This window comes from Caldovatus sediminis (assembly GCF_014644455.1).
In the GTDB taxonomy this organism is placed as follows: Bacteria; Pseudomonadota; Alphaproteobacteria; order Acetobacterales; family Acetobacteraceae; genus Caldovatus; species Caldovatus sediminis.
Genome location: NZ_BMKS01000019.1, coordinates 2512 through 58855, shown reverse-complemented (window position 1 = coordinate 58855; position 56344 = coordinate 2512). Strand labels below are relative to the sequence as shown.

Annotated in this window: 51 protein-coding genes (1 of these 51 cut by a window edge); 27 read left to right on the top strand and 24 right to left on the bottom strand. The window is 75.2% G+C overall.

What is annotated here, in order from left to right:
• Positions 1-834, top strand: the 3' portion of a protein-coding gene (locus tag IEX99_RS20190; RefSeq protein ID WP_188903656.1) for a class I SAM-dependent RNA methyltransferase. The gene continues 474 nt to the left of window position 1, outside the view; 834 of the gene's 1308 nt are visible here — the last part of the coding sequence; the start codon falls outside the window, past its left edge; it ends in the stop codon at positions 832-834.
• Positions 835-938: 104 nt separating this feature from the next.
• On the opposite strand, the gene IEX99_RS20185 is transcribed toward IEX99_RS20190, so the two are convergent.
• Positions 939-2018: an FkbM family methyltransferase gene (locus tag IEX99_RS20185; protein ID WP_188903655.1), complete on the bottom strand. Its 1080-nt coding sequence runs from the start codon at positions 2016-2018 to the stop codon at positions 939-941.
• A gap of 280 nt (positions 2019-2298) precedes the next feature.
• On the opposite strand from IEX99_RS20185, the gene IEX99_RS20180 reads away from it, so the two are divergent.
• Both IEX99_RS20180 and IEX99_RS20175 read left to right on the top strand, forming a co-directional pair.
• A complete protein-coding gene (locus IEX99_RS20180; protein ID WP_188903654.1) occupies positions 2299-3321 on the top strand; it encodes an MBL fold metallo-hydrolase in 1023 nt (340 codons plus the stop codon).
• 86 nt (positions 3322-3407) lie between these two features.
• Positions 3408-4022 (top strand): carbonic anhydrase, encoded by a 615-nt coding sequence (locus tag IEX99_RS20175; protein WP_188903653.1) that lies wholly within the window; start codon positions 3408-3410, stop codon positions 4020-4022.
• A gap of 132 nt (positions 4023-4154) precedes the next feature.
• Here IEX99_RS20175 and IEX99_RS20170 read toward each other — a convergent pair whose 3' ends face one another.
• The 8 genes from IEX99_RS20170 to IEX99_RS20135 are packed head-to-tail and all read right to left on the bottom strand — an operon-like array spanning position 4155 to position 10681.
• Positions 4155-4532 carry a HesB/IscA family protein gene (locus IEX99_RS20170; protein ID WP_188903652.1) on the bottom strand — a complete coding sequence of 126 codons (378 nt, stop codon included), beginning with the start codon at positions 4530-4532 and terminating at the stop codon, positions 4155-4157.
• 20 nt (positions 4533-4552) lie between these two features.
• Entirely contained in the window at positions 4553-4963 is a 411-nt protein-coding gene (locus IEX99_RS20165; protein ID WP_229678173.1) for an SUF system Fe-S cluster assembly protein, read from the bottom strand.
• Positions 4956-5420, bottom strand: a complete 465-nt coding sequence (gene sufU, locus IEX99_RS20160) for a Fe-S cluster assembly sulfur transfer protein SufU (RefSeq protein ID WP_188903651.1) — start codon at positions 5418-5420, stop codon at positions 4956-4958. Before sufU ends, IEX99_RS20165 begins: the two co-directional genes overlap by 8 nt.
• Positions 5420-6673 carry an aminotransferase class V-fold PLP-dependent enzyme gene (locus tag IEX99_RS20155; protein ID WP_188903650.1) on the bottom strand — a complete coding sequence of 418 codons (1254 nt, stop codon included), beginning with the start codon at positions 6671-6673 and terminating at the stop codon, positions 5420-5422. Before IEX99_RS20155 ends, sufU begins: the two co-directional genes overlap by 1 nt.
• Positions 6670-7977 (bottom strand): Fe-S cluster assembly protein SufD, encoded by a 1308-nt coding sequence (gene sufD, locus IEX99_RS20150; RefSeq protein ID WP_188903649.1) that lies wholly within the window; start codon positions 7975-7977, stop codon positions 6670-6672. Before sufD ends, IEX99_RS20155 begins: the two co-directional genes overlap by 4 nt.
• A complete protein-coding gene (gene sufC, locus IEX99_RS20145) occupies positions 7974-8723 on the bottom strand; it encodes a Fe-S cluster assembly ATPase SufC (RefSeq protein WP_188903648.1) in 750 nt (249 codons plus the stop codon). The genes sufD and sufC overlap by 4 nt, the downstream gene beginning before the upstream one ends.
• A gap of 2 nt (positions 8724-8725) precedes the next feature.
• On the bottom strand, positions 8726-10210 hold the full coding sequence (gene sufB, locus IEX99_RS20140) for a Fe-S cluster assembly protein SufB (RefSeq protein ID WP_188903647.1): 1485 nt from the start codon (positions 10208-10210) through the stop codon (positions 8726-8728).
• Positions 10211-10222: 12 nt separating this feature from the next.
• Complete coding sequence (locus IEX99_RS20135) at positions 10223-10681, bottom strand: SUF system Fe-S cluster assembly regulator (RefSeq protein WP_188903645.1); 459 nt, start codon at positions 10679-10681, stop codon at positions 10223-10225.
• Between the two features lie 164 nt (positions 10682-10845).
• On the opposite strand from IEX99_RS20135, the gene IEX99_RS20130 reads away from it, so the two are divergent.
• The 8 genes from IEX99_RS20130 to IEX99_RS20095 all read left to right on the top strand — a co-directional run bounded on the left by IEX99_RS20130 (position 10846) and on the right by IEX99_RS20095 (position 21280).
• Positions 10846-11736 (top strand): alpha/beta fold hydrolase, encoded by an 891-nt coding sequence (locus IEX99_RS20130; RefSeq protein WP_188903643.1) that lies wholly within the window; start codon positions 10846-10848, stop codon positions 11734-11736.
• A gap of 239 nt (positions 11737-11975) precedes the next feature.
• Entirely contained in the window at positions 11976-12548 is a 573-nt protein-coding gene (locus tag IEX99_RS20125; RefSeq protein WP_188903641.1) for a DUF4189 domain-containing protein, read from the top strand.
• Between the two features lie 102 nt (positions 12549-12650).
• Entirely contained in the window at positions 12651-14060 is a 1410-nt protein-coding gene (locus IEX99_RS20120) for an amidase (protein WP_188903639.1), read from the top strand.
• Positions 14061-14070: 10 nt separating this feature from the next.
• Positions 14071-14475: a hypothetical protein gene (locus IEX99_RS20115; protein ID WP_188903637.1), complete on the top strand. Its 405-nt coding sequence runs from the start codon at positions 14071-14073 to the stop codon at positions 14473-14475.
• A 68-nt stretch (positions 14476-14543) separates the two neighbouring features.
• Positions 14544-14939 (top strand): CopM family metallochaperone, encoded by a 396-nt coding sequence (gene copM / locus IEX99_RS20110; RefSeq protein ID WP_188903635.1) that lies wholly within the window; start codon positions 14544-14546, stop codon positions 14937-14939.
• Positions 14940-15375: 436 nt separating this feature from the next.
• Positions 15376-17178, top strand: coding sequence for a thiamine pyrophosphate-binding protein (locus tag IEX99_RS20105; RefSeq protein ID WP_188903633.1), 1803 nt, complete (start codon positions 15376-15378; stop codon positions 17176-17178).
• A 508-nt stretch (positions 17179-17686) separates the two neighbouring features.
• Entirely contained in the window at positions 17687-20110 is a 2424-nt protein-coding gene (locus tag IEX99_RS22600) for a class I SAM-dependent methyltransferase (protein WP_229678172.1), read from the top strand.
• 3 nt (positions 20111-20113) lie between these two features.
• Positions 20114-21280, top strand: a complete 1167-nt coding sequence (locus IEX99_RS20095) for a glycosyltransferase (RefSeq protein ID WP_188903631.1) — start codon at positions 20114-20116, stop codon at positions 21278-21280.
• Between the two features lie 219 nt (positions 21281-21499).
• Here IEX99_RS20095 and IEX99_RS20090 read toward each other — a convergent pair whose 3' ends face one another.
• Genes IEX99_RS20090 through IEX99_RS20080 form a run of 3 tightly spaced genes read right to left on the bottom strand, consistent with a single transcriptional unit; the run spans position 21500 to position 24005 of the window.
• On the bottom strand, positions 21500-22459 hold the full coding sequence (locus tag IEX99_RS20090; RefSeq protein ID WP_188903629.1) for an ABC transporter substrate-binding protein: 960 nt from the start codon (positions 22457-22459) through the stop codon (positions 21500-21502).
• A 23-nt stretch (positions 22460-22482) separates the two neighbouring features.
• The gene (locus tag IEX99_RS20085; RefSeq protein WP_188903627.1) at positions 22483-23244 is read right to left on the bottom strand and encodes an ABC transporter permease; all 762 of its coding nucleotides are present in this window, start codon (positions 23242-23244) and stop codon (positions 22483-22485) included.
• Positions 23241-24005 carry an ABC transporter ATP-binding protein gene (locus tag IEX99_RS20080; RefSeq protein WP_188903625.1) on the bottom strand — a complete coding sequence of 255 codons (765 nt, stop codon included), beginning with the start codon at positions 24003-24005 and terminating at the stop codon, positions 23241-23243. The genes IEX99_RS20085 and IEX99_RS20080 overlap by 4 nt, the downstream gene beginning before the upstream one ends.
• 131 nt (positions 24006-24136) lie before the next feature.
• Here IEX99_RS20080 and IEX99_RS20075 point away from each other — a divergent pair, with 131 nt between their 5' ends.
• The 6 genes from IEX99_RS20075 to IEX99_RS20050 all read left to right on the top strand — a co-directional run bounded on the left by IEX99_RS20075 (position 24137) and on the right by IEX99_RS20050 (position 29901).
• Positions 24137-25048, top strand: coding sequence for an SDR family NAD(P)-dependent oxidoreductase (locus IEX99_RS20075; protein WP_188903623.1), 912 nt, complete (start codon positions 24137-24139; stop codon positions 25046-25048).
• Between the two features lie 155 nt (positions 25049-25203).
• Complete coding sequence (locus IEX99_RS20070) at positions 25204-25509, top strand: hypothetical protein (RefSeq protein WP_188903621.1); 306 nt, start codon at positions 25204-25206, stop codon at positions 25507-25509.
• Complete coding sequence (locus tag IEX99_RS20065; RefSeq protein WP_188903619.1) at positions 25506-27575, top strand: acetate--CoA ligase family protein; 2070 nt, start codon at positions 25506-25508, stop codon at positions 27573-27575. The genes IEX99_RS20070 and IEX99_RS20065 overlap by 4 nt, the downstream gene beginning before the upstream one ends.
• Before the next feature lie 42 nt (positions 27576-27617).
• Positions 27618-28430 (top strand): nitroreductase family protein, encoded by an 813-nt coding sequence (locus tag IEX99_RS20060; RefSeq protein WP_188903618.1) that lies wholly within the window; start codon positions 27618-27620, stop codon positions 28428-28430.
• Positions 28423-29175, top strand: coding sequence for an NUDIX hydrolase (locus IEX99_RS20055; protein ID WP_188903616.1), 753 nt, complete (start codon positions 28423-28425; stop codon positions 29173-29175). Before IEX99_RS20060 ends, IEX99_RS20055 begins: the two co-directional genes overlap by 8 nt.
• 57 nt (positions 29176-29232) lie before the next feature.
• A complete protein-coding gene (locus tag IEX99_RS20050) occupies positions 29233-29901 on the top strand; it encodes a hypothetical protein (protein WP_188903614.1) in 669 nt (222 codons plus the stop codon).
• A 15-nt stretch (positions 29902-29916) separates the two neighbouring features.
• Here IEX99_RS20050 and IEX99_RS20045 read toward each other — a convergent pair whose 3' ends face one another.
• From IEX99_RS20045 to IEX99_RS20025, 5 genes are all read right to left on the bottom strand, one after another.
• A complete protein-coding gene (locus tag IEX99_RS20045) occupies positions 29917-30819 on the bottom strand; it encodes an MBL fold metallo-hydrolase (RefSeq protein WP_188903612.1) in 903 nt (300 codons plus the stop codon).
• Positions 30816-31754: a DMT family transporter gene (locus IEX99_RS20040; protein ID WP_229678171.1), complete on the bottom strand. Its 939-nt coding sequence runs from the start codon at positions 31752-31754 to the stop codon at positions 30816-30818. The genes IEX99_RS20045 and IEX99_RS20040 overlap by 4 nt, the downstream gene beginning before the upstream one ends.
• 155 nt (positions 31755-31909) lie before the next feature.
• A complete protein-coding gene (locus IEX99_RS20035) occupies positions 31910-32803 on the bottom strand; it encodes a DMT family transporter (protein ID WP_188903610.1) in 894 nt (297 codons plus the stop codon).
• Positions 32804-32894: 91 nt separating this feature from the next.
• Positions 32895-33728, bottom strand: coding sequence for an FAS1-like dehydratase domain-containing protein (locus tag IEX99_RS20030; protein ID WP_229678170.1), 834 nt, complete (start codon positions 33726-33728; stop codon positions 32895-32897).
• Positions 33729-33732: 4 nt separating this feature from the next.
• Positions 33733-35484 (bottom strand): hypothetical protein, encoded by a 1752-nt coding sequence (locus tag IEX99_RS20025; protein ID WP_188903608.1) that lies wholly within the window; start codon positions 35482-35484, stop codon positions 33733-33735.
• A gap of 139 nt (positions 35485-35623) precedes the next feature.
• Here IEX99_RS20025 and IEX99_RS20020 point away from each other — a divergent pair, with 139 nt between their 5' ends.
• The 4 genes from IEX99_RS20020 to IEX99_RS20005 are packed head-to-tail and all read left to right on the top strand — an operon-like array spanning position 35624 to position 38207.
• Positions 35624-36364 carry a class I SAM-dependent methyltransferase gene (locus IEX99_RS20020; RefSeq protein WP_188903606.1) on the top strand — a complete coding sequence of 247 codons (741 nt, stop codon included), beginning with the start codon at positions 35624-35626 and terminating at the stop codon, positions 36362-36364.
• A gap of 18 nt (positions 36365-36382) precedes the next feature.
• Positions 36383-37411, top strand: coding sequence for a glycosyltransferase family 2 protein (locus tag IEX99_RS20015; RefSeq protein WP_188903604.1), 1029 nt, complete (start codon positions 36383-36385; stop codon positions 37409-37411).
• Positions 37408-37761 carry a DMT family transporter gene (locus tag IEX99_RS20010; protein ID WP_188903602.1) on the top strand — a complete coding sequence of 118 codons (354 nt, stop codon included), beginning with the start codon at positions 37408-37410 and terminating at the stop codon, positions 37759-37761. The genes IEX99_RS20015 and IEX99_RS20010 overlap by 4 nt, the downstream gene beginning before the upstream one ends.
• Positions 37758-38207: a DUF3574 domain-containing protein gene (locus tag IEX99_RS20005; RefSeq protein WP_229678169.1), complete on the top strand. Its 450-nt coding sequence runs from the start codon at positions 37758-37760 to the stop codon at positions 38205-38207. The genes IEX99_RS20010 and IEX99_RS20005 overlap by 4 nt, the downstream gene beginning before the upstream one ends.
• 56 nt (positions 38208-38263) lie before the next feature.
• Here the strand turns inward: IEX99_RS20005 and IEX99_RS20000 are convergent, their stop codons facing one another.
• Positions 38264-38731: a VOC family protein gene (locus tag IEX99_RS20000; protein WP_188903600.1), complete on the bottom strand. Its 468-nt coding sequence runs from the start codon at positions 38729-38731 to the stop codon at positions 38264-38266.
• A 297-nt stretch (positions 38732-39028) separates the two neighbouring features.
• Here IEX99_RS20000 and IEX99_RS19995 point away from each other — a divergent pair, with 297 nt between their 5' ends.
• Entirely contained in the window at positions 39029-39373 is a 345-nt protein-coding gene (locus IEX99_RS19995; protein WP_188903598.1) for a putative quinol monooxygenase, read from the top strand.
• A gap of 35 nt (positions 39374-39408) precedes the next feature.
• Here the strand turns inward: IEX99_RS19995 and IEX99_RS19990 are convergent, their stop codons facing one another.
• From IEX99_RS19990 to IEX99_RS19980, 3 genes are all read right to left on the bottom strand, one after another.
• Positions 39409-43677: an AAA family ATPase gene (locus tag IEX99_RS19990; RefSeq protein ID WP_188903658.1), complete on the bottom strand. Its 4269-nt coding sequence runs from the start codon at positions 43675-43677 to the stop codon at positions 39409-39411.
• 125 nt (positions 43678-43802) lie between these two features.
• Entirely contained in the window at positions 43803-44474 is a 672-nt protein-coding gene (locus IEX99_RS19985) for a DsbA family protein (RefSeq protein WP_188903596.1), read from the bottom strand.
• Between the two features lie 28 nt (positions 44475-44502).
• Positions 44503-45045 (bottom strand): DUF721 domain-containing protein, encoded by a 543-nt coding sequence (locus IEX99_RS19980; protein ID WP_188903594.1) that lies wholly within the window; start codon positions 45043-45045, stop codon positions 44503-44505.
• A gap of 8 nt (positions 45046-45053) precedes the next feature.
• Between IEX99_RS19980 and IEX99_RS19975 the strand changes: the two genes are divergently transcribed.
• Entirely contained in the window at positions 45054-46262 is a 1209-nt protein-coding gene (locus tag IEX99_RS19975) for an A/G-specific adenine glycosylase (RefSeq protein WP_188903592.1), read from the top strand.
• A 555-nt stretch (positions 46263-46817) separates the two neighbouring features.
• Complete coding sequence (locus tag IEX99_RS19970) at positions 46818-48878, top strand: MASE1 domain-containing protein (protein ID WP_188903590.1); 2061 nt, start codon at positions 46818-46820, stop codon at positions 48876-48878.
• A 355-nt stretch (positions 48879-49233) separates the two neighbouring features.
• Here the strand turns inward: IEX99_RS19970 and IEX99_RS19965 are convergent, their stop codons facing one another.
• Both IEX99_RS19965 and IEX99_RS19960 read right to left on the bottom strand, forming a co-directional pair.
• A complete protein-coding gene (locus tag IEX99_RS19965) occupies positions 49234-50373 on the bottom strand; it encodes a site-specific DNA-methyltransferase (RefSeq protein ID WP_308421508.1) in 1140 nt (379 codons plus the stop codon).
• Between the two features lie 38 nt (positions 50374-50411).
• Positions 50412-51098: a ribonuclease HII gene (locus IEX99_RS19960; RefSeq protein WP_188903588.1), complete on the bottom strand. Its 687-nt coding sequence runs from the start codon at positions 51096-51098 to the stop codon at positions 50412-50414.
• Between the two features lie 96 nt (positions 51099-51194).
• Here IEX99_RS19960 and IEX99_RS19955 point away from each other — a divergent pair, with 96 nt between their 5' ends.
• Positions 51195-52082, top strand: a complete 888-nt coding sequence (locus tag IEX99_RS19955) for a LysR family transcriptional regulator (RefSeq protein ID WP_188903586.1) — start codon at positions 51195-51197, stop codon at positions 52080-52082.
• A gap of 116 nt (positions 52083-52198) precedes the next feature.
• Positions 52199-53323: an NAD(P)H-dependent flavin oxidoreductase gene (locus IEX99_RS19950; RefSeq protein WP_188903584.1), complete on the top strand. Its 1125-nt coding sequence runs from the start codon at positions 52199-52201 to the stop codon at positions 53321-53323.
• Positions 53324-53473: 150 nt separating this feature from the next.
• Here IEX99_RS19950 and IEX99_RS19945 read toward each other — a convergent pair whose 3' ends face one another.
• Positions 53474-54643 (bottom strand): PA0069 family radical SAM protein, encoded by a 1170-nt coding sequence (locus tag IEX99_RS19945; protein WP_188903582.1) that lies wholly within the window; start codon positions 54641-54643, stop codon positions 53474-53476.
• Positions 54644-54902: 259 nt separating this feature from the next.
• Between IEX99_RS19945 and IEX99_RS19940 the strand changes: the two genes are divergently transcribed.
• Complete coding sequence (locus IEX99_RS19940; protein ID WP_188903580.1) at positions 54903-56171, top strand: Glu/Leu/Phe/Val family dehydrogenase; 1269 nt, start codon at positions 54903-54905, stop codon at positions 56169-56171.
• The last annotated feature ends 173 nt before the right edge of the window (positions 56172-56344 follow it).

Genomic DNA, 56344 nt, shown 5'->3' with positions numbered 1-56344 from the left:
ATCCTCGACCCGCGGCTGTTCGCGCTGCTCGACCCGCTGCGCGCCGCGCTGCGGCACCTGAACGCGCTGCGGCGCGAGGGCTCGGCGATCCTGAACCTGCTCGACACCGGGCCCGACCTGCTGCTGCGCACCGACGGGCCGCTCAACGCTCCGGATCGCGCCGCCCTCGCCGCCCTCGCGCGGGCGCAGGCGATCCCGCGCATCGCCCATGCGCGCGGCGAGGCCCCGCCGGAGACCGCGGCGCAGCTCGGCCCCGCCGCCATCCGCTTCGCCGGCGTCGCAGTGGCGCCGCCGCCCGGCGCCTTCCTCCAGGCCAGCCCTCAGGGCGAGGCGGCGATCGTCGCCGCCGTGCTCGCCGGCCTGCCCGAGAGGCTGCCCGCGCGGGCGCGCATCGCCGATCTCTACGCCGGCGTCGGCACCCTCAGCTTCCCGCTCGCGGCGCGCGCCCGCACCCTCGCCTTCGAGGGCGCCGCCGAGGCGCAGGCCGCGCTCGACGCCGCCGCGCGGCGCGCCGGCGCGCGCGTCGAGGCCCACCGCCGCGACCTCGCGCGCCAGCCGCTGCTCCCCGTCGAGCTCGGCCAATTCGCGGCGCTGGTGCTCGATCCGCCCTACGCCGGCGCCGCGGCGCAGATGGCGCAGATCGCACGCGCCGGGCGCGACGCCGCACCGCCGCGCGTGATCTACGTCTCCTGCAATCCCGCCGCGCTTGCCCGCGACGCCGCGGTGCTGCGCCGCGCCGGCTATGCGCTGCACGCCGCGACGCCGGTGGACCAGTTCCTCTGGTCGGCGCAGATCGAGGCGGTCGCCGTCTTCGCGCGCGGCGGCCGCGCCTGACCTGGAGCCGATCGCGGACGGCCGGGAACGGCCGGGAGCGCGAATCGGCTCGGCAGGCGACGAGCGGGAGCCGCTGCAGCGGGCGCAGCCGAGCGGAAACGGCTCTAGCGCGGCTCCGCCCGCGAGAGGTAGAGCATCACCGCTTCGCCGCGGCCGAGGACCTCCTCCGCCGTGCAGGGTCGGGCGCGGCCGTCGCCCTCGACCAGCCGCAGCGGGAAGAGCTGCGCGAATTGCGCGAGCAACGCGGCGGGCTCGGGCACGCGTCGCGCGTCGAAGTCCATCAGCACGCGCAGCCGCGGCTGGCGCGCGATAAGGCCCTGCATGCCGCGCCAGACCTCCCCCTCCGCGCCCGGGACGTCGATCTTGACGAGGTCCACGGGCTCCTCGGCGAAGTCGTCGAGCGCGACGGTCGGCACGGCATGCAGCCGCACGCCCTCGGCGGCCGGTGCCGGTGGCTCGGGCGGCTCGCCGGGAAGGATGCGGGCGGCCTGGGGGTCGGAGATCGGCACCTGCAGCCGCACCGCGCCGCCGCCGCGCGCGCAGACCGCCGCCGCATGCGCGCTTGCCTGCGCGATGCCGTTCAGCGCGAGGCTGCGCACCAGCAGCGCGTGCACCTGCGGGTTCGGCTCGAAGGCGCGCACCCGGCCTTCCGGGCCGACGAGATCGGCGAACACCAGGCTGTAGTAGCCGTAGCTTGCGCCGACGTCGAACGCGGCCTCGCCGCGGCCGAGGTTGCGGGCGACGAACTCCGTCACCCAGTACTCCCAGAAGCCGTCGAGCGCGAGGTGCGGCCCGAGCCCCGAATCGGTGCCCTCGACGAGCAGCTTGTGGTGCGCCAGCACGCGGCAGAGCAGCGTGCCGTCGGGCAGGGCGAGGGTCTGGGTATGGGCGCGGATCACCGCCTCCACCTCCCGCCGGTTGCCTAGGCGGAGCAGCTCGGTGAGGAGGAAGGCGTCGCGCCGGCCGTGGGCGTAGCGGCTGCGCAGGAGCGCCAGCTCGGCGCGGATGTGGAACATCTCCTCGCGCAGCGCTGCGAGTTCCTGCCGCAGCCGCCGCCGCTCGCCGGAACCGGGCCGGGCGCGGAACAGCCCCGAAAGGAGGCGCAGGAGGGGGCTGCCCTGCTCGCGGCCGCGAGCGCGCTCGGGTGGGGGAAGGATCGTCCCGAAGCGATCCCGGCTCGACACGCGCGGCGGCCCTCTCCGGGTGCAGGTTGGCGGGGCGGCAGCGCGCCGTCGGACCAGGCTCCACCCTGGCCGGGCGCCGCGCAGCGCCGACCCGGACGGCGCCGCCCCGTTGCGGGCTTCCCTGCTAGCCCAGCTTCGGCGTGGCCTCAACACCTCGTGAAGCGAGCAGCCGGCGGACCGCGAACCGCTCCCGAAGCAAAAATCGGATTCGCTTCGGATTCGCTTGATTCCGTCCCGCGCCCGGCCACCCTAGGGACGCCAGATCCAGGGAGGTGGGCCGATGAACGAACGCGCCAGCGATGTCTCGCCCGGGCGCCGCCGCGCTCTGCTGCTCGGCTCCGCGGGCCTCGCGCTGTCGGCGCCGACGGTGCTGCGCCCGCGCGACGCCGCGGCGCAGTCCGCCGCCCAGGGCGCGACGCAGGCGCCAGCCCCTGCGCAGGCGCCGGGCTTCTACCGCTTCAGGCTCGGCGCCTTCACCGTCACCATGGTGCACGACGGCGTGTTCCGCCGCCCCGTCGAGGGACTGGTGCGCAACGCGCCGCTCGCGGAGGTGCAGGAGGTGCTGCGCGCGTCCTTCCTGCCGACCGATCAGTTCATCATTCCCATCACTGTCACCTTCGTGGACACCGGCCGGAACCTGGTCGTCTTCGACACCGGAACCGGGGGCCAGCTCGCGCCGACCGCGGGGCAGCTCGCGGCGAACATGCGCGCCGCCGGGCTCGACCCGGCGCGGGTGGGCCTCGTCGTGGTCAGCCACTTCCATGGCGACCACATCAGCGGCCTGACCACGCGCGAGAACGAGGTGGTCTTCCCCAACGCCGAGATCGTGGTGCCGGAGACCGAATGGCGCTGGTGGACCGATCCCGGCAACGAGAGCCGCAGCCCGCAGGGGCAGCGCGGCAATTTCGCCAATGCGGCCCGGCGCTTCGGCCCCTACCGGGACCGGGTGCGCCAAGTCGCGGACGGGGCAGAGGTGGCTCCGGGCATTCGCGCCGTCGCCGCCTACGGCCACACGCCCGGCCACACCTGCTACCTGGTGGCCGACGGCAACGACCAGATGATGTTCGTCGCCGACACCACCAACCGGCCGGAGCTGCTGGCGCGCAGGCCCGACTTCCACGTCGCCTTCGACTTCGACGCCGAGATGGCCGAGCGGTCGCGACGGCGCCTCTACGACCGCGTGGCGGCCGACCGCATGCGGGTCACCGGCTACCACTTCCCCTTCCCCGCCACCGGCTACATGGCGAAGGAGGGCGACGGCTACCGGTTCGTCCTGGCGGACTGGTCGAGCGGCCTCGCCTGACCCGCGGCCGCGCCGGCCCGCGGACCGGGGCGGCGGCGCATCGCCCCCCTTGAACCGTTGCCGCCCCGGGGCGACATCGCAGCGCCATGGACGCACTGATCGCCGGCTACCGGCAGTTCCGGGCGCTGCGCTGGCCGCAGGAGCGCGAGCGCTTCGAGGCGCTCGCCCTCCACGGCCAGCAGCCGCGCGCGATGGTCGTCGCCTGCTCGGACAGCCGCGTGGACCCGACGACGGTGTTCTCCGCGGCGCCGGGCGAGCTGTTCGTGGTGCGCAACGTCGCCAACCTCATCCCGCCCTACGCGCCGGACGCCGCCTATCACGGCACCAGCGCGGCGCTGGAATTCGCGGTGCGGGTGCTGCGCGTGCCGCTGCTCGTCGTGATGGGCCACGGCCTGTGCGGCGGCGTGCGCGCGCTGCTGGAGGGGCCGCCGGAGGGGGCGTCGGACTTCGTCGTGCCCTGGATGCGCATCGCGGAGGCCGCGCGCGGGCGCGCGCTGCGCTGCGAGCCCGCCGAGGCGCGCCAGACGGCGTGCGAGCGCGAGACGGTTCGCCTCTCGCTCGAGAACGCGATGACCTTTCCCTGGGTGCGCGAGGCGGTGGAGGCGGGGCGGCTCGCGCTGCACGGCTGCCGGTTCGACATCTTCACCGGCACGCTCGAGATGCTGGGCCCGGACGGCGAATTCGCGCCGGTGCGCGCCTAGGGCAGATCGCGGACGGCCGGGAACAGCCGGGAGCGTGAATCCGCTCGGCAGACAACGAGCGGGAGCCGCCGCAGCGGGCACAGCCGAGCGGAAACCGCACTGGCGCGGGGGCGCGCCGTCCCCCGCGTCCGCTCAGACGTGGAAGCTCTCGCCGCAGCCGCAGCGGCCCTTCTCGTTCGGGTTGCGGAAGACGAAGCCGGCCGACATCGGCTTCACCTCGTAGTCCATCACCGTGCCGATCAGGAACAGCGAGGCCTTGCGGTCGACGAGGATGGTGACGCCGTTGTCGGTCACCGTCTCGTCCCCCGGGCCCGCGGCGTCGGCCCAGGAGAGGTCGTAGGAGAGGCCCGAGCAGCCCTTGGCCTTGACGCCGACGCGCAGCAGCCTGCCGTGCTCGCCCTTGGCGTAGAGGGCGCGCAGCCGCTCGGCGGCGGCGTCGGAGACGCGCATCAGGGGGGGCAGCGCGCGCTTCGGGCGGGTGGTCGCGGGCGTGTCGGTGGTGGCGCTCATGGCGGGGATGTCGCCTCCGGTCAGTACATGTTCAAGGCGAGGCGGGCGTCTTCGCTCATCCGGCTCGGGTCCCAGGGCGGGTCCCAGACGACCTCCACCTGCACGTCGGTGACGCCGGGGACCATGCGCACCGCCTCCTCCACCTGGCCCGGCAGCTCCTGGGCCGAGGGGCAGGAGGGGGTGGTGAGCGTCATCTCGATCTTCACCCTGCCGTCGTCGGCGATCTCGACGGCGTAGATCAGGCCGAGCTCGTAGATGTCGACCGGGATCTCCGGGTCGAACACCGTCTTGAGCATCTCGATGATCTTCCCCTCGTCCACGCGCGCGGCGGGCGGCGCGGGGGGCGGGGTCTCGCCCTCCGGCGTCCAGGCGGCGTGGACGGGGGCGGCGGCCGCGGCGGGCTGCTCGGTGATGGCGGCCTCGTCACTCACTGCTCGCCTCCTTGGCTCCTTCGAGCGCGGCCTTCAGCGTGTGCCAGGCCAAGGTCGCGCACTTCACGCGGCTCGGGAATTCGTGCACGCCGGAGAGCGGCGCGAGACGCTCCATGTCCTCGGCGATCGCGCCGTCGCAGGCCGGGCAGGTGCCGGTCATGGCGAGGGTGCGGACCTTCTCGCCCATCTCCTTCGCCTGCTCGGGCGTCTTGCCCTTCACCGTCTCCGTCATCAGCGAGGCGGAGGCCATCGAGATGGCGCAGCCGCGGCCCTGGAAGGCGGCGTCGGCGATGCGCCCCTCGGGGGAGAGCTTCAGCCACAGCTCCATCCGGTCGCCGCACATCGGGTTGTCGCCGCGCGCGGAGCGGTCGGCGTCCTCGATCCGGCGGAAGTTGCGGGGCTTCCGGCCGTGGTCGAGGATCACCTCCTGGTAGAGGTCGCGCAGGTCGTCGAACATCAGGCGAAGAACTCCCGCGCCCTGACCAGGGCGTCGGCCAGGAGGTCGATCTCCTCGCGCGTCGTGTAGAGGCCGAAGGAGGCGCGGCAGGTGCCGCCCTCCAGCCCGAAGCGCGCGTGCAGCGGCTCGGCGCAGTGGCGCCCGGCGCGCACGGCGATGCCGGCGCGGTCGAGCAGCGTCGAGAGGTCGTGCGGATGGGCGTTGTCGAGCGCGAAGGAGAACACGCCGCCGCGGTCCTGCGCGCGGCCGAGCAGCGTCAGGCCCTCGACGCCGCAGAGGCGGCGCATCGCGTGGTCCACCAGCGCCCGCTCGTGCGCCTCGATCGCCGGCAGGCCGATCGCCGCCACGTAGTCGAGCGCGGCATGCAGGCCGACGGCCTCGATGATGGGCGGGGTGCCAGCCTCGAACTTCGCGGGCGGCGGGGCCCATTCGCTGCGCTCCAGCGTCACGCTCGCGATCATGTCGCCGCCGCCGAGGAAGGGCGGCATGCGCTCCAGGTGCTCGAGCCGCGCCCAGAGCACGCCGATGCCGGTGGGGCCGTAGAGCTTGTGGCCGGTGAAGCAGTAGAAGTCGCAGCCGATCGCGCGCACGTCCACGCGCCGGTGCACCGCGGCCTGGCTGCCGTCGAGCAGCACCTTCGCCCCGTGCGCGTGCGCCAGCGCGACGATCCGCTCGGCGGGCGTCACCGTGCCGAGCACGTTCGACATGTGCGTGACGGCGACGAGCCCGACCTTCCCGTCGGCGAGCTTCGCCGCGAGGTCCTCGAGGTCGAGCTCGCCGTCGTCGGTCACGCGGCAGACGCGCAGTCCGATCCCCCGGCCGTCGTCGCGCAGCATCTGCCAAGGCACCAGGTTGGCGTGGTGCTCCATCTCGCTGACCAGCACCGCCTGGCCGGGCCGCATCACGCCGCGGCCCCAGGAATGGGCGACGAGGTTGATCGCCTCGGTGCTGTTGCGGGTGAAGACGATCTCGCGCGGATCGGCGGCGTTGAGGAAGCGCGCGGCGGCGGCGCGCGCCGCCTCGTAGGATTCGGTCGCCACCTCGCTCAGGTGGTAGGCGCCGCGGTGGACGTTGGCGTAGGCCGTCTCCATGCAGCGCACCATCGCCTCGATCACCGCGCGCGGCTTCTGGGCGGAGGCGGCGGAATCGAGGAACACCAGCGGCTTCCCGCGCACGGTCCGCGCCAGGATCGGGAAGTCGCGGCGCACGCGCGCGACGTCGAGCGCCGGGGCGGGCTGCAGGGCGACGCTCATGCCGCGAGGCCCTCCTCCTGCCGCGCCCACCAGCCGGCCACGGCGGCGTCGAGCGCGCGCCGCAGCGGCTCGTCGGTGACGCCCTCGACCGCCTCGTGCAGGAAGGCCTCGACGAGCATCGCGCGCGCCCTGCCCTCCGGGATGCCGCGGCTGCGCAGGTAGAAGACCTGCTCGGGGTCGAGCTCGCCCACCGTGGCGCCGTGGCTGCACTTCACGTCGTCGGCGTAGATCTCGAGCTGCGGCTTGCTGTCCATCTCCGCCTCGGGCGAGAGGAGCAGCGCCCGGTTCATCTGGTAGCCGTCGGTCTTCTGCGCCGCCTGGCGGACCAGGATCCGCCCCTGGAACACGCCGCGCGAGCGGCCCATCAGCACCGTATTGTAGGTCTGCCGACTGGTGCAGGAGGGCGCGGCGTGCTCGAGCGCCGTCGTGGTGTCCGCGTGCTGCTCGCCGACGAGGAGCTGGGCGCCGTTCATGTGGCAGGCGGCGCGCGGCCCGACGAGCGCGACATGGATCTCGTTGCGCACCAGCCGGCCGCCGGCGTTCAGCGTGAAGTTGTCGTAGGTCCCGCCGGCGGCGACCCGCGCATAGACGGTGGAGAGCTGGAAGGCGCGCGGCGCCTCCTGCTGCAGGCGGCCGTGGGTCAGCCGGGCGTCCTCCGCGACCGCGATCTCGAAGACCGGGTTGTGCAGGTAGCGCGCGCCCTCCGGCGCGGTCGCGGTCTCGATCAGCGTCAGCCGCGCGCCCCTCGCCAGGCGGACCAGGTGGCGCGGGTGGAAGGCGGCCGGCCGCTCGCTCGCCGTCGCCAGCGAGAGCAGCTCGAGCACGCCGCCGTCCGCGTCCTCCGGCAGGTCGAGCAGCAGGCCGTCCTCGAACAGCATGGTGTTCAGCGCCGCCATCGGCTCCTCGGCGGGCCGGGCGAGGGCGCCGAGGCGGCCCTCCAGCGCGTCCAGCCCGTGCGCGACCGAGGCGGCGGCGAAGGGGAGCCCCCCGAGCGAGGAGAGGTCGGGACGGAAGCGCCCGTCCACGAACACGGCGCGCGCGCCGGCCAGCGGCGGCGGCAGGTCCATCGCGTCGTCCACCGCGGTCAGCGGCTCGTCGAAGCCGGCCTCGGCGACCGGGGCGAGGTCGGTGTACTTCCATGCCTCGACGCGCCGCGTCGGGAAGCCCTGGGCGCGGAACGCCTCCGCCGCGCCGTCGCGCAGCGCGGCGAGCCAGGGCAGGCGCCCGCCCGGAAGCCGCTCGCGCAGCCCCTCGAAGCGGTGCAGGAAGCCCGCGGCACCGGCCTTGTGCGTCACGACGTTCATGCCGCCTGCGCCTGGAGCGCGGCGTAGCCCTCGCGCTCCAGCTCCCTCGCCAGCTCCGGCCCGCCCGAGCGCACGATGCGCCCGCCCACCAGCACGTGCACGCGGTCCGGCACGATGTGGTCGAGCAGGCGCTGGTAGTGGGTGATGACCAGCGCCGTGAAGTCCGGCCCGCGCATCGCGTTCACGCCGTCGGCGACGATCCGCAGCGCGTCGATGTCGAGGCCGCTGTCGGTCTCGTCGAGCACCGCGAGCCGCGGGCGCAGCAGCGCCATCTGCAGGATCTCGTTGCGCTTCTTCTCGCCGCCGGAGAAGCCGACGTTGACGCTGCGCTTCAGCATCTCCTCCGGCATCGAGAGCGCGCGCAGCCGCTCGCGCGCGAGGCGGAGGAACTGCATCGCATCCAGCTCCGGCTCGCCCCTCGCGCGGCGGATCGCGTTCAGCGCCGTGCGCAGGAAGGTGGCGTTGCCCACGCCCGGCAGCTCCACCGGGTACTGGAAGGCGAGGAAGAGCCCCGCCGCGGCGCGCTCCTCCGGCTCCAGCGCGAGCAGGTCGAGCCCGTCCCAGGTCGCGCTGCCGCCCGTCACCTCGTAGCCCTCGCGCCCCGCCAGCACGTAGGCGAGCGTGGACTTGCCCGAGCCGTTCGGGCCCATCACCGCGTGCACCTCGCCGGCCGGCACCGCCAGGTCGATCCCCTTGAGGATCGGCTTGCCGTCCACCGCGGCGGTCAGTCCCTCGATCTTCAGCATGTTCAGCCCACCGAACCCTCAAGCGAGATCTGCAGCAGCTTCTGCGCCTCGACCGCGAACTCCATCGGCAGCTCCTTCAGCACCTCGCGGCAGAAGCCGTTGACGATCAGCCCCACCGCGTCCTCCTCGGAGAGGCCGCGGCTGCGGCAGTAGAAGAGCTGGTCCTCGGCGATGCGGCTGGTGGTCGCCTCGTGCTCCACCTTCGCGCTCATGCAGCGGTTCTCGATGTAGGGCACGGTGTGGGCGCCGCAGCGGTCGCCGATCAGCAGGCTGTCGCACTGGGTGAAGTTGCGCGCGCCGACCGCCTTCGGGCTGATCCGCACCAGGCCGCGGTAGGTGTTCTGCCCGTGGCCGGCGCTGATGCCCTTGGAGATGATCGTGCTCCTCGTCCGCGGGCCGAGATGGATCATCTTCGTGCCCGTGTCCGCCTGCTGGAAGTTGTTGGTGATGGCGACGGAGTAGAACTCGCCGACCGAATCCGGCCCCTGCAGGATGCAGGACGGGTACTTCCAGGTGATGGCGGAGCCGGTCTCCACCTGCGTCCAGCTGATCTTGCTCCGCGCGCCGCGGCAGGCGCCGCGCTTGGTGACGAAATTGTAGATGCCGCCCCGCCCCTCGGCGTCGCCCGGGTACCAGTTCTGCACCGTGGAGTACTTGATCGTCGCCTCGTCGTGCGCGACCAGCTCCACCACGGCGGCGTGGAGCTGGTTCTCGTCGCGCATCGGCGCGGTGCAGCCCTCGAGGTAGCTGACGTGGCTTCCCGCCTCGGCGATGATCAGCGTGCGCTCGAACTGCCCCGTGCTCTTCGCGTTGATGCGGAAGTAGGTGGACAGCTCCATCGGGCAGCGCACGCCCTTCGGGATGTAGACGAAGGACCCGTCGGTGAAGACGGCGCTGTTCAGCGCGGAATAGAAGTTGTCGGCCGGCGGCACGACGCTGCCGAGGTACCTCCGCACCAGCTCCGGGTGCTCGCGCACCGCCTCGGAGATGGAGCAGAAGATGATGCCGTCCTTCTCCAGCCGCTCCTTGAAGGTGGTGGCGACGCTCACGCTGTCGAACACCGCGTCCACCGCGACCGGCGCGCGCGCCGTGCCGTCCGGCGAGGTGGTGACGCCGGCGAGCCACTCCTGCTCCTTCAGCGGGATGCCGAGCTTCGCGTAGGTCTTCAGCAGCTCCGGGTCCACCTCGTCGAGCGACTTCGGCCGCCGCTTCGGCGCGGCGTAGTAGTAGGCGTCCTGGTAGTCGATCGGCGGGTACTTCACCGCCGCCCAGCGCGGCTCGCTCATCGCCTGCCACGCCTTGAAGGCGCGCAGGCGCCACTCCAGCAGCCACTCGGGCTCGCCCTTCTTGCGGCTGATGAAGCGGATGATGTCCTCGTTCAGCCCCTTGGGGGCGAACTCCATCTCGATGTCCGTCTCGAAGCCCCACTTGTAGGTGCCCTGGGTGACGGACTGGACGGTCTCGAGCGTCTCGTTGACGGCTGGCATCTCGGTCGTGACCTATGCGGTGGCGGCGAGGGGCGCCGCAGGGCGGGCCGGCGGCGCGACCGGCGCGGCGCGCGGCGGGGCGAGGTCGGCGATGGTGATCCCGGACAGCGCGTCGCGTATCGCCCGGTTCACCGGGTCCCAGCGGCCGCGAACGGGGCAGAGGTCCTCCGCCTCGCAGTGGCCGACCGCCGAATCGACGCAGGCGGTGAGCGCGATCGGCCCGTCTATGGCCGTAATCACCTCGGTCAGCGGCATCTCGGCGATCGGCCGGGTCAGGCGGTAGCCGCCGCGCGCGCCGCGCAGCCCCTCGACCAGGCCGGCATGGGCCAGGATCTTGAGCACCTTGGCGACCGTCGGCTCGGCGATGCCGGTCGCGGCGGCGAGGTCCGGGGCGGCCTGCACGCCCTCCCCTTCCTCGAGCCGCGTCAGCACGACGACGGCGTAATCGGTGAGCTTCGAGAGACGCAGCATCGGATCGCCCCGCCGGGCCCTGCCTCCACGCTAATCCGGACCTTTCCGGTCCGGATTGCAGATGCCCCCGCCCCCGCCCGGAGTCAAGCGCCCCCGGGCGCTTGTCCAGGGCGCCCCCGGCCCGCATGCTCGCCGCGTGCTGTTGCGCACCGGGAGGGACGGGCATGCCTACGCTTCGCGCCAACGACGGGGTCGAGCTCTACTACGAGGAGGTCGGCTCCGGCACGCCGATGGTCTTCGTGCACGAATTCGCCGGCGACCTCCGCTCCTGGGAGCCGCAGCTCCGCTTCTTCGGCCGGCGCTACCGCTGCGTCGCGTTCAACGCCCGCGGCTACCCGCCTTCGGCCGTGCCGGGCGATCCCCGGGCCTACTCCCAGGACCGCGCGACGGACGACATCGCCGCCGTCATCAAGGGGCTGAACCTCGCTCCGGCCCATGTGGTCGGCCTCTCGATGGGCGCCTTCGCGACGCTGCATCTCGGGCTGCGCCATCCGGCGCTCGCGCGCAGCCTGGTCGCGGCCGGCGTCGGCTACGGCGCGGAGCCCGGCAAGCGCGACCAGTTCCGCGCCGAGGTCGAGGCCACCGCCGCCCGCATCCGCGCCGAGGGGATGGCGCGGATGGCGGCCGTCTACGCCCGCGGCCCCACCCGCCTGATCCACGAGGAGAAGGACCCGCGCGGCTACGCCGAGTTCCGCGCCCAGCTCGCCGAGCACTCGACGGAAGGCTCGGCGCTGACGATGCTCGGCGTGCAGCGGGAGCGGCCCTCGCTGTTCGACCTCGCGGACCGGTTCCGGGCGCTGCGCCTGCCCACCCTCGTCCTCTGCGGCGACGAGGACGACCCGACGCTGGAGCCGGGCATCTTCCTCAAGCGCACGATCCCCACCAGCGCGCTGCAGGTCCTGCCGAAGTGCGGCCACGCGATGAACCTGGAGGACCCGGACGCCTTCAACCGCGCGGTGCTCGACTTCGTCACGCTGGTGGACGCCGGCCGCTGGACGGCGCGCATCCCGGGCACGCTGGGCGGGGGGATCATCGCCGCGAGGGAGGAGCGCTGAACCGCCGGCGGAGCCCCCGGTCCCGCCCCCCGGGCGCGGCGGGCCCCGCATCGGCGGCCGTCGGCGCGCCCAGCATCCGGCGCGCCGCGGTCATGAAGCGGGCGCGAAACAGGATCGCGCCGGATTGAAACCGAAGAAACACGGTTCTTGATCCTTCGCAATCGGGCTGCAACGCGGCTGCGGCATGCTCCAGCGCGTCGCCGGGCGCCCCCGGCCCGGCGGCGAAGGATCTCAGAGCCATGCGTGCCCCGCCCCCCGCCCCTTCGGCGACCCGCCGCAGCCCGCGTCTTGCGGCGGTCGCCCTTGGCCTGCTGCTCGTCCCGGCCGCCGCCGGCGCCTCCCCCCTCTCCCCCCATGCCGGGGCGATCGGGGCGGGCAGCATCGCGTCTCCGAGGCTTCCCGCCGCCCTGTCGCCCTCGACCGGCGAACTGCCGCGCTGGGGTGCGATCTACGCCACGCCCTCCGCGATCGGCTTCGGCCTGACGGTGGGGCGCGCCGACCGGCAGGAGGCCCGCCGCGCCGCGGAGCGCGAGTGCCGCAGCGCCGGCCTCGGCACCGACGGGCCCGCCGCGCGGTGCCGGCTCCTCGCCGAGTTCGCGGAACGCTGCGCCGCCGTGGCCCAGGGCATCGAGCATCGCCCCCCGCAGGGGCGCGGGGCACGCCGCGCGCCTCCGGGCTATGTCGTCACCTCGGTTGCCGCGGGCGCGGGACGCACCCTCGACGAGGCCGAGACCGCCGCGATCGAGGCCTGCGAGGAGGCCGACCGGCGCGGCTTCTGCCTGATCGCCGCCTCCGCCTGCGCGCCGCGCTGAGGCGCGTCCGGGACGGGAGCGGACGGCGGCCCCCCCTGGACTCGCGCGCCCGCGCCGCGCTCTGATGCGCGCCTGCGCAACGGGAAGGAGCGATCCGGCGCGATGGACGGAGGCGTGCGAGCCCAGGGCTATTCCCCGAGGACCTTCCGGGCCCTCACCTTCCACGACGCGACGGCGCGCTTCCGCGACGGAGCGGACACGCCACGCGCCTATCTCGAGCGCTGCCTGGAGACCATCGCCGCGCGCGAGCCGGTGGTGAAGGCGTGGGTCGTGCTGAACGAAGCCGGCGCCCGCGCCGCGGCGGACGCCAGCACGGCGCGCTGGAGGCAGGGCCGCCCGCTCTCGCCGATCGACGGCATGCCGATCGGCATCAAGGACCTGCTCGAGACGAAGGACATGCCCACGCAGATGGGCGCCGAGGCCTATCGCGGGAACTTCCCGAAGCGGGACAACGCCGCCGTCTGGGCGCTGCGCCAGGCCGGCGCCGTGATCCTCGGCAAGACCGTCACGGCCGAGCTCGGCGGCGCGCATCCGGGACCGACCACCAATCCCTTCGACCCGGCGCGCACGCCCGGCGGCTCCTCCTCCGGCTCCGCCGCCGCGGTGGCGGCGCGGATGGTGCCGGCGGCGATCGGCTCGCAGGTCGGCGGCTCGATCATCCGGCCGGCGGCCTATTGCGGCAACGTCGCGCTCAAGCCGACCCAGGGCGGGATCAACCGCGGCGAGCGCCAGGCGACCTCGATGAGCACCCACGGGCCGCACGCCGGCTGCATCGAGGACATGTGGCAGGTCGCCATCGAGATCGCGAGGCGCGTCGGCGGCGATCGCGGCGCGCCCGGCCTGTTCGGCCCCGACCATCCGCCGGCGGCGGCGAGGCCGGAGCGGCTGATCGTGATGGAGACCGAGGGCTGGGCCGCGCTCGACGCCGCCACCAGGTCGGCCTTCGAGACGCTGCTCGAGCGCCTGCGCGGCGCCGGCATCACCCTGCTCCGCCGCGCCGACCACCCGCTGATCGAGGCCTTCGAGCAGTCCATCGCCGACGCCCGCGCGATCTGCGGCGCCATCACCGCCTGGGAGAACCGCTGGGCCGCGCGCAACCTGGTGGACCAGCACCCGGACGGGGTGAGCGAGCGCTACAAGGCGGTGCTCGCGAGCGCGGAGCGGATGACGCCGGAGGACTACCGCCTCCGCCTGCTGCGGCGCGAGGAGGCGCAGCGCCGGCACGCCGCCATCGCGCCGCTGGCGGATGCCGTCGTCGCCCTCGCCTGCCCCGGTCCGGCGCCGCCCTGGTCCGGCGACGTGCCGGGCCAGCCCCTGGCGCCGCGGCCGACCGGCGACTTCGTGTTCAACGCGCCGAGCTCCCTGCTCTTCGCGCCCGCCGTGACGGTGCCGCTGATGGCGGTGGGCGGCATGCCGGTCGGCGTGCAGGTCATGGGCCAGCCGCACACGGACGCGCGCGCGACGGCGCTGGCGCGCTGGCTGCTGGAGAACGTCGCGCCGGTGGAGGCGTAGCAGCGCGACCATGCGCCGGCTCCGCCGACCGCTCGCGCTCCTCGCCGCGCTGCTGCTGCTGCTCGGCGGCGCGGCCCTGCGCGTCACCCATGCCTTCGGCGTGGCCGCGCCGCCGGCCGGCTCCGCCGCGGCGCCGGAGCGGCCAGCGGCTGCGGAGGATCCGCATGGCGCCTGCGGCGCGGTGCGGATGGTCGCGGGCGTGATCCAGGTCGGGGACGGCGCCTGCGACCCGCATGGCGAGGGTCGGGCGCGCGCTTCGGCCTGCGCCCTGGCTTGCGCGGCGGCCGAGCACCTGCTCGGCGTCTCGCCGCCGCCGCGCCCCGTTCTCGCCCGCAACGCGTTCGGACCCGCTCCGCCCCTTGTCCGCGCGGGCCACGATCCGCAGCCGGAGCCTCTCCCCCCGCGGACGGCGTAAGCGCGGCCGGCCTCGCGCCGACCGCACCGCGACCCGCGTCATTCGCCAAGGAGAGGATGAGAACGACCATGAGCACGACCCTGTCCCGTCGCGCGGCCGCTTCGGCTGTGCTGTTCGCCGCGTCCATGCCGCCGCTCGCCGCCCCGCGAGCGCAGACCGCGGGACGCCACCACCCGCCGGCCGCCGACGCCGCCCCGGCGCAGGCCGAGCCGCCGGCGGTGCAGGCGTTCCGCGCGGTCGCCGATCGCATGCATCGCGACATGCAGATCAGCTACACCGGCGATCCCGATCGCGACTTCGCCGCGGCGATGATCCCGCACCATCAGGGCGCCATCGCCATGGCGCGCGTGGTGCTCGAGCACGGCAGGGATCCCGAGATCCGCGCCCTCGCCGAGGGCATCATCCGCGCCCAGGAGAACGAGATCGCCGTTCTCCGCGCCTGGCTCGCGCGCGCGGCACGGTGAGCGCCGCCGGTCCGGCGGGGACCGCCGCTGGCCCTCGCCGGACCGATCGCGCGCGGCCGGGACGCCGCCCGTCCGTGTTGCGGCGGCATCACGGTAGGACGACGCGCCATGAGGCTTTCCTCCGGTCTGGGAGCGGCGCTGCTGGCGGCGGTCCGTGCGGTGCAGATGCGCCTGCGCGAGGCCGGCCGCCGCGCAGGCGCCCGGGCTCGATCCCGACAACCTCGCGGTCATGCCGGGCGGCCTGCGCTGAGCGCGAGGGCAGACCGGGCCCGGCGCCGCCGGGCGCGCAGCGCCGTGCCGGCGTCGGGCGGGCGGATTCGCGCCGTCGCGGACCGGCTGCTACGATCGCCGCACGCGCAGGCCTCCGCGCCTCCCGTCCCGCGCGGCCGCCACCCGCCGGGGGGCGCGTCCCGGCCGGCCGCGACGGGAGAACGCCATGCCACGGATGAAGGGCGGCGAGCTGATCGCCGAGTTCCTGCTCCGCGAGGGGATCGACCACGTCTTCGGCCTCTGCGGCCACGGCAATGTCGGCATGCTCGACGCGCTCTACGACCGGCGCGACCGCATCCGCCTGATATCGCCGCGGCACGAGCAGGTCGCGGCGCACATGGCCGACGGCTACTTCCGCGTGAGGCACCGGCCCGCGGCGACGCTGACCTCCTGCGGCCCGGGCTCGGCCAACATCGTCATGGCGCTGGCGGTGGCGCAGACGGACAGCTCGGCGCTGCTCGCCATCACCGCCAACGTGCCGACCTCGCAGTTCAACCGCTCGCCCTTCCAGGAGCTGAACCGGCACTACCAGGCCGACTTCCCGAGCGTGCTCCGGCCGGTGGTGAAGCGCGCCTTCCAGCCGACGCGGGTGGACATGCTGCCGCTCGCGCTCAGGCAGGCGGCGCTGACCATGCTGAGCGGCCGGCCGGGCCCGGTGAACCTCGACGTGCCGTTCAACCTCTTCCAGGAGGAGGACGAGGTCGAGGTCCCGGCGGCCTGGAGCGCGACCAACCCCCGCCGCAGCGGCGCCGCGCCGGAGGAGGTGGCGCAGGCGGCCGGGATGCTGCTCGCGGCCGAGCGGCCGGTGCTGTTCATCGGCCACGGCGTCACGCTCTCCGAGGCGGGCGCGGAGCTGACGGCGCTCGCCGAGCGGCTGCGCATCCCCGTCATCAGCTCGCCGAACGGCATGGGGTGCCTGGACATGGCGCACCCGCTCTCGCTCGGCTTCATCGGGCGCAACGGGGCCTATCCGGCGAACCAGGCGGGGCGCCACGCCGACCTCGTGCTGGCCATCGGCGCGCGCTTCGACGACCGCTCCGCCTCCTCCTGGATCCCCGGCTATTCGTGGAACTTCCCGGCGGCGCGGCTGATCCATGTGGACGTGGACCACGCCGAGATCGGCCGCAACTACACGCCGGACCTCGGCATCCTCGCCGACGCGCGCACCTTCCTGCGCCAGCTCCTGTCCGAGATCGAGGCGCGCCATGCGCCGCCCGGCGCGGGCCGCCTCGCCGCCTGGCACGCCGAGATCGCCGCCTGGCGCAAGGAGTGGGACGACTTCACGCGGCCGAACTTCGAGCGCCACACCTCGCCCATGCGGCCCGAGCGCGTGGTGGCGGACCTGCGCCGGGTGCTGCCGGAGGACGCGATCCTCTCGCTCGACTCCGGCGTGCACCACAACTGGTTCATGCAGTTCTGGACCGCGCGCCGGCCGCAGACGATGCTCAACACCTGGGGCTTCTCGGGGATGGGCTTCGGCCCCTCCTCGATCCTCGGCGCGAAGCTGGCGGCGCCGGAGCGGGTCTGCGTCTCGGTCTGCGGCGACGGCGGCTTCACCATGGTGCCGCACGTGCTCTGCACCGCGGTGGAGTACGACATCCCGGTGGTCTGGGTGGTGTGGAACAACTTCGCCTGGGGGGCGATCCGCGACATCCAGTACGGCCTTTTCGGCGGGCGCGAGATCGGCACCGGCTTCTACGCCGGCGAGAACCGCCGCCCCTACAACCCGGACTTCGCCGCCTGGGCGCGCGCCGCCGGGGTGGAGGGCGTCACCGTGACGCGCTCCGAGGACTTCGCCGGCGCGCTGGAGCACGCGGTGAAGCTCGGGCGCCCGGCGCTGCTCGACGTGCACGTGGACGCCGAGGTGCGCCCGCCCGCCACCGGCACCTGGGCCCTGCCGCCGATCCCGCACAAGGAGCCGGTGTTCGGCGCGCCCTGGGTGCCCGGAGCGGGCCCGGCCGGCGCCTGACCAGCGCCGGGCAGGAGCCGCCGCAGGGCGAAGCCGTCCCGCCACGACGGCCCGGTACCGGGCGTGCGGGCGGAACCGGGGCGGCCGTGCCGACCGGCCCCGGGAGCCAGAATCGCCGGGCTTTCCGGGCGTCGGTCGCAGGGCGCAGGCACGCGCTCCGCGCCTCGCGGCTGCGGGACCTCCGCCTTTCGAGCCGTCCATCACCGGAGCTTGATGCCTGGCCACCTGGGCTTGATGTGCGGCCCGACCGCGGCCGGCCGTATGCATCCAGCCTGAATGACAGCCTTTCTCCCTGCCCTCGCACCGCCGCGCGCTGTCCGAACGGCGACGGCGGAAAGGGGGGTGCGCGACCACTGATCGCCGCGCCTTGCCGGAACGTTGCGACGCTCCACGCCAGCGGGCCGCCTTCGCGCCCGGCGGGGGCAGGCGGCCCGCAGGCCGGGACGGCCCGGCTCCCGGTCCCGCTCGACCGCGGGCGCATCGAGTTCGGGGAGGACACGACGCCGGCATGGATGCACATCCCGACCTCGCCGTATCCCCCTCTGCTTCGCCGCTGGCGAAGGTGATCGGCGCGCTCGGGATCGGCGACGAGATCGACTGGCGTCCCGACCACCTCGCGGCCAGCGCCTGGCTCGAGCACGTCCCTTTCGCCTTCTGGGTGGTCAAGGCGCTCAGGCCGCGCGCGATCGTCGAGCTCGGCACGCATTGGGGAGTCTCCTACGGCGCGTTCTGCCAGGCGGTGGACCGCCTCGCGCTCGCCACGCGCTGCCACGCCGTCGACAGCTGGGAAGGCGATCCGCACGCGGGCGGGTACGGCGAGGAGGTCTTCGCGGCGGTGCGCTCCCTGAACGACACCCGCTGGCGGCGCTTTTCCACGCTGCTGCGCATGACCTTCGCCCGGGCGCGGGAGTTCTTCGAGGCGGGCGAGGTGGACCTGCTGCACATCGACGGCTACCACACCTACGAGGCCGCCGCCGGCGATTTCCGCCTGTGGCGGGAGACGCTCTCCGACCGCGGCGTGGTGCTGTTCCACGACACCAACGTCCGCCAGGACGACTTCGGGGTCTGGCGACTCTGGCACGAGATCAAGGCCGACCATCCTCACTTCGAGTTCGTGCACGGCCACGGCCTCGGCGTGGCGGGCGTCGGCGGCGCGCTGCCCGCGCCATTGCGCGCGCTTTTCGCCGCCGCGGAGGACCCCGGAGCGGCCGCCGCTATCCGCGGGCTGTTCGCGTCGCGCGGCGAGGCGGTGCACCTGCGCTGGCTCGCGCACGACGCCGGAGCGCGGCTGCGTGCGGCGGCGGAGGAGCGACAGGGCCTCTCCGCGCGGCTGCAGGCGCTCGAGGAGGCGCATGGGGCAGCCATCGCCGCCGCCGACGAGCGGCTGCGGGCCGCCGAAGAGAGACTGCGCTCCGCCGAGGCCGCGTGGCGGCAGGTCGAGCGGCGCGAGGCGACGTTGCGCGACCGGCTGCGGATGGCCGAGCGCGGGGCCGAGGCGCTGCGCGCCCGAACCGCCGAGGCCGAGGCGGCGGCGCACCGTCTCGCGCAGGACGCGGCCGCCCTGCGCGCACGGTGCGACGCCCTGGTGCGCTCCACCTCCTGGCGCATCACGCGGCCGCTGCGCGCTGCGGTCGGCCTCGCCCGACGCGAGCCCGCCTATGTCGCGCGCCTGCGCGGCCTGCTCGGGCGCCCTGCCGCTCCCCCCGCCGCGCCTGTCTTGCCCGGCGCGCCGGTGGCGACGCCCGCGCTGGCGCCGGCGGCCCCGCCCCGTCCCGCCCCGCTGGCCTGCGCGACCCTGGTGGCGAGCCGCCTGCCCGCGCCGTTGCTCACCTTTCCCGATCCCGACAGCCCGCGCCGCCTGACCATGCTGACCGACAGCATCAACGCGGGCAGCCTCTTCGGCGGGGTCGGCACCGCGATGATCCTCGCCGTCCTGCTCGCGCGGCGTCTCGGGGTGCCGCTGCGCGTCGTGACCCGCACCGAGCCGCCGGAGACGGCCAATTTCGGCGCCGTTCTGCGCGCGCAGGGCGTACGCTGCGACGGCAACGTCGAGTTCCTGCACTCCGGCCCGTCGGGCGTCGGGCGCAGGGTGCCGATCGGCGCAGGCGACGTCCTGCTCACCACCTCCTGGTGGACGACCTGGGCGGCGCTCGCCGCCGTCCGCCCGGACCGGATCATCTACCTGCTGCAGGAGGACGAACGGCTGTTCTACCCGGCCGGCGACCAGCAGCTCCGCTGCCGGGAGGTGCTGTGCGACACGCGGCTCCGCTTCGTCCTCAACACCGCGGCGCTGCGCGACCACCTGGCGCGGGACGGGATGCGCGGCGTCGCGGCGAACGGCATCGCCTTCGAGCCCGCCTTCCCCGAGGCCATCTACCACCGGGAGCCGCGCCCGGCAGGGGCGAAGCGGCGGCTCTTCTTCTACGCCCGCCCGAGCAACGACCGGAACCTGTTCCTCAGGGGCCTGGAGGCGCTGTCCGGCGCGCTGGTGGCCGGCCACTTCCCGCCCGAGGAGTGGGAGCTGCACTTCGTCGGCAAGGACGTGCCGGAGCTGGTGATGCCCGGCGGCGTGCGCCCGCATGTCGCCGAGAACCTCCCCTGGGAAGAGTACGCGGCGCTGGTCCGGAGCGTCGATGTCGGCCTGTCGCTGATGTACACCCCCCACCCGAGCTACCCGCCGCTCGACCTCGCGGCGAGCGGCGCGGTCGTGGTCACCAACCGGTGCGGCGCCAAGACGTCGCTCGACCACTACTGCCGCAACATCCTCTGCGCCGAGCCGTCGGTGGAGGCGCTGGTCGCGGCGCTCGCCGAGGCGGAGGCGCTCGCCGCGGACGAGCCGCGGCGGGCGGCCAACCACCGAGAGGCGCGGATCGGCCGGGACTGGGAGGCGGCCCTCGCCCCGGTCGTCGAGCGCCTCGCGGCGGCGGGCTGAGGCGTGTTCCTCCTTCCTTGCGAGCGCATCGCCTATGCCGACCCCTGGACGCAGCCCTTCGCGGTGCGGCTGGCGCTGCTCGGCCGCGGCAGCCGCCGCGTCGCCTATTTCTACGAGCAGCCGGACACCAGCACCTTCCGCTACCGCGTGTGGAACATGATCGAGGCGCTGCGGGTGGCGGCGCCGGACGTCGGCGCCGCCTGGTTCTCGACCGGGGACCTCGAGCACGCCGACGCGATCCTGGGCGCCTGCGACGCCCTGGTGGTCTGCCGCGCGCGCTACTCGGTCGGCGTCGCGCGCCTGATCGCCGCGGCGCGAGCCCGCGGGCGCCGGGTGCTGTTCGACGTGGACGACCTCGTCTTCGACGACCGCTACGTGCAGCTCGTGCTCGAGACGCTCGACAACCCCTGCGGCGAGGCGGACATGGACCACTGGTTCGCCTATTTCGGCCGCCTCGGCGCGGCGATGCGGCTGTGCGAGGGCGTCATCGCCACCAACGAGTACCTGGCCGCGCGCGCCACCGCCTTCTGTGGCCTGCCGACCGCCGTCGTCCCCAACTTCCTCAACGCGGCGCAGCTCGAGGCCTCGCGGCGGGCGCTGGAAGCCAAGCGCGCCTCGGGCTTCGCGCGCGACGGCCGGGTCCACCTCGGCTACTTCAGCGGCACGCCGACGCACAACCGCGACTTCCAGATCGTCGCCGGTGCGCTGGCCCGGCTGATGCGGCGCGATCGGCGCCTGGTGCTGCGCCTGGTGGGCTTCCTCGACCCCGGAGAGGCGCTCGCGCCCTTCGCCGACCGCATCGAGCGCCACCCGCTGCAGGACTTCCTGAACCTCCAGCGGCTGATCGGCGAGGTCGAGCTGAACCTGGTGCCTCTGCAGGACAACGCCTTCACCAACTGCAAGTCGGAGCTGAAGGTGTTCGAGGCCGCGGCCGTCGGCACGCTGAGCGTCGTCTCGCCGAGCTTCACCCTGCGCCGGGCCGTCGCCGACGGCGAGACCGGCTGGCTCGCGCCGGCGCAGGGCTGGGAGGAGGTCCTGGAGGGCGCGATCGCCAGCCTCGACACCGCCGCCTACCCGACGATGACCGAGGCGGCGCACTCCGCCGCACTCACGCGCCACGGCCCGGCGGCGCAGGCGCCGGCGATCCTGGCGGCCATCTTCGGCGGCTGACGCGCTGTCCACCCGGCGCCCGAGGGGGCATCACCGCGGGCCCGGCGGCGAGCCGGGCCATCCTCGGCCGCGCGAAGCGCGGACCCGGCCGACCATGCGCCCCTGGGCGGCGACCCGATTGCCCGAGCGGCGGGCGCGAGACGCCGGTCGCGCCCTGGTGAGCCCGCGGCCTGCCGGAGCGGCTCGGGGACGCCGGCCGGGCCGCCGCCCCGGGCACGCTCAGATCCGCACGCGGTCCGGCGCCACCCAGCGCAGCGCCTCCGGCCAGATCACCTCGGCCGGCGTCACCTCGCGCCCGAGCCGCCCCATGCCGCGGAGCTGGTCGATCGCGAGCCGGACGTTCGCCACCGTGTCCTGCGTGATGTTCAGCCGGTGGTCCACCTTGGTCATCAGCTCGGCGACCAGCGCGCGGTCCTGGCGGAGGAAGCGTGCCACGTGCCGCACCGCCTCGTCGCGGTTGCTCCGGATGAACTCGGTCGCCTCGATCATCGCGCGCAGGAAGCGCTCGGTCGCCGGGCGATTCTCCTGCGCCCAGCCCCTGTTCATGTACATGAAGTTGCGGATGATCTGGATCGTCTCGTTGCTGACCAGGATGCGGGTGTTGGGGATGGCGCGCAGCCCCCGGGTCAGCCAGGGCTCCCACACCGCGTAGGCGTCTATGTTGCCGCGCTCGAGCGCGGCGACCATCTCCGGCGCCTCGACGTTGACGATCGTGTAGTCGGCCGGGTTGAGGTTCAGCTTGCTGACGACCGAGAGCCAGAAGGTCTCGCTCCCCGTGCCGCGCGCGACTCCCACGCGCTTGCCCTTCAGCTCCTCCATCGAGGCGATGTTGCGCCCGAGCACGCCGATCCAGCGCAGCAGCGCCACGCCTTCGGCGACCACCACCACGTTCGGGTCCACGATGTGGGCCGAGACGCCGGCCTGCTCGGCGCCGTAGGCGGCGTTGATCTGGTTGCCGATCAGGAAGGCGACCATCGCGCTGCCGGACGGGCCGGTGTTGACCGTGACGTCGAGCCCGTTGCGCTCGAAGATCCCGCCCTCCCTCGCGACGTAGAACTGCGCGAAGGAGGGGTCCACGCCGGTGGCGATGGTCATCCGGATCGGCGCCTGGGCGCGCGCCAGCGCGGGCGCGGCGAGCAGCGGCAGCGCGGCGGCGAGCGCGGAGCGGCGGGTCGGCATGGCGGACGTCCTCCCTTCTCGGTTCACATCGTCGGGTTGAAGCGCCCGGCGAAGGCGCGGATGGCGAGGCGGAACAGCCGGTCGGTGGCGAAGCCGAGCAGGCCGAGCGCGACCAGGGCGACGAAGATGTCCTCGATCTGCATGAACAGCCGCGCGTCCCAGAGCATCTTGCCGAGCCCGTCGTTGGAGGCGACCAGCTCCGCCGCGACGATGGTGACGAAGGAGTTGGCCATCGCCAGCCGCATGCCGGTGAGGATGTAGGGCACCGTCGCCGGCAGGGCGACCAGCCGGAACACCTGCAGGCGCGTCGCGCCGAGGCACTGTGCGGCGCGGATCTTGTCCCGCCCGACCGCGCCCACCCCCGCGGCGGTCGCGATGACGACGACGAAGACCGTGGTGTAGGCGATCAGGAAGACCTTGCTCTCCTCGCCGATGCCGAACCAGATCACCGCCACGGTGATCATCGCCACCGCCGGGATGAAGCGGAAGAACTCGGTCCAGGGCTCGAGCAGCGCCCGCACCGGGCGGAAGCTGCCGATGGCGAGGCCGATCGGGATGCCGGCCGCCGAGCCGATCAGGAAGCCCTGCAGGATGCGCCGCAGCGAGGCGCCGACCTGCTCCTGCAGGATGCCGTCCGCGATCAGCGCCGCCGCCCGCTCCAGCACCGGCAGCGGCGGCGGGAACAGGGCGGAGCGCACCAGCAGCGTCGCCGCCAGGTGCCAGAGCGCGAACAGCAGCGCGAAGCCAGCGAGATAGCCGGCGACGGTAGCGGCGCGGCCGTTCATGGCCGCGCCATCTCCTCGTGGATCAGCGCGTGCACCCGGCGGAAGACGGCCATGAAGGCGTCGGAGGTGCGCTCGCGCGGGAAGGGCAGGTCCACCGGCAGCACGGCCTTGAGCGTGCCCCCCGGCCCGCGCGTCATCACGCCGATGCGCGTGGCCAGCGCGCAGGCCTCCTCGATGTCGTGGGTGATGAACAGCACGGTCTTGCCCGTCCCCGCCCAGATGCGCGAGAGCTCGCCCTGCAGCGTCGCGCGGGTCAGCGCATCCAGCGCGCCGAAGGGCTCGTCCATCAGCAGGATGCGCGGGTCGTTCGCCAGCGCCCGGGCGATCTGGATGCGCTGCTTCATCCCGCCCGAGAGCTCCGACGGGTGCTTGCCCCCCTGCCCGGCGAGGCCGACCAGCTCGAGGAAGCGCTGCGCGTGCGCCCGCCGCGCGCGCCGCCCCATCCCGCGCAGCCGCGGGCCGAAGGCGACGTTGTCGAGCGCGCTCAGCCAGTCGTAGAGGCTGTCGTGCCCCTGGAAGACCACGCCGCGGTCCGCGCCGGGCCCCTTCACCTCCCGCCCGTCGAGCAGGATGCGGCCGGCGGTCGGCGGCTCGAACCCGGCGACCATGTTGAGCACCGTGGTCTTGCCGCAGCCCGAGGTGCCGAGCAGGCAGAAGAACTCCCCCTCCGCGAGGTCGAGGGTGAAGTCGCGCACCGCCTCCCAGGCGCCGCCGCGCCCGCGGTAGGTCTTGCCCACGCCGTCGAGGGAAACCAGCGCCACGCGCCTCGCCCGCCCCTTGTCGCCCGTGCGCACTCTAGGGGAAGGACGCGGGCGGGCAACCGGGCTTCACGCCCCCCGGCGCCCGGTCTAGAACGGGCGACGCAGCAGCACCCATCGGGGAGACGCCCAGCATGATGCTCGAAGGCAAGGTCGCCGTCGTCACCGGCTCCGGCGGCGGCATCGGGCGGGAGATCGCGCTCGCCATGGCCGCGGCCGGCGCCAAGGTCATCGTCAACGACGTCGGCGCGAGCCTCTCGGGCGAGGGCCCGACCTCCGCCACCCCCGCCGAGCAGACCCGGGAGCTGATCCGCCAGCGCGGCGGCCAGGCCGAGATCTCCACCGACAGCGTCGCCGACTGGGCCAGCGCGCAGAAGATCGTCCAGGCGGCGCTCGACCATTTCGGCCGCATAGACATCGTGGTGAACAATGCCGGAATCCTGCGCGACCAGATCTTCCACCGCATGACGCCGGAGGAGTGGCTGGCCGTCATCGGCGTGCACCTGAACGGCAGCTTCTTCGTCTCCCGCGCCGCGGCGACGCACTTCCGCCAGCAGCAGTCCGGCGCCTATGTCCACATCACCTCGACCTCGGGCCTGATCGGCAACTTCGGCCAGGCGAACTACTCCGCGGCGAAGCTCGGCATCGCCGCGCTGTCCAAGTCCATCGCCCTCGACATGGCGCGCTTCAACGTGCGCTCGAACTGCATCGCGCCCTTCGCCTGGTCGCGCATGACCAGCTCGATCCCGGCCGAGACGCCGGAGCAGAAGGCGCGCGTCGCCAAGATCCAGCAGATGGGGCCGGAGAAGAACGCGCCGATGGCGGTCTTCCTCGCCTCCGACGCGGCGAAGGAGGTGACGGGGCAGATCTTCGGCACGCGCCACAACGAGATCTTCCTCTTCTCGCACCCGCGCCCGGTGCGCTCCATCCACCGCTCCGAGGGCTGGACGCCGGAGCTGATCGCCGAGCACGCCCTGCCGGCGCTGAAGACCGCCTTCGCGCCGCTCGACCGCAGCGGGGACGTCTTCAGCTGGGATCCCGTCTGAGGCCGGCGCGCATCGCCGCCGCCGGTGCCGCGCTCCTGTCCGGCGCCGCGGCGGCGGAGGCGCCGCCGGAGCTGGTCCGCGCGGCGGAACTGCTGCCGCCGAGCGCCGAATTCGCGATCGTCCGGCGCTCCGCCGTCTGCGCCTTCGCGCCGGAGGTGCGCCACCTCGACCGGCTCCCCTCGGCGCAGCCCTGGACCCGTCCGGCCGCGATCGTGCTCTTCGACGGGCTGCCCGGGCAGCCGCCGGGCACGCGCGCGGTGCTGATGCGCCCGACGCGCGAGGCGCTCGCCCGCCAGGTCGTCGCGCAGGCGCTCGCCGCCGGCGAGGCGCGACCGCTCGACCGCCGCCTCGCGCCGCTCGACACGGCGGCGCGGACCGCCGCCTATCTCGCGCTGTTCGTCCCTCCGCCGGCCGATCCCGGCGCCACCGCTTCCTGCACCGCACCAGGCCAAGGCCCGTGACCAGCTCCGCCCCTTCCCTCGCCAGCGCCCTGCTCAATCCCCGCCGCATCGCCCTGATCGGCGCCTCCGGCGATCCCTCGCGCGTCACCGCGCGGGCGCAGATCTACCTGCGCAGGCACGGCTTCGACGGCGATCTCTACCCGGTGAACCCGCGCGCCGAGACCGTGCTCGGCGAGCGCGCCTTTCCCTCCCTCGCCGAGGTCCCGGGGCCGGTGGACCTCGCCTACATCCTGCTCGGCACCGCGCAGGTGGAGGGGCAGATCGCCGCGGTGGCGGCGAAGGGCGTGCCCGTCGCGGCGGTGCTCGCCGACGGCTTCGCCGAGGCGGGCCCCGAGGGCCGCGCGCTCCAGGACCGGCTGGTGGCGGCGGCGCGGGCGGCCGGGGTGCGGCTGCTCGGCCCCAATTCGATGGGCGTGGTCAACCTCCGCGCCCGCACCGCCTGCAGCGTCAACGCGGCGCTGGAGGCGGAGAGCCTGCCCGCCGGGCGGCTCGCGCTGGTCTCGCAGTCGGGCTCGATGATGGGCGCGATCCTGTCGCGCGGCGCGGCGCGCGGCATCGGCTTCTCGCACCTGGTCGGCACCGGCAACGAGGCCGACCTCACCGCCGGCGAGATCGCCGCCATGCTGGCGGACGACCCCGAGGTGGACGCGGTCCTGCTGTTCCTCGAGGCGATCCGCGGCGCGCACCACTTCGCCGAGGCGGCGCGCCGCGCGCACGCCGCCGGCAAGCCGATCATCGCCTACAAGCTCGGCCGCAGCCCCTTCGGCGCGGAGCTCGCCACCAGCCACACCGGCGCGCTGGCGGGCTCCGACGCCGCCGCCGACGCCTTCTTCCGCGCCCACGGCATCGCGCGCGTGACCACGATCGAGGCGCTGCTCGAGCTGCCGCCGCTGCTGATCGGCCGCAGGCCGCTCGCCAGGCCGCGCCGCGCGGTCGGCGTGATGACCACGACGGGCGGCGGCGGCGCGATGGCGGTGGACTGCCTCGGCGTCGCGGGGATCGAGGCGCGCCCGCCCGACGCCAGGGCCGCTGCCCTGCTCGCCGCGGAGAAGCTGCCGCACCACGGGCGCCTGATCGACGTCACCCTGGCCGGCACCAGGCCGGAGCGCGTCGCCGCCGCGCTCGGCGCCCTGCTGGCGGCGGAGGACACCGACCTCGCCCTCTCCGTCGTCGGCTCCTCCGCGCAGTTCCGCCCGCACGACGCGGTCGCCGGCATCGTCCGCGCGGCCGAGGCGGCGGGGCGCGGCGGCAAGCCGGTCGCGGCCTTCCTCGTGCCGCAGGCCGACGCCTCGCTGCGCCTGCTCGCGGAGGCCGGCATCCCCGCCTTCCGCACCCCCGAATCCTGCGCCGACGCGATCCGTGCGTACTGCGACTGGCGCGCGCCGCGCGCGGCGCCGCCGCTCGCCCCGATCGCGCACGCCCTGCCGGCGGCGCCCGACGAGGCCGATGCGCGCCGCCTCTTCGCCGCCGCCGGGCTCGACACGCCCTTCGCGGTGGCCGCCGATCCCGGCGCGCTGCCCTCCGAGGCGCGCTTCCCGGTGGCGCTGAAGATCCTCTCGCCCGACCTCGCCCACAAGACCGAGGTCGGCGGCGTGGCGCTGGACATCCCCGACGCCGCGGCGCTGCAGCGCGAGGCCGCCGCCATGCTCGCGCGCGTGCGCGCCCGCGCGCCGGCCGCACGGATCACCGGCTTCCTCGTCCAGCCCATGGCGAGGGGCCTCGCCGAGGCGATCCTCGGCTTCCGCCGCGACCCGGAGGTCGGCCCGCTGGTGCTGCTCGGCGCCGGCGGCGTGATGGCGGAGCTGTGGCGCGACACCACGCTCCGCCTCGCCCCGGTCACCGAGGCCGAGGCGCGGGAGATGATCGCCGAGGTGCGCGGCCTCCGCCCGCTCGCCGGCTGGCGCGGGATGCCGCGCGGCGACCTGGAGGCGCTGGCCCGCGCCGTCGTCGCCGTCTCCCGCCTCGCCGCGCTGCCCGAGGTCGCCGAGGCCGAGGTCAACCCGCTGATCGTCGGCCGCGAGGGCGAGGGCGTCATCGTCGCCGACGCCTGGGTGGTGCGCGCCTAGGGCCCCTTCCCGCGCGCCGCGCCCGGTGCGAGGCTGCGGCCCATGGACCCCGCCGCCCTCCTCGCCGCCCGTTACGGCGCCGCGCCCTTCGCCCCGCCGGCCGACCTGCCGCCGGCGCTGCTCGCGCTGCTCGACCGGCGCGTGACCCGGCGCTACCGGCCCGATCCGGTGCCGGAGCCCCTGCTCGACACGCTGCTCGCCGCCGCCCAGTCGGCGCCGAGCAAGTCGGACCTGCAGCAGTACAGCATCGTCGTCACGCGCGACGCGGCGAAGATCGCCAGGGTCGCCGACTGGATCGGCACCATGCCCTGGATCAGGGACGCGCCGGTGTTCCTGCTGTTCTGCGGCGACATGCGCCGCGGCCAGCGCCTCTGCGCGCTGCACGGGCGCGAGCACGCGAACAACAACCTCGACACCTTCCTCAACACCGCGGTGGACGCCTCGCTCGCCATGGGCGCCTGCATGGCCGCGGCGGACGCGGCGGGCCTCGGCACCTGCCCGATCAGCTACGTGCGCAACCACCTCGAGAGGATCGGCCCGCTCTTCGGCCTGCCGAAGGGGGTCTATCCGGTCGCCGGCCTCACCCTCGGCTGGCCGGAGGCGCGCAACGCCGCCTCCGTGCGCCTCCCCCCGCGCGCCGTGGTCCACCGCGAGCGCTACGACGACGCGGCGTTCCCCGAACTGGTCCGCGAGTACGACGCGCGCCGCCCGCCGGCGCGCCCGCGCTACCCCGAGATCCACGGCCCCGCCCCGCAGGGCTGCGTCTGGAGCGAGAACGCCGCGCGCCAGCTCTCCGTGCCGGAGCGCTACGGCTTCGCCACCTGGCTGCGCGGGCGGGGCTTCGACCTTGCCTGACGACGCCGCCCGTCCCGCCGTCGAGTCCCCCGCCGCCGACAATCCCGGCGGTGCCGACGCCGAGGGCTTCCGCCCGCCGCGGTCGCGCCCCGTCCATCCGCGCAACGCGGCGACGCTGATCCTCTGGCGCGCGAGCGCCCGGGGCGGCCCCGAGGTGCTGATGGGCCGCCGCCACGCGCGGCTGCGCTTCATGCCGAACCTGATGGTCTTTCCCGGCGGCCGCGTGGACCGCGCCGACCACCGCGCGCCGGCGATCTCCGAGCTGCGCCCGCAGACGCGGCGGATGCTGGAGCTGCGCGCCGGGCCGTCGCTCGCCCGCGCCCTCGGCATCGCCGCGGTGCGCGAGCTGTTCGAGGAGACGGGCCTGGTGCTCGGCGAGCGCCGCGGCGGGCGGGTCGCCGCCGACCTCGCGCGCCTCGACTATCTCTGCCGCGCCGTGACGCCCGCGGACCGGCCGATGCGATTCAACGCCCGCTTCCTCGTCGCGCCGGCGGAGGCGGCGCACGGCACGATCACGGGATCGGGCGAGCTGGAGGATCTCCGCTTCCATCGGCTGGACGAGCTCCACGCCCATCCGGTCGCCTCGATTACCCGCATGGTGCTGGACGAGTTCCGCACCTGGCTCGCCCTCAGTGAACGGCAGCGCGCCCGGCGCGACCTGATCGTGTACAGCGGCAAGGACCATCGGCGCGCCGAGCGCCGAACACCGGCCACCTCCCGTTCCGGCGACGACATTTCTCGTTGACGGACCGTGCCGGTTCTTGCACCCTTTTCGCGTGTCCTTGGTTCGGGGAGCGTGCGCATGACCGACAAGGTCTTCTTCATGCCCTTCGATCCTCGCCATCCGGGCTTCGTCTTTGCGCAGTTCGAGTATGGTTCGACGAAGGGCGGCATGGACAAGAACCAGGTCCAGATTGATCACGAACTGGCGAAGGGCCACCGCGCGATCACGGTTTGGTGGCGGCCGGGCAAGAAGAACCCCTTCATCGCCGGCATGTCGGACGGACAGATCTATATCCGCGGCCACGGCATGCCCGGCTACAAGTCAATCGAGGGCGGTCGCGGCGGCGAGCGGGTGGACTACGACGTCGTGGTGGACCGCCTGCTCGAAAGCGGCCTGCGCAAGACCTTCGCCGGCAAGATCAAGTGCTACAATTGCCATAGCGCGGAGTTTGGGGACACTCTTGGGAGCGCCGATCCCGAGCTGGTCGGCACGCCCTTCGCCCAGCTCGTCGCCGACGAGCTCTACGCCCGTGGCGTTCGGAACTGCACCGTCTTCGGCTACTGGGGCGCGATTGACAGCTTCGTCAAGGACGGCTCGGAAGGGCGCCACAAATACGTCCGGGTGAAGCAGCTCGTTGACGGAAAGGTGCAGCAGGTGGAACGCGGCCGGGCGAGCGAGGCGCGCTACCAGTTCTTCGGCCGCCCGCGGCCGAAGAAGCCCGGGTTCTTCAAGCGCCTCTTTGCCTGACCGGCGGCTCCGGCTCTAGCGCGCCGCCCAGCCCGGCCCGTCGCGCTCGACGACGCCCTCGCGCTCCAGCTTGATCAGGTGCGCGAGCAGGCTGCGCGCGGCGCCGCGCACCAGGCGCGGATCGAGCTCCGGCCCGTAGACCGGCGGCACCAGCGCCTCCGGCGTCGCCCCCGGCCCGGCCCGGCGCAGCGCGTCGAGCACCATCGCCTCGCGCTCGCGCCGGTGCGCCGCGAGCGCGGCGACATGGGCGTGCGGCTCCGGCAGCGCCGGCCCGTGGCCGGGCAGGTAGAGCCGGTCCGCCTCGCCCCGCGCGGCGAGCTTCGCGAGGCTCGCCATGTACGCCGTCATGTCCCCGTCCGGCGGCGAGACGACGGAGGTGGACCAGCCCATCACGTGATCGGCGCTGAACAGCACGCCGGAGGCGCCGTCCATCTCGAGCGCGAAGCAGAGGTGGTTGGCGCAGTGGCCGGGCGTGTGCAGCGCGGTCAGCCGCCAATCGGCCCCTTCCAGCACCGCCCCGTCGGCGAGGCGCCGATCGGGGATGAAGGCGTGGTCGCCCCCCTCCCCGCCCTCGCCCGCCGGCGTCATGTGCGGCCCGAAGCCGTGCGTCGGCACGCCGCCGCCGAGCGCCGCGACCAGCCCCGGCACGCCCTGCGAATGGTCGTGGTGCGTGTGCGAGACGAGGATGCGCGTGATCCGCTCCCCCTCCGTCGCGCGCAGGATCGCCGCGCGGTGCGCCGGGTTCTCCGGCCCCGGGTCGAGCACCGCGACGTCGCCGCCGCGCCCGATCAGGTAGGTGTTGGTGCCGCGGAAGGTGAACGGCCCCGGATTGCCGCAGAGGATGCGGCGCAGGCCGGGCGCGATCTCCTCCACCGCGCCGGGGGGCAGCGGGTCCTCGCGGCGGAACGGGATGCTCATGGGGGTGCCTGTCCTCTCCTCCGCCTCGCCAGGACCAGCTCGCGGTGCAGGATGTAGAGTCCGGCGGCGACGATCAATGCCGCCCCGAGCAGCATGGTCAGCGTCGGCGCCTCGCCCCAGATCGCCCAGCCCAGCGCCACCGACCACAGGATCGAGCTGTAGGAATAGGGTCCGAGGGCGGAGACCTGGGCGCTGGCGTGCGCCTCCGTCAGCATCACCTGGGCGACGCCGCCGACCAGGCCGATGCCGAGGATCAGCAGCACGTCCCCCCGGCCCGGCGCGACCCAGACGAAGGGCAGGATGGCGGCCGTGAAGGCGGTCATCAGCAGCGACTGCCAGAGCACGATCGTGGCGCTGCTCTCGGTCGCCGAGAGCTGGCGCACCAGCAGCGTCGTCCCGGCCGAGAACACGCCGTGCAGCACCGCCACGACGACGCCGAGCTGCACCAGCGGCGGCATCGGGGCGCCGCCCTGGAACGCCCCCTTGCCGAGGGCGATGACCAGGATTCCCGCGAATCCCACCAGCACCGCCGACCAGCGGTGGATCCCCACCCGCTCGCCGAGGAAGGGGATCGAGAGGACGGTGACGAACAGCGGCGTCGTGTAGGTCAGCGCCGTCTGCTCGGCGAGCGGCAGCACGGTGAGCGCGAAGAAGCTGCTCGCCATGGCGAGCGTGCCGGTGCAGGCGCGCAGCAGGTGGCCGGGGAAGCGCCTCGTGCGCAGCAGCGCCGCGACCTCGCCCGGGCGCCGCGCGCGGCGCAGCGCGATCGCCATCACCACGGGGATCGCGAGGGCGTTGCGGAAGAACATCACCTCGACGAAGGGGATGCGGCCGCCGAGCTCCTTCACCATCGCCGACATGAGGGTGAAGAGCGCCGTGGCGGCGAGCATCAGGGCCGCGCCGCGGCGGATGTCGTGGCGGAGGGAGGAGGTCACGGAGGCACCCTGGGACCGAGCGGGCGGACGCGGCGGCCGCCCGCGGCGGCGCCGGCCCGTGCGGGCGGCGTCCGCGCCTGCCCGCAACGGGGCATCCTACTACAGGAAACGGCGCCGGCCGCCCCCCGCGGGAAACGCGAGTCGCCCCCGCGGAATCAGCCCCTTGGCGCCGCTCGCGCGGCCGCCTCCTGCCGTGCCGCCGCCCGCCTCACCCGCTCGCGATGCAGCGTGTATAGCCCCGCAGCGACCACGATCGCCGCGCCGCCGAGCGTGGTCCAGGACGGCACCTCGGCCCAGATCAGGAAGCCCAGCACCCCACCCCAGAGCAGCGGGCTGTACTCGAAGGGCGCGAGGACCGAGACCGGCGCGAGCGCGAAGGCGCGGCCGAACAGCACGTGCGCCAGGGCGTTCGCCGCGCCGAAGGCCGTCAGGGCGGCCGCCGCGCCGAGGCTCGGCACCCACGCGCCCGAGGGCGGCGGGAAGACCGGCAGCAGCGCCAGACCGACCGGCACGTGCGCGACCATCAGCCAGAAGGCGATCGCCGCCGGCGTGTCGCTGCGGGCCAGCACCCGCGTCCAGATCCGCGTCACCGCCATCGCCGCCACCGCGACGAGCAGCACCGGCGTCTCGATGCGCCAGAGATCGCCGCTCGGCTGGAGCATGACGAGCACGCCGCCGAAGCCGACCAGGGTCGCGGTCCAGCGCCGCCATCCGACGCGCTCGGCCAGCATCGGCACCGCGAGCACGGTCATCAGCAGCGGCGCCGTCGCGGCGACGGCATAGGAATCGGCCAGCGGCATGCCCTGCGCCCAGGCCCAGTACCAGGCGCCGGACACGGCCGTGTGCAGCAGGCTGCGCGCCGCGAGCAGGCGCCGGTCGCGCGGGAACAGGCCGCGCCCGCGCGCGAGCAGGGCGACGCAGCCCGCGCCGATCACGCCGCGCCAGATCATCGCCATCGCCGTGCCGACCTCGGGCAGCGCCCATTTCACCGCCGCGTCGGTGCCGGAGATGACGAAGTAGGCGAGCGCCACCAGCGCGATGCCGCGCATCGTCTCCTCGCCGCCCGGCGCCAGCGGCGAGACAGCGGGAGGGGCCGCCGTGGCGCCGGGTCGGGTCGCGCCCGGTCCGGCGCCGGGCGCGTCAGGCAATCCGTGCCTCGACCTGCATGCAGGTGGCGCCGGAGTCGTCGCGGGTCTCGGCGCGGCCGATCTTGCCCTCGAAGGTCCCCACCAGGTCGAGCCGGCGGTCGGCGAAGGCGGGCCGCCGGCCGCGGAAGGAGAGGCCGGCCAGGCGCGCGCCCGCCGGCAGGTGGTCGAGCAGGTGCTGCGCCAGCAGCGTCGCCTGCAGCGGCCCGTGCACGACGAGGCCCGGATAGCCCTCCACCTGCGTCACGTAGGGGTGGTCGTAGTGGATGCGGTGCCCGTTGCCGGTCAGCGCCGAGTAGCGGAACAGCAGCACCGCGTCGGGGGTCAGGCTGGCGGTGAAGGCGCCCGGACCGGGCGGCGGCGCCGGCTCGGCGGGGCGCACCGCGGCGCCCTCGGTGCCGCGGTAGACGATGTCCTGCTCCTCGGTCAGCGCGAGGCCGCGCGGGCCGGAGACCTCGTAGCGCACGGTGACGAACACCAGGCGCCCGGATCCGCCGGTCTTCTCCTCCACCTTGAGGATGGTGGCGACGCGGCGCACGCGATCGTCGATGCGGAGCGGCGCCTCGCCGAATTGGAGGCGGCCGCCGGCCCACATGCGCCGCGGCAGATCGTGCACGGGCGGCAGGAAGCCGCCGCGCCGCGGGTGGCCATCCGGCCCGAGCTCCTGCGGCGGCCTCCAGTCCTGGAACAGCATCCAGTGCCACAGCAGGGGCAGCGTACCGTCCGTCGGCGCGGCGCGGCCGAGCGTCGCCGCCATGCCGGCGACCAGCCGCGGATCCACCCGGTCCTCGCGCGTCTCGCTGCGGCCGACGTATTCCTGGTAGGACACGGCGCTACTCCTCCCGCACGAACAGCCTGTAGCCCTCGATCTCTCCGACCGGCCGATAGCGCTCCCAGGTCTCGGCGAACAGGGGGTGGCGGGTGAAATACTCGATGAAGTCGAACTCGCCGTCGCACCAGGGGATGCCGGGATTGCGCGAGACCAGGACCGCGGCCGGCGGCGTGCGGGCGAAGTCCTCCGCCACCGTGCGGTAGACGAAGAATTCCGCGCGGCTCATCTCCCAGGTCTCGCGGTAGCGCGCGGCGTCCTCCGGACAGGTACGGTAGACGCCCTGCAGCAGCCAGAGGTTCATGGTGCGCAGCGTGGAGCGCGAGCGCGCATAGTTCAGCGCCGGATAGACGGGGTAGATGTCGGGGCTCAGCACCAGCAGGCGCTCGCCATAGGCCTCGCGCTTGAGGAAGGCGGCGATGCGCCCGGCGCGGTCGCCGTGGAACCACAGTTCGCGCCAGGGTGCCTCGCCGCCATGCGCGGCGTAGAGGGCGAGGCCGATGGTGGCGATCGCGGCCGCCGCCGGCGCGGCCGCGGCGCCACGGTCGCCGCCGCGCGCGGCACCCGGCCCGCCCCCGGCCGCCAGCGCGCGGTCGAGCCAGCGCGAGAGCGCGGCGGCGGCGGCCCCGGCGGTCAGCATCGTCACCGGGAGGGCGTGATAGGTCCAGCCCTTGTGCTGCACGACGGCGGCCACCAGGGCGCCGACGGCCGCCGCCGCGAGGACCTGGGCCAGCGGGCCGGCGCCGCGCCGCAGCGCCACCGGCAGCACCGCGGCGAGCGCCAGGGCGGCCGGGCCGAGGATCGGGGAGATCAGCACCTCCCACGCGCTGTACCCGCCGATGTCGAGGTAGTAGGCCCAGACCAGCGGCACCACATGGCCGAAATAGTCGGGAAAGAACACCGGAATGGCGGCGAGGTAGGCGAGCCAGAGCGCCGCCATCAGCCAGGGCACCGGATCGCGCAGCGCCCGCGCCGGCCCGCGGTGCAGCAGCACCACCGCCTCGACCAGCGCCGGCACGGCGAGGAAGTGCGGCTTCAGCGCGAATCCGAGGGCGGCGAGCAGCGCCACGCCGAACGCCAGGCGGCGCGGCGGCGGCGCCACCCCCTCGATCCGCCGCGCGGCGAGCGCGCAGTAGGGCAGCGCCGCCACCGCCATCAGGTGCTCGCGCTGGGCGAAGTCGTAGGCGGCGACGACGCAGATCGTCGGCACCATGGCACGCATCACCGCCGCCTCGACCGGCCCCTGCCGCGCCAGTCCGGCCGCGCCGCGCAGCAGCGCCGCCGTCAGCCGCCAGGACAGCGCGCAGAGGCCGAGCGCGCAGAGCAGCAGCGCCTGCACGGGATCGAGCGGCGTCCAGGCCGCGAGCGCCGCCGGCACCAGGGTCAGCACGAAGATCAGCGGCGGGTTGACGTCGATCAGGTCGCGGTAGAGCCGCTCCCCGGCCAGCCAACGCTCGGCGAAGTTCAGCACCGCCGCCACGTCGTGGTTCAGCGGCGGCGCCAGGATCACGAGGAGATAGAGCAGCGCCGGCGCGAAGGCCGCCCAGCGCAGCAGCCGCGCCTGCGCCGCCGCGAGGTCGAGCGCGCCGCCGAGCGCGGCGCCTGCCCCCGGCGGCAGGCCGGCCGCGGCGGTCGCGTCGTCGCCGCGGATAGCGAGCGAGGCGGCGTGGGGCTCAGCGCGCGCGGGGCGGGGGGACGGGCTCATGCCGACGACGCAATATCCGATCCGCGGCTCGATTTCCGCAACCTCGATCATCGGCCGCGCATTGCGGCGAGCATGCGGCGGCCCTGCGGCGGCGCCATAGCAGGGGCTGCGCGACCGGGCGACCGCTCCCCGGCGGGGGGCCCGCCGCCGCGTCTTGTCCGCCAACCGGGCGGGTGCCACACCACCGCCCGTGGAGACGGCCGAATACGCCCTGATGGACGTCGTCGAGGACCGGATGTGGTGGTATCGCGCCGTCCACGCCCGGGTGCTCGACGCCCTCGCCCGCCGCCCCGGCGACCCGTCGCGGCCTGTGCTCGACGCCGGCTGCGGCACAGGCGGCCTGCTGCGCCGCCTCGGCGAGCGGTACGGCGACCGCCGCCTCCTCGTCGGCGTCGAGTACTTCGAGCCCGCCGCCCGGCGCGCCCGCGCCAAGTCCGGCGCCGCGGTGGCCGTCGGCGACGTCCATGCCCTGCCCTTCCCCGACGGCGCCTTCGGCGCCGTGCTGAGCGTGGACGTGCTGTGCCACCGTCTGATCGAGCCGGAGCGCGGCCTCGCCGAGATGCGCCGGGTCCTCGCCCCGGGCGGGACGCTGGTGCTCAACCTCCCCGCCTTCGAGTGGCTGAAGAGCGCGCACGACCGGCGCGTGCACAACGCGCGCCGCACCACGCTCCGCGCCGCCCGCGCCCAGCTCGCCGAGGCCGGCTTCGCCCGCATCGAGGCGCGCTACTGGAACGCCCTGCTGCTGCCGCTGATGGTCGTCCAGCGCAAGCTGCTTGCGGCAAGGGAGGAGGCGGCGAGCGACGTCGCCCCCTATCCGCCATGGTTGGACCGCACGCTGCACGGCGTGACCGAGCTCGAGCGGCGGCTCGCCGCGCTCGGCCTGCGATATCCCGCGGGCGGCTCGGTCCTGCTGGTCGCGACGCGGCCGTGAGGAAGGATCGCTGAGCCCATGCCCACGCCACCCGCCCCCGGCACCCCCCCCGATGCCGGCGCGCACCCGGTCGGCCTCTCGATCGTCGTCCCGGTCTATCGCGGCGAGGCGACGATCGGGAAGCTCGTCGAGGCGCTCTCGGCGCTGCGACCCGCGGGCGGGCTCGAGATCGTGCTGGTCAACGACGGCAGCCCGGACAATTCGGGGGAGGCGTGCCGCGCGGCGCAGGACCGCGCGGCGGTGCCCGTCACCTACATCGAGCACGCCCGCAACTTCGGCGAGCACAACGCGGTGATGACCGGCCTGCGCCACGCGCGCGGCGCCTACGTCATCACCATGGACGACGACCTGCAGAACCCGCCGGAGGAGGTGGTGCGCCTCTACGACCACGCGCGCCTCGGCGGCTGGGACGTCGTCTACACGCGTTACGCCGAGAAGATGCACGAAACCTGGCGCAACCTCGGCAGCCGCTTCGCCAACTGGGTGGCCGACCGGCTCCTCGACAAGCCGAAGGGCCTCTACCTCTCCTCCTTCCGCTGCATGAGCGCCCTGGTGGTGCGGGAGGTGACGAAATACCGCGGCCCCTACCCCTACGTGGACGGGCTGATCATGCAGGTCACGCAGCGCATCGACTCGATCGAGGTGAAGCACTACGCGCGCGCCGAGGGCCGCTCCAACTACACGCTGCGCCGCCTGGTGCGACTGTGGCTCAACCTCGCAACGAACTTCTCGGTGCTGCCGCTGCGCCTCGCGGTCTTCGCAGGGGCGGGCATGGGCGTGCTCGGCCTGATCGGCGCGGCGATCGTGATCGTCGAGGGGCTGATGGGGCACACGCCCTCAGGCTGGGCCTCGACGATGACGATGATGCTGCTGATCGCCGGCGTGCAGTTCCTGATTCTCGGCGTGCTCGGGGAGTATGTCGGGCGCGCCTTCCTCTCCGCGAACGGCAAGCCGCAGGGCGTGGTGCGCGAGGTGGTGCCGCCGCGGCCCGCCGCGCCGCTCGCCGCAGCCGCGGACCGCGCCGAACCCGGCCTGGCCTCGCCGTGAGCGCCGCGCTCCACTGGCTCGCGCTGGCCGCCGCGATCGGCACCTCGCTGGTCGGCCAGGTGCTGCTGAAGATAGGCGCCTCCGGCTCGGTCCACGCAGCGGGCGGCTTCCTCGACCAGATGCTCCGCTGGCAGACCATGGTCGGGCTGGTGTGCTACGGCGGCGCGGCGCTGCTCTACATCGTCGCGCTCCGGCGCATCCCGATGAGCGTGGCGCTGCCCAGCACCGCCGCGGGCTATGTGGTGATCGCGCTGATCGGCCACTTCGCGTTCGGCGAGCCGATGAGCATGCAGCGGGTGGCGGCGATCACGCTGATCTGCCTCGGCGTGGTGCTGCTGGCGAGCGCGTGACCGGGCGCGGCGGCGCCGCGCCCCGCGGCATCCTCGTGGTCGCCGCGGCCGCGCTGCTTGGCGGCTGCGCGGCGCCGCCGCCGGTCGCCGCCGCCGGATGCCCGGAAGGCGCGCGGGCCGCGACCGTGCTCGAGGCCTATTTCGGCCGCTCCGGCCCGGCGGAGGCGCCGCGCGTCTCCGAGGCGGCGTTCGCGCGCTTCCTCGCCGAGGAGGTCACGCCCCGCTTCCCCGAGGGACTGACCGTGCTCGACGGCCTGGGGCACTGGCGCAGCCCCGCCACCGGACGCATCGCGCGGGAGCGGAGCAAGGTGCTGGTCCTCGTGCTGCCGGAAACCGACGAGGCGGCGGCGCGCGCCCGCCTCGCCCCGGCGACGGCGGCCTATGGGCAGCGGTTCCGCCAGGAATCGGTGCTGGTCGTCACCCGAACCGCCTGCGCCAGCTTCTAGGCGCCGCCGCTCCCACGCTCCATCTGCGGGCGGACACGGCCAAGAAGGGTCGCCCTCTAACCTCCGCCCCGCATGGCCGCCGCGCGGCGGCGGATCTCCTCCGGCGACACCTCCTCGACATGCGTCGCGACGTGCCAGACATGCCCGAACGGGTCGCGCAGCGTGCCGCCGCGGTCGCCGTAGAACTTCGTCTCCACCGGCTGCATCACGGTCGCGCCTTTCGCGAGCGCCCGCGCGAACACGGCGTCCACGTCCTCGACATAGAGGTGGATCGTCACCGAGGCCGTCTCGCCCCGCGGCGCCACGAATTTCCCCTCCGGCCAGGGGTCGGCGAGCATGATGACGGACTCGCCGATCTCGATCTCCGCATGGCCGATCCTACCGCCCGGGGCGGGCAGGCGCATGCGCTCGAGCGCGCCGAACACCTCCGCGTAGAAGGCGAGCGCCCGCTCGGCGCCCTCGATGGCGAGATAGGGCGTGACGCGCGGATAGCCGGGCGGGATCGGCGGCACGCTGGCGGCCATGGCATCCTCCTGAATCCGGTTGACCCCTGATGCGCCGACTTTGCCGCGGCGATCGGTCGGAATCAAGAACAATAAGGGAACATGCGCGTGGCGCCGGCAGCCGCCGGGCGCCCCGGCGCCGTCCACATGACCTCGGAGGTCATCGAATTCCTGGCGCTCCCATGCGCCACTCCTCCGCACGGACGGAATCACGTCCCGAGCGGTGGAGGATGCACGATGCACAGGCGAAGCGCGCCGCGTTCGGCCGCAATCGCGACGGTCGGCGCCGCGATGGCAGCGCCAGCGAAGGCCCAGGGCATGCGCTCAGGCTACCTGCCGGGCGCGCTCGCCATCGTCGTCTCGCTCCGCGTCAAGCCGGAGCGCGAGGCGGAATTCCTGCACCTGCTCACCCCCGTGCTCGACGCCATGCGGCACGAGGCAAGCTTCATCGACGCCGCGCTGCATCGCGATCCGGAGGATCCGACGCATTTCATGCTCTACGAGACCTGGGCCGCCCGCCGCGACCTGGTCGAGGTGCAGATGAAGCGCCCCTACCGCGCCGCCTACGAGGCGCGCCTGCCCGAGCTGCTGCGCGAGTCGCGCCGGGCGACGATCTGGCAGCCGCTGCGCGGCGACTTCGCCGGGCTCGCCACCCGCCGCTGAGCGGAGGACCGGGTTGAGCCGCCGCCTGCCCGCCCTCAGCCCGGCCGCGGCCCCTCCGCCATCTCCACCGCGCGCTCCAGGTCCACCGAGAGCAGCCGCGACACGCCCCGCTCCTGCATCGTCACGCCGTAGAGGCGGTGCATCCGCGCCATCGTCAGCGGGTGGTGCGTCACGATCAGGAAGCGCGTGCCGCTCTCCGCCGCCATGGCGTCGAGCAGGTCGCACAGCCGCTCCACGTTCGCGTCGTCGAGCGGCGCGTCCACCTCGTCGAGCACGCAGACGGGCGCGGGCTGGCAGCGGAACACGGCGAAGATCAGCGACAGCGCCGTCAGCGCCTGCTCGCCGCCCGAGAGCAGCGACAGCGCCGCGAGCTTCTTCCCCGGCGGCTCGGCGAAGATCTCGAGCCCCGCCTCCAGCGGATCGTCGGAGCCGACCAGCGCGAGGTGCGCCCGCCCGCCGCCGAACAGCCGGGTGAACAGCGCGCGGAACTCGGCGTCCACGCGGTCGAACACCTCGCGCAGCCGCTCGCGCCCCTCGCGGTTCAGGTGGCCGATCGAGCCGCGCAGCTTGGCGATGGCGGCGCCGATCTCCTCGCGCTCGCGGGTGATCGCGGCGATGCGCTCCTCGACCTCGCGCGCCTCGATCTCGGCGCGCAGGTTGACGGGGCCCATCTCCTCGCGCTCGCGCCCCAGGCGCTCGAGCCTGCGGCGCGCCTTCTCCTCCGCCGCGTCGCTCAGGTCCTCCGCCGCGGGCAGGGCGCCGGCATCCGGCCCGAGCCGTTCGGCGATCCGCTCCTCCACCGCATGCGCCGCGGCCTCGGCCTGCGCGGCGGCGGCCTCGGCGCGGAGCTGCGCCTCGCGCGCGGCGGCGAAGGCGGCGTCGGCGGCGCGGCGCGCCTCGGCGGCCTCGCGCGCCCCGGTCTCCGCGGCGCGCAGGACCTTCGCCGCCTCCCGGTGCGCCGCCTCGGCCCCGGCGAGCAGACGCCGGGCGGCCTCGCGGCGCGCGGCGGCGGCCTCCGGCGCCTCGGCGAGGATCGCGCGCTCGGCTTCCGCCTCCGCGTGCCGGGTGCGGAGCTCGGCCAGGCGGGCGGCGGCGTCGGCGCGGCGCTGCGCCCAGGTGGCGCGTTCCCCGGCCAGTACCTGGCGCCGGGCCGCATTGCGCCGCGCCTCGGCCTCCAGCGCGGCGGCCTCGGCGCGGGCGGCGGCTTCGGCATCGCGCGCGGCGGTCAGCGCCTCGCGCGCGCGTTCCAGCCCGACGCGGATGGCGGCGAGATCCGGCAGCGCGGCGACCGTCTCGCGCGCGGCGGCGAGCGCCGCCTCCGCCTCGGCGCGCTCGGCGGCCACGGCTTCGAGCTGGGGCAGGATGGCGGCGTGGCGGCTCTCCGCCTCGGCGGCCTCGGCGGCGAGCCGCGCGACGGCGGCGCGGGCGGCCTGCTGCGCGGCCTCGGCGGCGGCGCGGGCCTTGCGCGCGGCGGCCTCGGCGGCCTGGGCACGGGTCGCCTCGGCCTCCGCGGCATCGCGCGCGGCACGGGCGGCGGCGAGGTCCGGCAGGGCGGCCCGGGCGGCCCGAGCCTGGCCGAGCGCGGCCTGCGCGGCCTCGAGCTCGGCGGCGAGGCGCCCGAGCTGCGGTTCGATCGCGGCTAGCCGGCTCTCCGCCTCGGCGGCGGCCGCGGACAGGCGCGCGGCCTGCGCCCGCGCTGCCGCGAGCGCGGTCTCGGCCGCGGCACGGCGGTCCCGGGCGGCGGCCTCGGCGGCGACCGCCTCGCGCTCGGCCGCGGCGGCCGCGTCCCGCATGGCGAGGGCGGCGGCTGGGTCCGGCAGGGCGGCGAGCGCCTCCTCGGACCGCCGGAGCGCCGCCTCCGCCTCCTCACGGTCGGCGGCGAGACGCTGCAGCTGCGGCGCGATGGCCGCGAGCCGGCCCTCCGCCTCGGCGGCGGCGGCGGCGACGCGGGCTGCCTCGGCGCGCGCCTCCTGCAGCCCGGCCTCGGCACGGCGGCGCGCCTCGCGGGCGGCGGCCTCGGCGGCGGTTTCCTGCGCCTCGCAGGCGGCGGCGGCGATCTCGACCTCGCGGGCGGACCCGGCCTCCGCTTCGGCCGCGCGCAGCCGTCCTTCCGCCTCGCGCAGCCGGTTGCGCTGCTCGAGCCGCACCGCCTCCGGGTTCGGCGCGCCGGGGCGCAGCGTGTGCCCGTCCCAGCGCCACAGCGCGCCGCCGCGCGACACCAGGCTCTGGCCGGGAGCGAGAGCGTGCTGGAGCGCGGCCCCGTCCACGCCGTCCGGCAGCAGCCCGACCCGCGACAGGGCGCGGGCGAGCTCGGCCGGCGCATCCACCAGTGCCGCGAGCGGCACCGCGCCCCCCGGCAAGGCGGGTGCCGGCCCGAGCGGCGGGAGGGCGCGCCAGTAACGCGGCGCGTCGGGGTCGAGGGCGGATTCCAGCGCCTCGCCGAGCGCCGCGCCAAGCGCGGATTCCAGCCCGGGCGGAACGCCCAGCGCATCGAGCACCGGCGCCGCCGCGCCGTCGCGCGCGCGCGCGCCGAGCGCCTCGGTCAGACCCCGCACCTCGGCGGCGGCGCGGGCCCGTGCCGCGTCGGCCTCGGCGGCGCGGCGGCGCGCCTCGGCATGGGCGGCGGCGGCGGCGGCGCGCGCCGCCTCGGCGGCCTCCAATGCGGATCGCGCGTCGTCGAGGGCGGCCTCCGCCGCAGCCGCGGCGCGCTGCGCGGCCTCCAGCCTTTCCGCTGGGATGCGGCGGGCCAGCGCGGCTTCGTGCGCGGCCGCCAGTTCGGCGTGCTGTCGCGCGACGCGGGCGGCGCGGTCCGCCGCCGCGGCGCGGTCGGCAGCGGCGCGGGCAAGGGCGGCCTCGGCCTCGGCGGCGCGGCGGCGTGCCTCGGCATGGGCGGACTGCGCGGCGGCGCGCGCCGCCTCGGCAGCCTCGAGCGCGCCGCGCGCCTCGGCCAGCGCGGCCTCGGCCGCCGCGGCCCCGGCCGCCGCGGCGGCGAGGCGCTCCGCCGGCACGAGGGCCGCGGCCGCGGCGGCGCGCTCGCCGGCCAGACGGTCATGGCGCTCGGTGACGCGACGCGCGCGTTGCTCCGCGGCGTGCAGCGCCGCCTCGGCCTCCCGCGCGCGGGCGGCGGCGGCGGCGGCCTCCTCGGTCGCCGCGATGGCGGCGCGCTCCGCGGTGCGCGCCGCGTCCTCGGCCGCGGCCAGCGCGCCGGCGGCGGCCGCGCGTCGCTCCGGCATGGCGGCCTCGGCCGCCGCAAGAGCCGCGTCCTCCGCGGCGAGCCGGTCCTCCGCCGCGGCCGCATCGGCCTCCAGCGCGGCGGCGTGTTCCAGATCCCGCGCGATGTGCGCGAGGCGCGCGGTCGCGGCATCCAGCGCCGCACGGGCGCGCCGCTCCTCCTGCTCCAGACCTTCGGCCTCGACGCGGCGGCGCTCCAGCGCGGTGCGCGCCGTCGCTTCGGCCTCGCGCGGGCCGGGCAGGTCGCGCTCGGCCTCGAAGGCGCGGATCGCGGCGGCCTCCGCCTCGGCCCCGGCGCGCTGCGTCGCCGCCCGCGTCTCGTCGAAGGCGGCGCGCGCCGTGGCGAGCGCGGCCATCGCCCGCGCGCGCAGCAGCGCCAGCCACTCGGCCTCCGCCTGCCGCACCAGGCCGGACAGGTTGCGGTAGCGGTTGGCCTGCCGCGCCTGCCTCGTCAGCGACTGGCGCTGGACCTCGAGCTGGCCGAGCAGGTCCTCGGCCCGCGTCAGGTTGGCCTCGGCCTGGCGCAGCTTCAGCTCGGCCTCGTGGCGGCGGGCGCGCAGGCCGGCGATGCCCGCCGCCTCCTCCAGCACCTGGCGCCGCTCCTCGGGCCGCGCGCCGATCAGCGCCGCGACCCGCCCCTGGCTCACCATGCCGGAGGCGCGCGCGCCGGAGCCGAGGTCCATGAACATGGTCTGCACGTCGCGCGCGCGCAGCTCGCGCCCGTTGACGCGGAAGCTCGTCCCCTCGCCGCGGGCGATGCGGCGCACGATCTCGAGCTCGGCCGCGTCGTGGTTGGGCGGCGGGGCGAGGCCGAGCGCGTCCTCGAGGGTCAGCGTCACCTCGGCGATGTTGCGGCCGGGGCGCATCGCGGTGCCGGCGAAGATGACGTCGTCCATCTCGCCGCCGCGGAGCGAGCGGGCGGAGGTCTCGCCCATCGCCCAGCGCAGCGCCTCGACGACGTTGGACTTGCCGCAGCCGTTCGGGCCGACGATGCCGGTGAGGCCGGGCAGGATCTCGACCGTCGTCGGCTCGGCGAAGCTCTTGAAGCCGGCGATGCGCAGCCGGCTCAGCACGGCGCGGCGCGCGGCGGCGCGCTGCTCGGCGCTGCGCTCGGGCGGGCCGGCCTGCAGGATCTCCGCCCCCTCCCCGCCCGCCGGCGCCTCCCCCTGCGCCGTGGGCGGCGGGATCCCGTCCTCCGTCACGCCTGGCGGGCCTGGGCCAGCAACTGGGCGAAGCGGTCGAAGCCGACGTTGCCGGCCTGGCGGACCTTGCCCGCCGTGCCGAAGATGAAGGTCGGCGTGGACTGCACCCGATGCTCCTGCTCGCCGCGCAGGCGGCTCTCCAGGACGAAGCGCTGCAGCGGCTGGTCGTAGGCCGCGGCGTCCACCTGCTCGCGCGTCATGCCGGCGACGGCGGCGATCCTCGCGAGCTCGGCCATGTGGTCGGCGCCGCGGGCGAACGCCCAGCGGTCCTGCGCCGCGAACAGCGCGGTGAGGAAGCCTTCGTAGCGCTCGGGCGGCAGGGCGCGGGCCACGCAATGCGCCGCCAGCGCGAGCTGATCGAGCGGGAAGTCGCGGAACACCAGCCGCATCTGCCCGGAATCGACCAGCTCCTTCTTGACCCGCGGGTAGGTGTCACGGTGGAAGGCGCCGCAGTGGCTGCAGGTGAGCGAGAAGTACTCGATGACCGTCACCGGCGCATCGGCGCGCCCGACGGAGCGCTCGGCGAAGCGCGGATCGGCGGCGGGTGCTGTGGCGCCCTGGGCGCGCGCCGGCGGAACCAGGCCGCCGGTGCCGGAGCGCCAGAGGCCGGCGGCCGCACCGAACCCGGCGGCGCCGGCGAGGAGGAGGCTGCGTCGGTGCAGGATCATGGCATCTCCTTCGGGGGCGGCGGATTCCTCAGGAATCGGCGCCCCGCCTCTGGCTGCTCCGATAGACCCCCCGGGCGAGCTTTTCCAGCGCGGCCCGCAGGTCCGGCGCGCCGACGCGGCCGAGCGCCTCGCTCACGCGCGACGGCAGCCGGTCGGTCGCGGCCGGCATGCCGCCGCGGCGCGCGGCGTGTCCCGCGCCGGCGGCAGCCGCCGGCGCCTGGACGAAGCGCAGCCGCTGCACGGCGACGCGGCCGCAATGGGCGTTGATCCGGGCGATCAGCTGCGGCGCGAGGTGCGCAAGCTCCAGCGCCACCGGACCGGCGCAGGCGAGGGTGAGGGTGCCTTGCGCCAGCCGGCGCGGGACGGCCAGGGCGGCGAGCGCGGGGCCCACCACCTCGGGCCAGTCCGCCATGATCTGCGCCGCCGCCGGGCTGCGGCGCCGGAAGGCCGGGCGGGTCAGGCGCGGAACGATCGCGCCGAGCGGCCGCGGGCCGCCATGGCCGCGTTCCGGCTCCCTGCCGCCCCGGCGGTCCGCCGGGTGATCCGGCTCTCCCTCGCCGCTCGCCGTCATCCTCGCCCGTGACTCCTTCCGCCGCCGCGCTGCTCCGCTGGTACGACCGGCACCACCGCGACCTGCCCTGGCGCACCCCGCCCGGCCAGGGGACGCGCGCCCCCGATCCCTACCGCATCTGGCTCTCCGAGGTCATGCTGCAGCAGACCACGGCGGCCGCGGTCGCGCCGCGCTTCCAGCGGTTCCTCGCGCGCTTCCCCAGCGTCGAGGCGCTGGCCGCGGCGCCGGAGGCGGCGGTGATGGAGGAATGGGCCGGCCTCGGCTACTACGCGCGGGCCCGCAACCTCCACGCCTGCGCCCGCCAGCTGGCGGCGTCGGGGGGGTTTCCCCGCGACCCGGCGGCATTGCGGGCGCTGCCCGGGATCGGCGCGTACACCGCCGCGGCGGTCGCCGCGATCGCCTTCGGCGCGCCGGTCGTGCCGGTCGACGGCAATGTCGAGCGGATCGTCGCCCGGGTGTTCGGGGTGGCGGAGCCGCTGCCCGGAGCGCGGTCCCGCCTCGCCGCGCTGGCCCAGGGCTTCCTCGGGCAGGCCGCGGCGCGGGCGCGGCCGGGCGATTTCGCCCAGGCGCTGTTCGACCTCGGCGCCGGGGTCTGCACGTCGCGCCGGCCGGCCTGCGCCCTCTGCCCCTGGCGGGCGGGCGGCTGCGCGGCCGAGGCGCGGGGCGAGCAGGATTCGCTGCCGCGCCGGGTGGCGAAGCGGGCGCGGCCGCATCGGCACGGCGCGCATTTCCTGCTCGCCGATCCCGCGACCGGGCGCATCCTGCTGCGGCGGCGACCGCCCGGGGGACTGCTCGGCGGCATGTTGGAGCTGCCGGGCACCCCCTGGCGAACCGCGCCCTGGGAGCGGAACGAGGCGCTGACGCACGCGCCCTGGCCCGGGCTGCCCTGGCGCCTGGTTCCGGGGACCGCGGCGCACGGCTTCACCCATTTCACCCTCGACATGCAGCTCTACGCCGCCGCGCTGCCGGCGGGACCGGCTGGCGAAGCGGCGCGATCCGCGTGCCGGGCCGCGGCGGGCTGGGAGTGGCGGCCGCCCGCGGCGGCCGCCGCGGCGCTGCCGACCGCCATGCGCCGGCTGCTCGACCTCGCGGCAGAGGACGGGACCCTTCCCCGGGCCGAACCGCTGCGTCCGGCGGAGCCGGGCGCGGCCGCCGCGCGCCGGCGCACCGTCCGGTCGGGACGGAACACTGGGCCTCGGCGGCCCGAACGCCCGTGACGCCGAGAAGGGCGTGCCCGCTGCCCGAGGCCGATCTCGCGCTCCCCTCGCACATGGCCGCCAACGGGGTTGCGGCCGGGCGGTCCGGTGCCGCGCGGCACGGACCGCCCGCAGCGTGAAATTCGCGCGCGCGTTGAAGGCCGATTCGGGGTTAAGATTGTTTTGATCGCCTTCGCAGGGGCGGTCGCCGGATCGGAGCTCGCGTGCCGCGGCGCTGCCGACCGCCACCGCAGGCGGCACGGAAGAGGCGTCCGCTGGGCGCGCCGTGCCCGGCCGGCAGCGTCGACTTCAGCGGCGGAGCGGGGCGCTGGCGTACGGGACTTGGCGATGAGCATCGGATTGCCTCCGGGCAGCAGCGGAGGCCTCCACGGGGCAGTTCTGACCGAACCGCCCTGGACGCCCTCGCATCCCCTGGCGTCGGCAGCCACGGCCGGAGCCGATCCGCAGGTCGCGCCTGCGGCCGCCACCGCGGAGGCGGAGCCGACCCGGACCGAGGCGGCGCGGGGCGGCGCCGGCCGGGCGCCGCTGCCCTGGGCACGGGCCGCGGCACCGCCGGTGTTGATCCTGCTCTCGCTCTTCCTGCTCGGATACTTCGCCGGCGCGCTCGCAGGGCATGCCGCGGCGCTCGGCCCGTCGCGGGTCGCCACCTTCTGGCCGGCGGCCGGGCTCTACCTCGCCGCCCTGCTGATCGCCGGCGAGCGCCGGCGCTGGCCCGCCGTGATCGTCGCCGCGGCGGCCGCCAACCTGGTCGCGGATGTGCTGCTGCTCGGCCGCACCATGCCGGCCACCCTCGGCCTGATCGGCGCCAACACGATCGAGGGCCTGCTGGGCGCCGTCCTGGTCCAGCAGTTGCGCCGCTCGAAGGAACCCCCGCGCCTCGACCGGCTCGGCGACCTGCTTGCGGTGCTCGCCGCGGCGGTGACCGCGCCGGCGATGGGGGCGACGCTCGGCGCCGGTGCCACCGCCGATCCGCTGGCCGGCGGGATGCTCGAGACCTGGAAGGTCTGGTGGGCGGCGGACGCGGTAGGCATCGCGGTCGGCACGCCGGTCGTCCTCGGCCTCGCCGCCTGGGGCGGGCAGCCGGTCCCTCCCGTCGCGGTGCTGCGCCGGCGCGCCGCCGAGGCGTTGGCGGCGCTCACCCTGGTCGCGGTGCTGGCCTCGCTCGTGTTCTGGGATTCGCGGGTCCAGGGGCCGGTTTCCTTCCTCGCCCTGCCGCCGCTGCTGTGGCCGGCGCTGCGCTTCGGGCCCGGCGTGGTGGCGCTGTCGGTCAGCGTGCTGACCGCCGTCGCGATCGGCGGCACCAGCGCGGGCTACGGGCCCTTCGCCAGCGAATTCCTGCCCGCCTCGGCCCAGATCGTGCTGCTGCAGATCTTCCTCGTGGTCGCCGCCGGCACCGCCCATGCGCTCAGCGCGGCGGTGGCGGAGCGGCGCGCCGCGATTCAGCGGCTGGCCCAGCTCAACGCCGAGCTCGAGGAGCGCGTGGCCGAGCGCACCGCCGAGCTCAAGGCAGCGAATGCACGGCTCGCGGAAGGCGAGGCGCGGCTCCGCCTCGCCCTCGGGGGCGCGGGGCTCGGCACCTGGCAGCGCGAGCTGAACGGCGGCGGCGCGAGCTGGGACGAGCGCGCAGCCGAGATCTACGGCGGCCTCTGGATGGGGGGCGAGGGCGGCGGCGATGCCGAGGCCCGGCTGCGCGAGCGCGTCCACCCGGACGACTGGCCGAAGCGCGAGGCGGCCCTTGCCGCCGCCCTTGCCGGCGCGACGGACGGCTTCGCCGTCGAGTACCGGGTGCGGCGTCTGATCGGCGGCGGCGGCTGGAACTGGGTCGCGGACTACGGCGCGGTGGTCGCGCGCGATCCGGCGAGCGGCGCGCCGCTGCGCCTTGCCGGCGTGGTGCAGGACATCAGCGAGCGCAAGGCCGCAGAGGAGCGCCAGGCGCTGCTCGCGCGCGAGGTGGACCACCGCGCGAAGAACGTGCTGGCGGTGACCAAGGCGCTGCTCCGCCTCTCCCGCCGCGACGACCCCACGAGCTTCGCCGAGACGGTGGAGGGCCGCATCGACGCGCTGGCCCGCGCCCACAACCTGCTGGCGCAGAACCGATGGTCCGGGGCGGAACTGCGCAACCTCGTGGCCGAGGAACTCGCGGCCTATGCGGGGCGGGTGGAGTTCCTCGGCCCGCCCGTGCGCCTCGCGCCCGACGCGGCCCAGCCGGTGGCGATGGTGCTGCACGAGCTGGCGACCAACGCGGCAAAGCACGGCGCGCTCTCGGTGGCGACCGGGCGGGTGGTGGTGAGCTGGGCGCCGATGCCGGAGCCGAGCGGCGGCCTGCGCCTGACCTGGACCGAATCGGGCGGACCTCCGCCGGCCCGGAGCGCCGGCGGTGCGGCCCCGGCGGCGACGGTCCCCTCCGGCGGCGGCGGATTCGGCTCGCGCCTGATCCAGCAGACGGTGCGCCACCAGCTCGGCGGCACGGTGACGACGGAATGGGCCGAAGAGGGGCTGCGCTGCATCGTGACCATCCCGGCACGGCGCCTGCTGCCGGGAAGTGCGGGGGGCCCCTCCGGCCAGCAGGCGCCAGCGGCTGACGGCACGGTCAAGCCGGCGCGGGAGCCCGCCTGACGGGCGAGCCGCCGAACCACCAGGGTCCCTTCCGAAGAGAACGAGGCGACGGAGACGGCTCAGCCGCTCCGCCGCCGGCGGCGATTCGCCAGACCAGTCCCCGGCTGCCGAAACGCAGCCAGAGGGGCGGTGACGCCGCGAGTTACACCCCAAAACGGAACGTAGCTAGAACACGCCGGCAGGGCATGGCGCTACGCCGCGAAGGATAGGGGGTCCGGGTCGCCGCGTCAGCAGCAGATGTCGAAGATTCTCGTTCGATGTGGCGCGCAACGGAACGGCGTGAGACGACAATCGGTTTTTCAACCATACGTCGCCAGTCCGCGGGAACGAAAAGCGAAGGACCTCCACCGTCGCGTCAGGTCCGCCCCGGGACGGCGCGCCGCCATCCCCCCCCGGCAGGCGCCGGGGCGGCCGACTCCGCCGCAAGCTCGCCGCGCAGCTCGTCCAGCACCCGGAGGCGGCCGTCACCCCCGAGGCAGTGCCAGAACAGCCAACCGTTGCAGGAGGGCGCCTCCTGCACTGCGGCGCCGACCTGGTGGATCGAACCCTGCGCGCGGCCGCAACGGATCGAGCCGTCGGCGCCGACCTCGGCGACGAAGCGCCGGTGCCGGTCGTAGAGGCGCGAACCGGGCGGCACCAGGCCGCGCTCGACCAGCGCGCCGAAGGGGATGCGCGGCTGCTCGCGCTTCGAGGGCAGGGTCAGCGCCGCGCTCTCCGGCAGCGGCTCGACCGCCGCGATCCGCGCCTCGGCCGCGGCGGCGTAGGCGGCGTCCCGCTCGATGCCGATGAAATGCCGGCCGAGCCGCTTCGCGACCGCCGCCGTGGTGCCGGTGCCGAGGAAGGGGTCGAGCACCACCTCTCCCGGCGCCGTGCAGGCGAGGATGACGCGGTGCAGCAGTGCCTCCGGCTTCTGCGTCGGGTGCAGCTTTCCGCCCTTGGCGTCGCGCAGCCGCTCCGCGCCGGTGCAGAGCGGGATGAACCAGTCGGAGCGCATCTGCACGTCGTCGTTGAGCGACTTCATCGCCGCGTAATTGAAGCGGTAGCGCGACTCCTGCCCGCGCGCCGCCCAGATCAGCGTCTCGTGCGCGTTGGTGAAGCGTCGGCCGCGGAAGTTCGGCATCGGGTTCGCCTTGCGCCAGATCACGTCGTTCAGGATCCAGAAGCCGAGGTCCTGCAGCGCCGTGCCGAGGCGGAAGATGTTGTGGTAGGCGCCGATCACCCAGATCGTGCCGTCCTTGCGCAGCACGCGCCGCGCCTCGGCGAGCCATTCGCGCGCGAAGGCATCATAGGCGGCGAAGTCGGCGAAGCGGTCCCACTCGTCGTCCACCCCGTCCACGAGGGAGTCGTCCGGGCGGCGCAGCTCGCCGCGGAGCTGCAGGTTGTAGGGCGGATCGGCGAAGATCGCGTGCACCGAGGCCGGCGGCAGCCGGCGCATCAGCTCCACGCAGTCGCCGACCAGGATCCGGTCGAGCGGCAGGTCGAGGCCGGTGCCCAAGGGAGAGCGGTCCTTCCAGGCGGGAGAGCGCTAAGTGCTTAGAATCGCTTGCGCGACTCGGGCGTGTCAACCGCCGCGTGCGGCGGGTCGAGCGCGAGTCGCGCCTGGTCCACCGGCGCGAAGCCGGGGCGGTGGTGCGGCGTCGGGCCGAGCCGCGCCAGCGCCGCGAGATGCGCCGGCGTCGGATAGCCGGCATGGCGGGCGAAGCCGTAGCCCGGCCAGCGCGCATCGAGCCGCCGCATGGCGTGGTCGCGCAGCACCTTGGCCACGATCGAGGCGGCGGCGATGGAGAGGCTGCGCGCATCGCCGCCGACGACGCAGCGCAGCGCGCAGCGCGCGCCGGCGGGCAGCGGCGGCGGCCGGTCGCCGTCCACCAGCGCGAGGTCGGGCGGGCCGCCGGGCAGCCGGGCGAGCGCCCGCGCCATGGCGAGATGGGTGGCGCGCAGGATGTTGAGCCGCGCGATCTCGGCCACCGAGGCGGCGCCGATGCCGATCTCGGCCCGCCCTGCGGCCGCGGCCTCGCGCAGCGCGGCGAAGGCGGCCTCGCGCGCGGCCGCCGACAGCCGCTTGCTGTCGTCGAGCAGCGCGGCGAGGCCGCGCGGCGGGCGCCGCGCGAACACCACCGCCGCGGCGAGCACCGGGCCGGCCAGCGGCCCGCGCCCCGCCTCGTCCACCCCGGCGACGCGCGCGGCCCCGGCCGCCGCCTCGAGGCTGAAATCCGGCATGGCGCCCAGCCATAGCCCGGCCCGGCGCGATTCGCATCGGCGCGGACGAGGAAGCGCCATCGCGCCCGGGCCGCGTCCTGGCGTATCCTCGCGCCCATGGACGCCTCCGCACTCCGCATCTTCGAGGCGGTCGCGCGGCTCGGCGGGATGAGCCGGGCGGCGGCCGAGCTCAACACGGTCCAGTCGAACGTCACCGCCCGCATCCGGCAGCTCGAGGCGCGGCTCGGCGTCGCGCTGTTCGAGCGCCACGCCCGCGGCGTCTCCCTGACCCCGGCCGGGCGGCGCCTGCTGCCCTATGCGGCGCGGCTCGTGCACCTGCTCGAGGAGGCCTGCCGCGCCGCGCGCGACGACGGCACGCCGCGCGGCCCGCTGCGGGTCGGCGCGCTGGAGACGACGGCCGGGCTGCGGCTGCCGCCCGTGCTCGCCGCCTTCGCCGCCGCGCACCCGGCGGTGGACCTCTCGCTCCGCACCGGCACGACCTGCGAACTGGTGGAGGAGGTGCTCGCCGGCCGGCTGGAGGGCGCCTTCGTCTGCGGCCCGGTGGACCATCCCGACCTGGCGGAGGAGACGGTGTTCCGGGAGGAGCTCGCCGTGCTCACCGCGCCCGGCGTCGCCTCGCTGGACGCGCTGGTGCGGCGTGGCGAGGTGCGCATTGTCGTGCTGCGCGCCGGATGCTCCTACCGCCAGCGGCTGGAGACGATCCTGGCGCGGCGCGGCGTCCCCCGCCCGCGGCTGCTCGAGTTCGGCACGCTGGAGGCGATCCTGGGCTGCGTCGCGGCCGGGCTCGGCGTGACGCTGCTGCCGCGCGCGCTGATCGGCCCCGTCTGGCGCGAGGAGAACCGGGTCGCGGTCCACGCCCTCCCGCCCGCCGAGGCGCGGGTCGAGACGGTGTTCATCCGGCGCCACGACGGCCATCTCTCAAGCGCGCTCGCCGCCTTCCTCGCCTGCGCCCGGCCGCCGGCGACGGCGCAGGCCGCGGCCTGAGCCGGGCGCGCCGCCCGGCAATCATCGCGAACGCAGATCGCACCGATCTGGATAAATCGTTTTTCGCGATAGGATGGCAGGGCTAGCCTGCGGTCCCCAGCCGCCGAGGCGATGCCATGACGGACCCGTCGAGGACCCTCCCCTCCCGCCCCGCCCGGACGAAGACCACCGCCTCCGCGCGCGCCCGCGCCGCCGCGTTCTGCGCACGGTTCGGCCTGCGCGTGCCGATCCTCCAGGCGCCGATGGCCGGCGCCTGTCCGCCGGCGCTCGCCGCGGCGGTGGCGAATGCCGGCGGCATGGGCGGGATGGGCGCGCTGATGATGACGCCCGAGGCGATCCTCGCGTGGGCGCGCGATTTCCGCGCGCGGAGCAACGGCAGCGTCCAGATGAACCTCTGGATCCCGGACCCGCCGCCCCGGCGCGACCCCGCGCGCGAGGCGGCGGTGGCCGACTTCCTCGCGCGCTTCGGCCCGCGCCCGGCGCCGCCCGGCGAGGGTCCGCTGCTGCCCGACTTCGACGCCCAGTGCGCGGCGATGCTCGCGGCGCAGCCGGCGGTGCTCTCCTCGATCATGGGCGTGTTCCCGGAGCGCGTCGTCGCGGCGATGAAGGCGCGCGGGATCGCCTGGTTCGCCTGCGCGACCACGCTGGCCGAGGCGCGCGCCGCCGTGGCGGCCGGCGCGGACGCGATCGTGGCCCAGGGCGCCGAGGCCGGCGGGCATCGCGGCGCCTTCGAGGCCGCCGCGGCCGAGGCGCAGCTGACCGGCCTCTTCGCCCTGGTGCCGCGCCTCGCCGACGCGCTGGACGTGCCGGTGATCGCCGCGGGCGGGATCGCCGACGCGCGCGGCGTGGCGGCGGCGCTGACGCTCGGCGCCAGCGCGGTGCAGATCGGCACGGGCTTCCTGCGCTGCCCCGAGGCCGGGATCCACCCCGCCTGGGCCGAGGCGCTCGGCCGCGCGGAGCCCGAGGGAACGATGCTGACGCGCGCCTTCAGTGGCCGGCTCGGCCGCGCCCTCGCCACCGGCTACGTGCGGGCGGCGGCCGCCCCGGACGCGCCGCCGCCCGCGCCCTACCCCGTGCAGCGCGTGCTGACGACGCCGATGCGCGAGGCGGCGCAGGCGGCGGGCGAGCTGGATCGCATGCAGGCCTGGGCCGGCCAGGCGGCGGCGCTGGCCCGCGCGGAGCCGGCGGCGGAGCTGGTGCGCCGGTTGTGGGAGGAGGCGCAGGCGCTGCTGCCGGCCTGACGGGGCGCGGATCGCGCCGGCTCCGGCGCGCCCGGCCGGGCTGCCCGATCCGCCCTCCGCCGGGGCGCTTCCGCCCGGCTGCGCGCGCGGCGACGGCTCCGGCGCGTCGTCGCTCGGGCGGATTCGCGCTCCCGGTCGCCCGCGATCCGCTCAGAGCAGGGCCAGCTGCCCCTCCGGCACCGCCGCGGACCTGTTGGCGGATCCCGGGGCGAGCGGCGCCTTGTCGTCGGGCACCCGGAACCGCGTGCAGTCGAGCCCCGGCCCGCGTTCCGCCCGGTCGAGGCCGAACCGCTTCAGCGCGACGCGGAAGCGCTGCGCGATCATCGCCGCATAGGCGCCGGTCCCGGTCTGGCGGAGCCGGAAGCGGCCGTCGTAGAGCGCGCCGCCGCGCGTCTCGCGCACCAGCGCCAGCACGCGCGCGGCGCGGTCGGGGAAGTGCGCGCGCAGCCACTCCTCGAAGAGCGGCCCGATCTCGTGCGGCAGGCGCAGCAGCACGTAGCCCGCGCCGAGCGCGCCGTGCGCCGCGCACGCCTCCAGCACCCGCTCGATCTCGGCGTCGTTGAGGCCGGGGATGATCGGCGCCATCAGCGCGCCGGCCGGCACCCCGGCGCGGCGCAGCTCGGCGAGCGCGGCGAGACGCCGCGCCGGCGCCGCCGCGCGCGGCTCCATCCGCCGCGCCAGCGCATTGTCGAGCGTCGTCACCGAGAGGCAGACATGCACCAGGTCGCGCGCCGCCAGGCGCTGCACGAGGTCGAGGTCGCGCAGCACGCCGGCCGACTTGGTGACGATCGTCACCGGATGGCCGAAGCGCTCCAGCACCTCGAGCACGCCGCGCGTGATCCGCAGCGTGCGCTCGACCGGCTGGTAGGGATCGGTGTTGGCGCCGAGCGCGACCGGCCGCGGCACGTAGCCGGGCCGCCGCAGCTCCTTCTCGAGCAGCGCCGGCAGCTCGGGCTTGAACACGAGGCGGGTCTCGAAGTCGAGGCCCGGCGAGTAGCCGAGATAGGCGTGGGAGGGCCGCGCGTAGCAGTAGATGCAGCCGTGCTCGCAGCCGCGATAGGGGTTGATGGACCGGTCGAAGCCGATGTCCGGGCTGTCGTTCCAGGCCATCGCCGAGCGCGTCCGGTCGCGGATCAGCGTGGTCGGCAGCGGCGGCAGGTCGGCGAGCTCGGCGGCGAGGGTGCCCCAGCCGTCGTCGAAGGCCTCAGCGGTGGTCTGCTCGAAGCGGGTGGAGAGGGCATTGGTCAGGGCGCCGCGGCCCTTGCGGGCGAGCGGCGGCGCCGCAGCGGGGGCGTGGGACAGGTCGGCGCCGTCGGGCATGGCTCCTGTTCCTCTTCCGTTCGCTCGAACCCTGCCAGACGAGGGGAACGGCCGTCAAGAACGCAATGAGAACTTCGATCGCCGCACCTGTCGCCGCGAAAGGGATCCATCCGGTCCTGTCTCGCGCCGCCGCGACATGGCGTCATGGCCGCCCGACGCCCCGGGCCGGTTGCCGATGGCGAGACGACCGTGCGATGCAGCAATCGCGCCACGCCCGATACGGGTCGAAGCGGACCCAATTCGACAAGGGATCAGATTGATGCAGGAAGGCACCATCCTCGACCGCGCCCTCACGCGCCTCGACGAGGCGGCGCGGCACCTCCGGGTCGATGGCGATGTCCTCGAGCGGCTGAAGTATCCGCGCGAGACCACCAAGGTCCGCCTGATGATCCGCATGGACGACGGCTCCCGGAAGTCCTTCCTCGCCTGGCGCTGCCGCCACGACGACACGCGCGGCCCGACCAAGGGCGGCATCCGCTTCCACCCCGACGCCACGGCCGAGGAGGTCGAGACGCTCGCCTTCTGGATGACCGTCAAGTGCGCGGTGATGAACCTCCCCTACGGCGGCGGCAAGGGCGCGGTGCAGGTGGATCCCCGCACCCTGTCGAAGGCCGAGCTGGAGCGGCTCTCCCGCGCCTACATCCAGGCCTTCGCCCGCATCATCGGGCCCGACCGCGACATCCCGGCGCCGGACGTCTACACCAACTCGATGATCATGGGCTGGATGGCCGACGAGTACGCGACGATTGTCGGCCAGTCCGTGCCGGCGGTCATCACCGGCAAGCCGATCGCGCTCGGCGGCTCGCTCGGGCGCAACGACGCGACGGCGCGCGGCGGCTACTACCTCGTCCGCCACCTCGCGCGAGAATTGGGGCTGCCGCCCGACGGGATGCGCGTCGCCGTGCAGGGCTTCGGCAACGCCGGCCAGTACATCGCGAGCCTGATGCGGGCGGACGGGCATCGCATCGTCGCGGTCTCCGACTCGGGCGGCGCGGTGTACCGCGCGGCCGGGCTGGATATCGGCGCGCTGCTGGAGGCGAAGGCCGCCGGCCGCTCCGTCGCCTCCCTCGCCGGGGAGAACGGAGTCCAGGCGCTCTCGCCCGAGGACCTGGTCGCGGTGGAGTGCGACCTCCTGGTTCCGGCCGCGCTCGAGGACATGATCCACGAGCGGAACGCCGACCGCATCCGCGCGAAGGTCGTCCTGGAGCTGGCGAACGGCCCAGTCACGCCCGAGGCGGACACGATCCTCGACCGCAAGGGCGTGGTCGTGCTGCCCGACATCCTCGCCAACGCCGGCGGCGTCACCGTGTCCTATTTCGAGTGGGTACAGAACCGCCAGGGCTACTACTGGTCGGAGCAGGAGGTGCACGAGCGGCTGCGCGCGATCATGGAGCGCGAGGGCCGCGCCATCTGGGCGCTGTCGCGCGAGCGCGGCATCTCGCCCCGCACCGCCGCCTACGTCCATGCCCTGTCGCGCCTCGCCAGCGCCATCGAGGCGCATGGGACGCAGCAGTTCTTCGCCAGCTGAACGGGGAGGAGGGCGGCCACGGGGACCCTGGCCGGCGGCACCACCCTGAGCGTGGTCGTGCCGACGCTGGACGCCGCGGGCGCGCTGCCCGCGGCGCTCGCAGCGCTCGGCGATGCGGCGGACGAGGTCGTCGTCGCCGATGGCGGCAGCGCGGACGGCACGCCCGCGGTCGC

Excerpts from the sequence above, each read along its gene's own strand:
- IEX99_RS20120 (WP_188903639.1), top strand. The coding sequence starts at position 12,651 with ATGGACGGAGGCGTGCGAGCCCAGGGCTATTCCCCGAGGACCTTCCGG.
- copM (WP_188903635.1), top strand. The coding sequence starts at position 14,544 with ATGAGCACGACCCTGTCCCGTCGCGCGGCCGCTTCGGCTGTGCTGTTC.
- sufU (WP_188903651.1), bottom strand. The coding sequence starts at position 5,420 with ATGTTCGACGACCTGCGCGACCTCTACCAGGAGGTGATCCTCGACCAC.
- sufC (WP_188903648.1), bottom strand. The coding sequence starts at position 8,723 with ATGCTGAAGATCGAGGGACTGACCGCCGCGGTGGACGGCAAGCCGATC.
- IEX99_RS19985 (WP_188903596.1), bottom strand. The coding sequence starts at position 44,474 with ATGATCCTGCACCGACGCAGCCTCCTCCTCGCCGGCGCCGCCGGGTTC.
- IEX99_RS20050 (WP_188903614.1), top strand. The coding sequence starts at position 29,233 with ATGACCGACAAGGTCTTCTTCATGCCCTTCGATCCTCGCCATCCGGGC.
- IEX99_RS20035 (WP_188903610.1), bottom strand. The coding sequence starts at position 32,803 with ATGCGCGGCATCGCGCTGGTGGCGCTCGCCTACTTCGTCATCTCCGGC.
- IEX99_RS20135 (WP_188903645.1), bottom strand. The coding sequence starts at position 10,681 with ATGCTGCGTCTCTCGAAGCTCACCGATTACGCCGTCGTCGTGCTGACG.
- IEX99_RS20130 (WP_188903643.1), top strand. The coding sequence starts at position 10,846 with ATGCCTACGCTTCGCGCCAACGACGGGGTCGAGCTCTACTACGAGGAG.
- IEX99_RS19945 (WP_188903582.1), bottom strand. The coding sequence starts at position 54,643 with ATGCCCGACGGCGCCGACCTGTCCCACGCCCCCGCTGCGGCGCCGCCG.
- IEX99_RS20115 (WP_188903637.1), top strand. The coding sequence starts at position 14,071 with ATGCGCCGGCTCCGCCGACCGCTCGCGCTCCTCGCCGCGCTGCTGCTG.
- IEX99_RS20155 (WP_188903650.1), bottom strand. The coding sequence starts at position 6,673 with ATGAGCGTCGCCCTGCAGCCCGCCCCGGCGCTCGACGTCGCGCGCGTG.
- IEX99_RS19995 (WP_188903598.1), top strand. The coding sequence starts at position 39,029 with ATGCGCTCAGGCTACCTGCCGGGCGCGCTCGCCATCGTCGTCTCGCTC.
- sufD (WP_188903649.1), bottom strand. The coding sequence starts at position 7,977 with ATGAACGTCGTGACGCACAAGGCCGGTGCCGCGGGCTTCCTGCACCGC.
- IEX99_RS20105 (WP_188903633.1), top strand. The coding sequence starts at position 15,376 with ATGCCACGGATGAAGGGCGGCGAGCTGATCGCCGAGTTCCTGCTCCGC.
- IEX99_RS19940 (WP_188903580.1), top strand. The coding sequence starts at position 54,903 with ATGCAGGAAGGCACCATCCTCGACCGCGCCCTCACGCGCCTCGACGAG.
- IEX99_RS20075 (WP_188903623.1), top strand. The coding sequence starts at position 24,137 with ATGATGCTCGAAGGCAAGGTCGCCGTCGTCACCGGCTCCGGCGGCGGC.
- IEX99_RS20175 (WP_188903653.1), top strand. The coding sequence starts at position 3,408 with ATGGACGCACTGATCGCCGGCTACCGGCAGTTCCGGGCGCTGCGCTGG.
- IEX99_RS19960 (WP_188903588.1), bottom strand. The coding sequence starts at position 51,098 with ATGCCGGATTTCAGCCTCGAGGCGGCGGCCGGGGCCGCGCGCGTCGCC.
- IEX99_RS20090 (WP_188903629.1), bottom strand. The coding sequence starts at position 22,459 with ATGCCGACCCGCCGCTCCGCGCTCGCCGCCGCGCTGCCGCTGCTCGCC.
- IEX99_RS22600 (WP_229678172.1), top strand. The coding sequence starts at position 17,687 with ATGGATGCACATCCCGACCTCGCCGTATCCCCCTCTGCTTCGCCGCTG.
- IEX99_RS20060 (WP_188903618.1), top strand. The coding sequence starts at position 27,618 with ATGGACCCCGCCGCCCTCCTCGCCGCCCGTTACGGCGCCGCGCCCTTC.
- IEX99_RS20125 (WP_188903641.1), top strand. The coding sequence starts at position 11,976 with ATGCGTGCCCCGCCCCCCGCCCCTTCGGCGACCCGCCGCAGCCCGCGT.
- IEX99_RS20045 (WP_188903612.1), bottom strand. The coding sequence starts at position 30,819 with ATGAGCATCCCGTTCCGCCGCGAGGACCCGCTGCCCCCCGGCGCGGTG.
- IEX99_RS20000 (WP_188903600.1), bottom strand. The coding sequence starts at position 38,731 with ATGGCCGCCAGCGTGCCGCCGATCCCGCCCGGCTATCCGCGCGTCACG.
- IEX99_RS20015 (WP_188903604.1), top strand. The coding sequence starts at position 36,383 with ATGCCCACGCCACCCGCCCCCGGCACCCCCCCCGATGCCGGCGCGCAC.
- IEX99_RS19955 (WP_188903586.1), top strand. The coding sequence starts at position 51,195 with ATGGACGCCTCCGCACTCCGCATCTTCGAGGCGGTCGCGCGGCTCGGC.
- IEX99_RS20025 (WP_188903608.1), bottom strand. The coding sequence starts at position 35,484 with ATGATCGAGGTTGCGGAAATCGAGCCGCGGATCGGATATTGCGTCGTC.
- sufB (WP_188903647.1), bottom strand. The coding sequence starts at position 10,210 with ATGCCAGCCGTCAACGAGACGCTCGAGACCGTCCAGTCCGTCACCCAG.
- IEX99_RS20170 (WP_188903652.1), bottom strand. The coding sequence starts at position 4,532 with ATGAGCGCCACCACCGACACGCCCGCGACCACCCGCCCGAAGCGCGCG.
- IEX99_RS20085 (WP_188903627.1), bottom strand. The coding sequence starts at position 23,244 with ATGAACGGCCGCGCCGCTACCGTCGCCGGCTATCTCGCTGGCTTCGCG.
- IEX99_RS19980 (WP_188903594.1), bottom strand. The coding sequence starts at position 45,045 with ATGACGGCGAGCGGCGAGGGAGAGCCGGATCACCCGGCGGACCGCCGG.
- IEX99_RS19950 (WP_188903584.1), top strand. The coding sequence starts at position 52,199 with ATGACGGACCCGTCGAGGACCCTCCCCTCCCGCCCCGCCCGGACGAAG.
- IEX99_RS20180 (WP_188903654.1), top strand. The coding sequence starts at position 2,299 with ATGAACGAACGCGCCAGCGATGTCTCGCCCGGGCGCCGCCGCGCTCTG.